Annotated in this window: 50 protein-coding genes and 1 riboswitch (2 of these 51 cut by a window edge); of the genes, 18 read left to right on the forward strand and 32 right to left on the reverse strand. The window is 60.7% G+C overall.

The features are described 5' to 3' along the window. The 4 genes from KGA83_RS29415 to ahcY all read right to left on the reverse strand — a co-directional run. A protein-coding gene (locus KGA83_RS29415) for a DEAD/DEAH box helicase (RefSeq protein WP_108217020.1) crosses the window boundary here: on the reverse strand, positions 1–1294 show its 5' portion. Its footprint begins 578 nt before the window's first position; the window shows 1294 of its 1872 coding nt (coding positions 1–1294); it begins with the start codon at positions 1292–1294; its stop codon lies off the left edge, out of view. A gap of 224 nt (positions 1295–1518) precedes the next feature. Continuing rightward, positions 1519–2334, reverse strand: coding sequence for a substrate-binding periplasmic protein (locus tag KGA83_RS29420; protein ID WP_108217019.1), 816 nt, complete (start codon positions 2332–2334; stop codon positions 1519–1521). 215 nt (positions 2335–2549) lie between these two features. Beyond that, positions 2550–3395: a methylenetetrahydrofolate reductase [NAD(P)H] gene (gene metF, locus KGA83_RS29425; protein WP_108217018.1), complete on the reverse strand. Its 846-nt coding sequence runs from the start codon at positions 3393–3395 to the stop codon at positions 2550–2552. A 157-nt stretch (positions 3396–3552) separates the two neighbouring features. After that, positions 3553–4962, reverse strand: coding sequence for an adenosylhomocysteinase (gene ahcY / locus KGA83_RS29430; protein ID WP_108217017.1), 1410 nt, complete (start codon positions 4960–4962; stop codon positions 3553–3555). Between the two features lie 23 nt (positions 4963–4985). Next, positions 4986–5085, reverse strand: a riboswitch (S-adenosyl-L-homocysteine riboswitch). A 198-nt stretch (positions 5086–5283) separates the two neighbouring features. Between ahcY and KGA83_RS29435 the strand changes: the two genes are divergently transcribed. Further along, positions 5284–5688 (forward strand): acyl-CoA thioesterase, encoded by a 405-nt coding sequence (locus tag KGA83_RS29435; RefSeq protein ID WP_007994339.1) that lies wholly within the window; start codon positions 5284–5286, stop codon positions 5686–5688. Between the two features lie 43 nt (positions 5689–5731). Here KGA83_RS29435 and KGA83_RS29440 read toward each other — a convergent pair whose 3' ends face one another. Further along, positions 5732–6901, reverse strand: a complete 1170-nt coding sequence (locus tag KGA83_RS29440; RefSeq protein ID WP_108217016.1) for an MFS transporter — start codon at positions 6899–6901, stop codon at positions 5732–5734. 316 nt (positions 6902–7217) lie between these two features. On the opposite strand from KGA83_RS29440, the gene KGA83_RS29445 reads away from it, so the two are divergent. Both KGA83_RS29445 and KGA83_RS29450 read left to right on the forward strand, forming a co-directional pair. Continuing rightward, positions 7218–8051 (forward strand): EamA family transporter, encoded by an 834-nt coding sequence (locus tag KGA83_RS29445; RefSeq protein WP_108217015.1) that lies wholly within the window; start codon positions 7218–7220, stop codon positions 8049–8051. Between the two features lie 49 nt (positions 8052–8100). Further along, the gene (locus KGA83_RS29450) at positions 8101–8484 is read left to right on the forward strand and encodes an MAPEG family protein (RefSeq protein WP_108217014.1); all 384 of its coding nucleotides are present in this window, start codon (positions 8101–8103) and stop codon (positions 8482–8484) included. Between the two features lie 65 nt (positions 8485–8549). Here the strand turns inward: KGA83_RS29450 and KGA83_RS29455 are convergent, their stop codons facing one another. After that, positions 8550–9734 carry a murein transglycosylase A gene (locus tag KGA83_RS29455; RefSeq protein WP_223531472.1) on the reverse strand — a complete coding sequence of 395 codons (1185 nt, stop codon included), beginning with the start codon at positions 9732–9734 and terminating at the stop codon, positions 8550–8552. Between the two features lie 128 nt (positions 9735–9862). Between KGA83_RS29455 and KGA83_RS29460 the strand changes: the two genes are divergently transcribed. After that, the gene (locus KGA83_RS29460; protein ID WP_108217012.1) at positions 9863–10312 is read left to right on the forward strand and encodes a c-type cytochrome; all 450 of its coding nucleotides are present in this window, start codon (positions 9863–9865) and stop codon (positions 10310–10312) included. 42 nt (positions 10313–10354) lie between these two features. On the opposite strand, the gene KGA83_RS29465 is transcribed toward KGA83_RS29460, so the two are convergent. The 4 genes from KGA83_RS29465 to KGA83_RS29480 form a co-directional block, all read right to left on the reverse strand. Beyond that, on the reverse strand, positions 10355–10750 hold the full coding sequence (locus KGA83_RS29465; protein ID WP_108217011.1) for a DUF1090 domain-containing protein: 396 nt from the start codon (positions 10748–10750) through the stop codon (positions 10355–10357). A gap of 96 nt (positions 10751–10846) precedes the next feature. Continuing rightward, positions 10847–12526, reverse strand: coding sequence for an NAD-dependent DNA ligase LigB (gene ligB / locus KGA83_RS29470; protein WP_108217010.1), 1680 nt, complete (start codon positions 12524–12526; stop codon positions 10847–10849). Between the two features lie 281 nt (positions 12527–12807). Beyond that, positions 12808–13998, reverse strand: a complete 1191-nt coding sequence (gene metK, locus KGA83_RS29475; protein WP_108217009.1) for a methionine adenosyltransferase — start codon at positions 13996–13998, stop codon at positions 12808–12810. 18 nt (positions 13999–14016) lie between these two features. Then, positions 14017–15012, reverse strand: a complete 996-nt coding sequence (locus KGA83_RS29480; RefSeq protein WP_223531473.1) for an ArsR/SmtB family transcription factor — start codon at positions 15010–15012, stop codon at positions 14017–14019. A gap of 272 nt (positions 15013–15284) precedes the next feature. Between KGA83_RS29480 and tkt the strand changes: the two genes are divergently transcribed. The 6 genes from tkt to fba all read left to right on the forward strand — a co-directional run bounded on the left by tkt (position 15285) and on the right by fba (position 21645). Beyond that, positions 15285–17282 (forward strand): transketolase, encoded by a 1998-nt coding sequence (tkt, locus tag KGA83_RS29485; RefSeq protein ID WP_108217007.1) that lies wholly within the window; start codon positions 15285–15287, stop codon positions 17280–17282. A gap of 174 nt (positions 17283–17456) precedes the next feature. Beyond that, a complete protein-coding gene (gene epd, locus KGA83_RS29490; protein ID WP_223531474.1) occupies positions 17457–18515 on the forward strand; it encodes an erythrose-4-phosphate dehydrogenase in 1059 nt (352 codons plus the stop codon). Positions 18516–18541: 26 nt separating this feature from the next. After that, the gene (locus tag KGA83_RS29495) at positions 18542–19705 is read left to right on the forward strand and encodes a phosphoglycerate kinase (protein WP_223531475.1); all 1164 of its coding nucleotides are present in this window, start codon (positions 18542–18544) and stop codon (positions 19703–19705) included. 35 nt (positions 19706–19740) lie between these two features. Continuing rightward, on the forward strand, positions 19741–19962 hold the full coding sequence (locus KGA83_RS29500; RefSeq protein ID WP_223531476.1) for a hypothetical protein: 222 nt from the start codon (positions 19741–19743) through the stop codon (positions 19960–19962). Positions 19963–20018: 56 nt separating this feature from the next. Beyond that, positions 20019–20348 (forward strand): MliC family protein, encoded by a 330-nt coding sequence (locus KGA83_RS29505; protein ID WP_223445441.1) that lies wholly within the window; start codon positions 20019–20021, stop codon positions 20346–20348. A 232-nt stretch (positions 20349–20580) separates the two neighbouring features. Next, positions 20581–21645: a class II fructose-bisphosphate aldolase gene (gene fba, locus KGA83_RS29510; protein WP_007981624.1), complete on the forward strand. Its 1065-nt coding sequence runs from the start codon at positions 20581–20583 to the stop codon at positions 21643–21645. A 103-nt stretch (positions 21646–21748) separates the two neighbouring features. On the opposite strand, the gene KGA83_RS29515 is transcribed toward fba, so the two are convergent. Beyond that, a complete protein-coding gene (locus KGA83_RS29515) occupies positions 21749–22414 on the reverse strand; it encodes a polysaccharide lyase family 7 protein (RefSeq protein ID WP_108217001.1) in 666 nt (221 codons plus the stop codon). 323 nt (positions 22415–22737) lie between these two features. On the opposite strand from KGA83_RS29515, the gene KGA83_RS29520 reads away from it, so the two are divergent. From KGA83_RS29520 to KGA83_RS29530, 3 genes are read left to right on the forward strand one after another with little or no spacing between them, the layout of a single operon-like run. Beyond that, the gene (locus tag KGA83_RS29520; RefSeq protein WP_223531477.1) at positions 22738–24861 is read left to right on the forward strand and encodes a putative bifunctional diguanylate cyclase/phosphodiesterase; all 2124 of its coding nucleotides are present in this window, start codon (positions 22738–22740) and stop codon (positions 24859–24861) included. A gap of 44 nt (positions 24862–24905) precedes the next feature. Beyond that, positions 24906–25394: a YgjP-like metallopeptidase domain-containing protein gene (locus KGA83_RS29525; RefSeq protein WP_102699232.1), complete on the forward strand. Its 489-nt coding sequence runs from the start codon at positions 24906–24908 to the stop codon at positions 25392–25394. 37 nt (positions 25395–25431) lie between these two features. Continuing rightward, entirely contained in the window at positions 25432–25728 is a 297-nt protein-coding gene (locus KGA83_RS29530) for a helix-turn-helix domain-containing protein (RefSeq protein WP_007894945.1), read from the forward strand. A gap of 97 nt (positions 25729–25825) precedes the next feature. On the opposite strand, the gene KGA83_RS29535 is transcribed toward KGA83_RS29530, so the two are convergent. Further along, on the reverse strand, positions 25826–26278 hold the full coding sequence (locus KGA83_RS29535; RefSeq protein ID WP_108216998.1) for a GNAT family N-acetyltransferase: 453 nt from the start codon (positions 26276–26278) through the stop codon (positions 25826–25828). Between the two features lie 255 nt (positions 26279–26533). On the opposite strand from KGA83_RS29535, the gene KGA83_RS29540 reads away from it, so the two are divergent. Next, complete coding sequence (locus KGA83_RS29540) at positions 26534–27271, forward strand: substrate-binding periplasmic protein (RefSeq protein WP_108216997.1); 738 nt, start codon at positions 26534–26536, stop codon at positions 27269–27271. Between the two features lie 139 nt (positions 27272–27410). Here KGA83_RS29540 and yccS read toward each other — a convergent pair whose 3' ends face one another. From yccS to betI, 9 genes are all read right to left on the reverse strand, one after another. After that, complete coding sequence (gene yccS / locus KGA83_RS29545; RefSeq protein ID WP_108216996.1) at positions 27411–29594, reverse strand: YccS family putative transporter; 2184 nt, start codon at positions 29592–29594, stop codon at positions 27411–27413. A gap of 217 nt (positions 29595–29811) precedes the next feature. Further along, positions 29812–30990 carry an NAD(P)/FAD-dependent oxidoreductase gene (locus KGA83_RS29550; protein ID WP_108216995.1) on the reverse strand — a complete coding sequence of 393 codons (1179 nt, stop codon included), beginning with the start codon at positions 30988–30990 and terminating at the stop codon, positions 29812–29814. A 157-nt stretch (positions 30991–31147) separates the two neighbouring features. Continuing rightward, on the reverse strand, positions 31148–32485 hold the full coding sequence (gene dbpA / locus KGA83_RS29555; protein ID WP_371920759.1) for an ATP-dependent RNA helicase DbpA: 1338 nt from the start codon (positions 32483–32485) through the stop codon (positions 31148–31150). Positions 32486–32733: 248 nt separating this feature from the next. Next, positions 32734–34161 (reverse strand): multidrug transporter subunit MdtD, encoded by a 1428-nt coding sequence (mdtD, locus tag KGA83_RS29560; protein WP_223531478.1) that lies wholly within the window; start codon positions 34159–34161, stop codon positions 32734–32736. Between the two features lie 148 nt (positions 34162–34309). After that, positions 34310–35647, reverse strand: coding sequence for a TldD/PmbA family protein (locus KGA83_RS29565; RefSeq protein ID WP_108216992.1), 1338 nt, complete (start codon positions 35645–35647; stop codon positions 34310–34312). Further along, positions 35647–37089 carry a TldD/PmbA family protein gene (locus tag KGA83_RS29570; protein WP_108216991.1) on the reverse strand — a complete coding sequence of 481 codons (1443 nt, stop codon included), beginning with the start codon at positions 37087–37089 and terminating at the stop codon, positions 35647–35649. The genes KGA83_RS29565 and KGA83_RS29570 overlap by 1 nt, the downstream gene beginning before the upstream one ends. 196 nt (positions 37090–37285) lie before the next feature. Then, a complete protein-coding gene (gene betA / locus KGA83_RS29575; protein WP_108216990.1) occupies positions 37286–38986 on the reverse strand; it encodes a choline dehydrogenase in 1701 nt (566 codons plus the stop codon). A 153-nt stretch (positions 38987–39139) separates the two neighbouring features. Then, positions 39140–40612, reverse strand: a complete 1473-nt coding sequence (betB, locus tag KGA83_RS29580) for a betaine-aldehyde dehydrogenase (RefSeq protein WP_108216989.1) — start codon at positions 40610–40612, stop codon at positions 39140–39142. Between the two features lie 62 nt (positions 40613–40674). Further along, on the reverse strand, positions 40675–41268 hold the full coding sequence (gene betI, locus KGA83_RS29585; RefSeq protein WP_108216988.1) for a transcriptional regulator BetI: 594 nt from the start codon (positions 41266–41268) through the stop codon (positions 40675–40677). Positions 41269–41648: 380 nt separating this feature from the next. Between betI and KGA83_RS29590 the strand changes: the two genes are divergently transcribed. After that, positions 41649–43589: a BCCT family transporter gene (locus KGA83_RS29590; RefSeq protein ID WP_223531498.1), complete on the forward strand. Its 1941-nt coding sequence runs from the start codon at positions 41649–41651 to the stop codon at positions 43587–43589. A 183-nt stretch (positions 43590–43772) separates the two neighbouring features. Here KGA83_RS29590 and choV read toward each other — a convergent pair whose 3' ends face one another. The 3 genes from choV to KGA83_RS29605 form a co-directional block, all read right to left on the reverse strand. After that, positions 43773–44954, reverse strand: a complete 1182-nt coding sequence (gene choV, locus KGA83_RS29595) for a choline ABC transporter ATP-binding protein (protein WP_108216986.1) — start codon at positions 44952–44954, stop codon at positions 43773–43775. After that, positions 44951–45796: a choline ABC transporter permease subunit gene (choW, locus tag KGA83_RS29600; protein ID WP_108216985.1), complete on the reverse strand. Its 846-nt coding sequence runs from the start codon at positions 45794–45796 to the stop codon at positions 44951–44953. The genes choV and choW overlap by 4 nt, the downstream gene beginning before the upstream one ends. A gap of 77 nt (positions 45797–45873) precedes the next feature. After that, a complete protein-coding gene (locus tag KGA83_RS29605) occupies positions 45874–46821 on the reverse strand; it encodes a choline ABC transporter substrate-binding protein (protein WP_223531479.1) in 948 nt (315 codons plus the stop codon). A 435-nt stretch (positions 46822–47256) separates the two neighbouring features. Between KGA83_RS29605 and KGA83_RS29610 the strand changes: the two genes are divergently transcribed. Both KGA83_RS29610 and KGA83_RS29615 read left to right on the forward strand, forming a co-directional pair. Continuing rightward, positions 47257–48633, forward strand: a complete 1377-nt coding sequence (locus KGA83_RS29610) for an L-serine ammonia-lyase (protein WP_108216983.1) — start codon at positions 47257–47259, stop codon at positions 48631–48633. Between the two features lie 469 nt (positions 48634–49102). Continuing rightward, positions 49103–50206 (forward strand): GlxA family transcriptional regulator, encoded by a 1104-nt coding sequence (locus KGA83_RS29615; RefSeq protein WP_007975492.1) that lies wholly within the window; start codon positions 49103–49105, stop codon positions 50204–50206. A 96-nt stretch (positions 50207–50302) separates the two neighbouring features. On the opposite strand, the gene KGA83_RS29620 is transcribed toward KGA83_RS29615, so the two are convergent. The 6 genes from KGA83_RS29620 to KGA83_RS29645 all read right to left on the reverse strand — a co-directional run bounded on the left by KGA83_RS29620 (position 50303) and on the right by KGA83_RS29645 (position 55732). Continuing rightward, complete coding sequence (locus KGA83_RS29620) at positions 50303–50569, reverse strand: hypothetical protein (protein ID WP_108216982.1); 267 nt, start codon at positions 50567–50569, stop codon at positions 50303–50305. Positions 50570–50928: 359 nt separating this feature from the next. Next, complete coding sequence (locus KGA83_RS29625) at positions 50929–52092, reverse strand: gamma-butyrobetaine dioxygenase (protein WP_108216981.1); 1164 nt, start codon at positions 52090–52092, stop codon at positions 50929–50931. A 13-nt stretch (positions 52093–52105) separates the two neighbouring features. Continuing rightward, on the reverse strand, positions 52106–52582 hold the full coding sequence (locus KGA83_RS29630; RefSeq protein ID WP_108216980.1) for a thioesterase family protein: 477 nt from the start codon (positions 52580–52582) through the stop codon (positions 52106–52108). A gap of 124 nt (positions 52583–52706) precedes the next feature. Continuing rightward, entirely contained in the window at positions 52707–53672 is a 966-nt protein-coding gene (locus KGA83_RS29635) for an L-carnitine dehydrogenase (protein ID WP_108216979.1), read from the reverse strand. 132 nt (positions 53673–53804) lie between these two features. Beyond that, entirely contained in the window at positions 53805–54692 is an 888-nt protein-coding gene (locus KGA83_RS29640) for a 3-keto-5-aminohexanoate cleavage protein (protein ID WP_223531480.1), read from the reverse strand. A gap of 95 nt (positions 54693–54787) precedes the next feature. Next, the gene (locus tag KGA83_RS29645) at positions 54788–55732 is read right to left on the reverse strand and encodes a choline ABC transporter substrate-binding protein (RefSeq protein WP_108216977.1); all 945 of its coding nucleotides are present in this window, start codon (positions 55730–55732) and stop codon (positions 54788–54790) included. Positions 55733–55956: 224 nt separating this feature from the next. Between KGA83_RS29645 and KGA83_RS29650 the strand changes: the two genes are divergently transcribed. Continuing rightward, entirely contained in the window at positions 55957–56901 is a 945-nt protein-coding gene (locus tag KGA83_RS29650; RefSeq protein ID WP_223531481.1) for a GlxA family transcriptional regulator, read from the forward strand. A gap of 139 nt (positions 56902–57040) precedes the next feature. Here KGA83_RS29650 and KGA83_RS29655 read toward each other — a convergent pair whose 3' ends face one another. Together KGA83_RS29655 and KGA83_RS29660 are read right to left on the reverse strand one after the other, a co-directional pair. Then, positions 57041–57457, reverse strand: a complete 417-nt coding sequence (locus KGA83_RS29655; protein WP_223531482.1) for a DUF3010 family protein — start codon at positions 57455–57457, stop codon at positions 57041–57043. A gap of 33 nt (positions 57458–57490) precedes the next feature. Then, positions 57491–57671 carry the 3' portion of a helix-turn-helix domain-containing protein gene (locus tag KGA83_RS29660; RefSeq protein ID WP_223531483.1) on the reverse strand. It continues 143 nt past the right edge of the window, so the window shows 181 of its 324 coding nt (coding positions 144–324); its start codon lies off the right edge, out of view; it ends in the stop codon at positions 57491–57493.

Here is a 57671-nt window from a genome sequence, read left to right on the forward strand (position 1 = left end):
TTTCCTTGCCCTTGTCCTTGCCTTTGTCCTTGCGACCGCCGCCGCCACCGCTGCCGTTCGGACCGTCGCCGCGTGGGCCACGTGGATTGCGCGGGTTACGCATGTCCGGACGCTCGCGCACTTCTGGTTTCTCGGCTTCCACGGCGCTGGCATCGAAGCCCATCAGGTCGCCGTCGGCGATTTTCTGACGGGTCATGCGTTCGATGCTTTTCAGCAGTTTTTCTTCGTCCGGGGCTACCAGCGAAATCGCCTCGCCCGAACGACCGGCGCGGCCAGTACGGCCGATACGGTGCACGTAGTCTTCATCCACATTTGGCAACTCGAAGTTGACCACGTGGGGCAACTGGTCGATGTCCAGGCCGCGGGCGGCGATGTCGGTGGCGACCAGGATGCGCACTTCGCCGGCCTTGAAGTCGGCCAGGGCTTTGGTGCGGGCGTTCTGGCTCTTGTTGCCGTGGATCGCGACGGCGCTCAGGCCGTGTTTGTCCAGGTACTCGGCCAGGCGGTTGGCGCCGTGCTTGGTGCGGGTGAACACCAGCACCTGTTCCCAGGCGCCGGCGGTGATCAGGTGCGCCAGCAGCGAACGCTTGTGGCTGGCGGCCAGGCGGAACACACGCTGTTCGATACGCTCGACCGTGGTGTTCGGCGGCGTGACTTCGATGCGCTCCGGGTTGTGCAGGAGCTTGCCGGCGAGGTCGGTGATGTCCTTGGAGAAGGTCGCCGAGAACAGCAGGTTCTGGCGCTTGGCTGGCAGACGTGCCAGCACTTTCTTCACGTCATGGACGAAACCCATGTCGAGCATGCGGTCGGCTTCGTCCAGCACGAGGATTTCCACGTGGGACAGGTCGACGCTGCCTTGGCCGGCCAGGTCGAGCAGGCGGCCAGGGCAGGCCACCAGCACATCCACGCCACGGGCCATGGCCTGAACCTGCGGGTTCATGCCGACACCGCCGAAGATGCAGGCGCTGACGAACTTCAGGTCACGGGCATAGACCTTGAAGCTTTCATGCACTTGTGCGGCGAGTTCGCGAGTCGGGGTCAGGACCAGTACGCGCGGCTGGCGCGGGCCGTGACGCTGGGATTTGTCCGGGTGACCGTTGGGGAACAACCGCTCCAGGATCGGAAGGGCGAAACCGCCGGTTTTACCAGTACCTGTCTGTGCCGCGACCATCAGGTCGCGACCTTGCAACACGGCGGGAATGGCCCGCTGTTGCACCGGAGTAGGCTCGGTATAGCCCGCTGCCTCGATGGCGCGGACTAAAGCCTCGGAGAGACCGAGGGAAGCAAAGGACATGAGTAATCCTGTTTTAAGTTAGGGCTTGGCCCAATGGGAGTCTTGCCTGGCGCGAATGGCGTTTAAGAGGACGCAATCCCGTCCGGTCCTGCTGGGTCTCGAAGGCTCGTCTGCAAACGCTCGCGCGGGCTGCAAAGCTGCGCAGTAGCGGGGTTGAGATGCCTTTAACGATTCCGGGCGTCCGGGCGTGAGCCTGGCGGGAAGGCCGGAGTATAACAGAGCTATCACTGCGCGCTGCTTTCCTGCTGCTCAACGGTTTTTTCCGTGGTAGCCGTGGCCTTTTCAGCTTTCACGCTGGCCGCCGGTTGCGCGCCATAGCGGGCGCTCAGTTCAGCGTAGGCAGGTTCGCGCTTGAAGCGTTTGAGTTCGGCGCCGAAACGCTGCACCAGCAGATCCATGCCCGCATTGCGCCGCACCGCGAGAAACTGGCTTTGCTGGCTGATGACCGTGGGGTTTTCGGTGATCTTGCCGCGGATGCCCAGTTCATCGAGCAAATGCTGGCCGACCCGGCGGTCGGTAATCAGCAGGTCAATGCGCCCGCGCACCAGTTTGCCGAAGTTGGCTTCATGGGTGGGAGCCGGCTCGCGGGTGAACAGCGTCGAATCGCTGAAGTCCTTGCTGTACAGGTACCCCGGCGAAGTGCCGATGGTCAGGCCGCGCAAGTCATCGAGGGTGCGAAACGGATGGGGCCGGTCATTGGCGTAGAACATCACGAACTGGACTTCAGACAGTGGTTCGCTGGGGTAGAGCAGGGTCGCATCGCGTTCGTCGCTGTGAAAGATGTCCAGCGCGCCGTCGGCCTGCCCGGTTTCAAGCATCGACAGGCAGCGTTTCCATGGCAGGAACTGCCATTCCACTTCGATGCCCAGGCGCTTGAAGACAATGGCGGTGGTTTCGTAGTCCAGACCTAGCGATTTGCCGTTGACTTCATACACATAAGGCGCCCACGGCTCCGTGACAATGCGCAGCTTCTCGCCCCGAGCGGCGAAGCTCAGGCAAGCGAAGACAAGCATGGCGATTAATTGCGTGATCAAAGGCATGGGTTTGAGATTACGACGAGAAACCGGAAAGAGCCAGAAACTGACCGCAGATGCTCTAACTCCGTGGATTGCTGCACATTAATAGTGCGCTGAAAGCAAAAGATCGCAGCCTGCGGCAGCTACTACAGGGAATACACATTCCGGGGATAGGAGCTGCCGCAGGCTGCGATCTTTTGATCTTGCTTGTAGCTTTCAACTTGCAGCTTGTAGCTGCCTCAACGCGGCAATTTCAGGTTTCTCCACACCGCCAGGCTCGCTTCAGCCTGGTTCAGTGTGTAGAAGTGCAGCCCTGGAGCGCCGCCCTGCAGCAATTGTTCGCACATTTCGGTGATGACCTGTTCACCAAAGCGCTGAATGCTCTGGGTGTCGTCGCCGTAGGCTTCCAGTTGCTTGCGGATCCAGCGCGGGATTTCCGCACCGCAGGCATCGGAGAAGCGCGCCAGCTTGCTGTAGTTGGTGATCGGCATGATGCCCGGCACGATCGGGATGTTCACACCCAGCGCCCGCACACGTTCCACGAAGTAGAAGTAGCAGTCGGCGTTGAAGAAGTACTGGGTGATCGCACTGTCGGCGCCAGCGTTGGCCTTGCGCACGAAGTTGGCAACATCGTCTTCGAAATTGCGCGCTTGCGGATGCATTTCCGGGTAAGCGGCGACTTCGATGTGGAAGTGATCACCGGTTTCTTCACGAATGAATTCAACCAGGTCGTTGGCGTGGCGCAATTCACCGCTGGCCATGCCCATGCCCGAAGGCAGGTCACCGCGCAGAGCGACGATACGCTTGATGCCGGCGGCCTTGTACTCGGCCAGCAGGCCGCGCAGGTCAGCTTTGCTATCGCCCACGCAGGACAGATGCGGAGCGGCAGGGATTTTGACTTCGCTTTCGAGCTGCAACACGGTGTTCAGCGTGCGATCACGGGTCGAACCGCCGGCGCCATAGGTGCAGGAGAAGAAATCGGGGTTGTAGGTGGCCAACTGGCGAGCAGTGGCGAGCAGCTTTTCTTGCCCGGCATCGGTCTTCGTAGGGAAGAACTCGAAGCTGTAGCGACGATCTTGGGACATGGGAATACCCTTGAAAACGCGTAAGGCGGACGCTGGCCCCTGTAGGAGCGAGCTTGCTCGCGAAAAACGTCAGGGCAACGCGTTTAGCCAGATAGCGCGCGTTTTCGTTAACGTCCATCGCGAGCAAGCTCGCTCCTACACAGGAAGATCCGGCCGATCAGTAGCGGTAAGCGTGCGGCTTGAACGGGCCTTCGACGGTCACGCCGATGTAGTCGGCCTGGGTCTTGGTCAGTTGAGTCACGACGCCGCCGAAGCCACGGACCATTTCCAGGGCCACTTCTTCGTCGAGTTTCTTGGGCAGTACTTCAACGGTCAGGCGCTCGGCCTGCTGGGCGGGCGACAGGTCGGCGTACTTCTGGCCGAACAGGAAGATCTGCGCCAGAACCTGGTTGGCGAACGAGCCGTCCATGATGCGGCTCGGGTGGCCGGTTGCGTTGCCCAGGTTAACCAGACGGCCTTCGGCCAGCAGGATCAGGTAGTCGTCGTTCTGCGGATCGAAATCGCCAGCGCCGGTACGGTGGATCTTGTGAACCTGCGGCTTCACTTCTTCCCATGCCCAGTTCTTGCGCATGAAAGCGGTGTCGATTTCGTTGTCGAAGTGACCGATGTTGCAGACAACGGCACGCTTCTTCAGGGCTTTGAGCATGTTCGAATCGCAAACATTGACGTTGCCGGTGGTGGTCACGATCAGGTCGATCTTGCCCAGCAGTGCCTTGTCGATGCTTGCTTCAGTACCGTTGTTGATACCGTCGATGAATGGCGAAACCAGTTCGAAACCGTCCATGCAGGCTTGCATGGCGCAGATCGGGTCGACTTCGGAAACCTTGACGATCATGCCTTCCTGACGCAGGGACTGAGCGGAACCCTTGCCCACGTCGCCGTAGCCGATGACCAGCGCTTGCTTGCCGGACAGCAGGTGGTCGGTGCCGCGCTTGATGGCATCGTTCAGGCTGTGACGGCAGCCGTACTTGTTGTCGTTCTTGCTCTTGGTCACCGAGTCGTTGACGTTGATGGCCGGGATTTTCAGCTCGCCCTTGGCCAGCATGTCCAGCAGGCGGTGAACGCCGGTGGTGGTTTCTTCGGTCACGCCGTGGACGCGGTCCAGAACCTGTGGGTACTTCTTGTGCAGCAGCTCGGTCAGGTCGCCGCCGTCGTCGAGGATCATGTTGGCGTCCCATGGCTGGCCATCTTTGAGGATGGTCTGCTCAAGGCACCACTCGTACTCTTGCTCGGTTTCACCTTTCCAGGCGAAAACCGGGATGCCGGCAGCGGCGATGGACGCGGCGGCCTGGTCCTGAGTCGAGAAAATGTTGCAGGACGACCAGCGTACTTCGGCACCCAGGGCAACCAGGGTTTCGATCAGCACGGCAGTCTGAATGGTCATGTGGATGCAGCCGAGAATCTTCGCGCCCTTGAGCGGTTGCTCTTCGGAGTACTTGCGACGCAGGCCCATCAGGGCTGGCATTTCGGATTCAGCGATGATGGTTTCGCGACGGCCCCAGGCAGCCAGGGACATGTCGGCGACTTTGTAATCGGTAAAATCTGCAGGCGTGATAACAGCGCTCATGAAGAGCCTCCATTCGTAATGTATGCGAATGGGCGCCGTTGTGCGTTTAGTGTCTGGCTTAAGGCCAGGCAACGCCCCATCCGAGCCTGACAGGAAGAACCTGCTGCAGCGCCCCTCGGACAGGTGGCGGGAAAACGGTATCAAGCGATGATGACCGTTTTGAAACGGTGGCGATTATAGCGGGCTATGCTGATCTTCCAAAGCGTTTCTGTTGGTCAATGTCCGAACGGTAATCGAGACCATAGTCAAAGCTCGATAGAGCTCTAGCCCGGGCTCTGCCATGATGCCAGGCATCAATCGGCAAGATGGTCAGGAGTGAATATGAATTTCCACACCCGCAAATGGGTAAAACCCGAAGACCTCAACCCTAACGGCACTTTGTTCGGCGGTAGCCTGCTGCGCTGGATCGACGAAGAGGCGGCGATCTACGCCATCGTCCAGTTGGGGAACCAGCGTGTAGTGACCAAGTACATTTCCGAAATCAACTTCGTCAGCGCCTCGCGCCAGGGCGACATCATCGAACTGGGCATCACGGCAACCGAATTCGGCCGCACCTCGATCACCCTGACATGCGAAGTGCGCAACAAGATCACCCGCAAGAGCATCCTGACCGTGGAGAAGATGGTCTTCGTCAACCTGGGTGAAGACGGCTTGCCCGCGCCCCATGGCCGAACCGAGATCAAGTACGTCAAAGACCAGTTCAAGGATGATGATGCCGCTCAGTGAGATTAGTGGCGCGCCCTTCGCGAGCATACGATCAATTTGATGCTCAGCCCGCCACATCAAGCGCAGCCGCAACGCGACGCTGGCGATAGATGAAGAACAATGCAGTCAACACGGTCAGCCCGCTGACCAGCGCACCGGTCCACGGCAAGTCCGCCAGATCCGCGCCGCTGGCCACCACCAGGCCGCCGATCCAGGCTCCGGCGGCGTTGCCGAGGTTGAAGGCGCTCTGGTTCAAGGTAGAACCCAAGTTTGGCGCCTCAATAGCCTGATCGATGATCAGCAGTTGCAGGATCGGGCACAGCGCAAAGGCGAACGTACCCCACAGCACCAGCGTGATCGCTGCCGGAATGGCCGAATGGCTGGTTTGCGTGAACGCCGCCAGCACCACCAGTACCGCCAGCGCCATGCCCACCAGTGAAGGCAGCAAGCGGCTGTCCGCCAGACGACCGCCGAGCATGCTGCCGGCGGTCAAGCCAACGCCGAACAACAGCAGCATGATGGTGACGCCGTGCGGGCTGACGCCAGTGATGTCCTGCAGGATCGGCGCAATGTAGGTGAACACACTGAACAGGCTGGTCGAAGCCAGCACACTCATGCCCAGTGCCAGCAGTACGTTGGCCTTGCCCAGCACCTTGAACTCGCTGGCCAGGTTGGCTTTATCCATCGCGATGTTCTTCGGCAACCAGACCCATTGTGCAATCGCCGCCAGTACACCGATCACCGACACCGCCCAGAAGGTCGAGCGCCAACCTGCGTATTGCCCGAGTGCGGTGCCCAGCGGCACGCCGAGCACGTTGGCCAGGGTCAGGCCGGTGAACATCATGGCAATCGCCTGGGCCCGTTTGTTGGGTGCCACCAGCCCGGCGGCGACCACCGAACCGATGCCGAAAAATGCGCCATGGCACAGTGCGGTGATCACTCGCGCGGCCATCAGCGTGGCGTAATTCGGCGCCAGCGCGCAGAGCATGTTGCCGAGGATGAACATCAGCGTCATGCCCAGCAGGGTAGCTTTGCGCGGCATGTTGGCGGTGCCGACGGCGAGGATCGGTGCGCCGAACACCACACCCAGGGCATAGCCGGTGATCAGCAGTCCGGCATCGGGAATGCTCACGCCGAGATCGCGGGCGACGTCGGGCAACAGGCCCATGATGACGAATTCGGTGGTGCCGATGCCGAAGGCGGCAACAGCGAGGGCAAGCAAAGCGAGTGGCATGCGCAAGGTCTCTGTCGGTAGTCTTGACGCTGTGATCAGGCATACGCAGGCCGACGACCGTTCTCGACGAGAGCGGGCCGGGCAGAATTTTTATTGGAATTAGTCTGTGCGCAACTGAGTGCGGCGTGGTCGCTTGCAGTATAAACAGCCACTGGTATATGGCGAATCAATTCTCTGCCGAACACTGTAGGAGCGAGCTTGCTCGCGAAGGACGTCAACGATGACGCGTGTTTGCTGGCTAACCGCGTTGCCCTTGCTTTTTTCGCGAGCAAGCTCGCTCCTACAAGGATCGTGGAGACAACAAAAGGAGTAGGCCGTGCTTGCGACGGCGTTGGTGTTGATGGCGGCGCTGTTGCACGCGGCGTGGAATACCCTGATCAAGTTCAGTGCGGAGCGGCTGTTGGTGGTGGCCTGCATGGACAGTGTGGCGCTGCTCTTTGTCGCGCTGATGTTGCCATTCCTGAGCGTGCCGCCGCTGGAGATCTGGCCGTGGATCCTGGCATCGGCGGCGTTCGAGTTGCTCTATCGCTATTTGTTGATCCAGGCCTATCGGGTCGGTGACCTCGGGCTGGTTTACCCGTTGATGCGAGGCCTGTCGCCGTTGGTGGTGCTGGCGCTGACGCTGATCTTTGCCGGGGAAGAGCTGACCCACCAACAGATTTTCGGAATCCTGCTGATCCCGTTCGGCATGCTGTGCCTGCTCTGGCAGGGCGGCGGCGGAGCGCGCCTTCCATGGTCGATGCTACCGGTGGTGGCGCTGATCGGCCTGTGCATCGGTTGCTACACCTACATCGACGGGCAGGCATTGCGGCGCTGGTCCCATCCACTGGATTACCTGGTCTGGGTCACTCTGCTCAGCGCCTGGCCGTTTCCTCTATTGGCGTTGGTGCGTAAACGACCCGCGTTCATGCTGTTCTGGCGCGAGCAGTGGCGGCTGGGCCTGGCGGTCGGGTTCTGCGTGTTGTTCAGCTACGCTTTGGTGCTGTGGGCGATGCAGTTGGGTTCGATTGCCGAGGCCGCAGCGTTGCGCGAGATCAGCGTGATTCTGGTGGTGCTGTTTGGCATGCGTTACCTGAAAGAACCGTTTGGCGGGCCACGGTTGCTCGCCTGTAGCCTTGTGATGATCGGCATACTGGTGATGAAATTTTAATCGCGCGGATGGAGTTCAACTCTCCACAACTAGAAGAAAGGACGACGTTATGACGGTGGCTCTGTGGTGCATTTTGATTGCGATTTTACTGCCGTATGTGTGTACGTGGGTCGCCAAGATCAGTGGCGGGTTCAGGCTGAAAGACAATCATGACCCTCGGGATTTTCTCGACTCTCTGGAAGGTTTGGGCAGGCGGGCACACTCGGCGCAGTTGAACAGTTACGAAGTGACGCCGGCGTTCGCGGCGGCGGTGATCGTGGCGCACCTGGTCGGCAATGCCGAACTGGTGACGATCAATGTGCTGTCGGTGTTGTTCATTACCAGCCGCCTGCTCTACATCATCTGCTACCTGGCGGACTGGGCGACGCTGCGGTCGCTGGTGTGGTTCGTGGGGATGGCGTTGATCGTGAGTTTCTTTGTGGTGTCGGTCTGACAGATCTTCGCTGACACTATTGACCTGTAGGAGCCGGCTTGCCGGCTCCTACAGTAATCAGTTGCTCAAGGATTGGCTTTAACCGCATCCGCCACCTGCGGCACTTGCGGTAGCGCCGCACCTTTGGGCCAGAGCATCCAGATTTGCCCCTGCTGCTTCATGTCTCCGGCCAATTGCCCGGCCGCATCGCCGGTGCCCCAAAACAGATCCGCCCGGACCTCGCCGGCAATGGCGCCGCCGGTGTCCTGCGCTGCCACCGGGCGAACCAGCGCGGTGCCGTCCGGTTTGGTGGTGGACAGCCACAACAGGCTGCCCAGCGGGATGACCTTGCGATCCACTGCCGCGCTGTAACCGGCGGTCAGCGGTACGTTCAGCGAGCCGCGCGGGCCTTCGTTGCTGTCCGGGTTACGGGTGAAGAACACGTAGCTGGGGTTGCTGCCGAGCAGTTCGGGAATCCGTGACGGATTGGCCTTGGCCCAGGTACTGATGGCGCCCATGGTCACGTCTTCTTTTTTCAACTCGCCCTGTTCCACCAGCCAGCGGCCAATCGGTCGATACGGATGGCCGTTCTGATCGGCGTAAGCAATGCGCAACTGGCGGCCATTGTCGAGCTGGATACGACCCGAGCCCTGGATTTGCAGGAACTGCAGGTTCATCGGATCGGTCAGCCAGGCCACGACCGGCGCCTTGACCCCTTTGCTATCAATGGTTGCCGCATCGTCGTACGGCTTGAGCACGCGACCTTCGAGCCGACCGCGCAGGCGTTTGCCCTTGAGTTCCGGGTAAATGCTGTCGAGGGCGACGATGATCATGTCTTCGGGGACGCCATAGACCGGGACATTGGCAGCGCCGGTCTGGGCCAGGCTCCCGGGATAGACCGGTTCGTAGTAGCCGGTGATCAGACCGCTGGGGTTGTCGTTGGCAGCGCGCAGGCCATAGACATCGAGGTTCTGTTTGAGAAAACCGCGAATGTCGCTGGCGGTTTGCGGCACGTTGGCAGCCGCTGCGCAGGTGCCACCCCAGACCGGGTCGGCCTTGAGTCGGGTGCAGGCGCTACGCCATGAGCCGAAGCCGGCGACCAGGTCGATGTCGGACACCGTCGGCAGCGCTTCCCATGTGGCACTGGAATAGGTCGCCAGAGCATGGGTCTTCGGTTGTTGGTTGTCGCCACCGGTGCAGCCTGCGAGCAGGGCCACCATCGGCAGGGTCCAGGCCAGACTGTGACGCCATGCCTTGATACGGCTGTTCATGGAGTGATTCCTTTGCCGGTTACCTGAGTGCTCCATGCGCTCAAGCAACCCTTATTGATAATAGGGCTATTGGTCTTTGCCGATGACGCGAGGATACTGGCCGCCGTTTCCCGTGACCTGAAGCCACCATGACTCTTAAAAGACTTTCTGTTGTATTGCTGGCCTGCCTGACGTTGTCCGCTTGTGGCGGAGTCGACCCCAACTCGCCGCTCGGCCAGCGCAAGGCCATTTTCAAGCAGATGCTCAAGACTGGCGAAGACCTGGGCGGCATGCTGCGTGGGCGCATTGCGTTCGATGGCCCGAAGTTCGCCGAGGGCTCGGTGAAACTCGATGCGCTGTCCCGTGAGCCGTGGCAGCACTTTCCGCAGGTCCGCGAAGAAGATCACACCAGCGCCAAGAGCGATGTCTGGGAGCAGCAGGCGCGCTTCCAGGCCATGGCCCGTGACCTTGAATCCGCCACCGGTGAATTGGTGATCGCAAGCCAGGTTCAACCCTACAAGGCCAGTAACCTGGGGCCGTCGGTGCAGAAAGTCGAAGATGCTTGCAGTGCTTGTCATAAGGCGTTTCGGGATCATTGATTCTCGGCTGCGACGGTCTGCTGTTGTGGCGAGGGAGCTTGCTTATTTATCCAGCTCATCGAGTGCGTCCTGCAATTCCTTGCGGGCATCGGCGAGTTTGTCTTTGCGCTTGTTGATCTTGTCAGAGTCGCCTTTGCTCATGGCCTTGTCGAGGTCCGCCTGACGCTTGCTGACCTCGTGCCTGGCGTCAAGCACCTTGTTTTCCCGCTCCTTCTTCAGCGAGGCGTCGGTGCAGTTCGCCTCGACTTCGCTCAGGGCTTTTTCCAGACCGGCCTGCTGGTCGGCGTTGCCGTGGACCTTGGCCAATTCGATCTGGTTGACGATACCTTGCTTCCTGGCCGCGCAACCGGTCAGCCCCGGCGCTTCCTCGTCCGCCATCAACGGGGTGGCCAGCACACTGCAAAGGGCCAACAGGACGAGCGGTGAAAGAAATTTCATAAAAGCTCCATGTAAGAAGACAAGCGGGCCGGTGTGGCAACGGCTTGTTGGAGCCCGGCGGTCCCCTGGGGTTCCCGCTGGGCGCAAGGCTGACCGCTAAAAGCCGTCAATCCCCGCATCACGTAACGTTTCACTCAAGGCCAGGACCTGCGGATCGCTGAAAAAGGCGTTCAGTTGCGCCGCGCGTCCTGGCCCGATACCGGTCTCGGCCCGCCATTGTTCAATGTCTCGCTGCGCCAGTGCCTGCCATGAGTTGCCGAGGTGCACCTGACCTGTCGGCGGTAATCCCAAGGCTTTCAGCCAGTGCGCGAACGGGCGTTGCCGGGCTCGGTTGAAGCTGTCTGCGAGGCGAACCGCGCTGCGCTCGCCGAAACCGTCAATGGTAGCAAGCTCTTGAGCATCGAGGGCCAACCAATCCAGCAGGCCGTTCAGGCGACCTGTTGCAAGAAGTTTTTCCCAAGTGCCCGGACCCACATTGGGCAGCGCCAGCCCCTGTTTGCTGCTGAGCCAGGTCAGGCGCGCGAGGAACTGGCTCTCACAGCCCGGAGTCGGTCGCCAGCAACTCAATGAATGAAAGTCCGCTGCCAGCGGCGCGTTCAATTCGGCGCGTTCGCTGTTGCGCGATACAACGCTATCGAGCCTGGGAATGGTCAGCCCGGCCAGGCTGATGGCGACCCGGTCACCCGGACGTATGTCCAGCGCCTGCCAGCGTTGCAACGAACCGACGCTGACGTGTTTGATCTGCCGGTCATCGAGCTTCACCGGGGTCAGTTCAAGTACCGGAGTGATCCGCCCGGTCCGGCCGATTTTGAAGTGAACCTGGCGGACTTCGGCCAGTGCCTGGGCGAAGGGGTATTTCCAGGCGATGGCCCAGTAAGGTGACCTGGCCTGCCAGCGTTCGGCGGCCGGGCGCTGGTTCTGGCGCAGGACAATGCCGTCGCTGGCAAAGGGCAGGGGGGAGCGATACCAGTGTTCGCGCCAGCGTTCGGCATCGATGACGGAGGCGATCGGCTGGCTGTATGCCGTGGTACTCGGGAAGCCCAGCGCAGTCAGCGCCGCGGCACGTTCGGGCACGCTCGCCGGTCCCTGGGGCCAATCCCAGACAAACAGGTCGATGCCGGCGGCCTGTTCGGCGCTCAAGACCTTGCGCGCCATCAGGCCGGCCACCGAGGCGCGAGCATTGAGGCTGCCGGCCTGGGCCTGCACGTGATCGGTCAGGCGCCAATACAGTTCGCCTTGCACGATCACGTCCCGGGCCTGCGACAGCCGATGCGGGATGGCCGGAATCTGCCGTGCCGGAGCCGTCCAGTCCTGACCGCTTTCGCCGTCGCCACGGCTGATTGCCTGGGCCAACAGGCCGTTACGGTAAACCAGGGTCACCGCCACACCATCGATTTTAGGCTGGACCCAGACGTCCACCCGGTCACGCAGCCATTTTTCCACTGCGGGACGATCATGCAGTTTGTCCAGGCCGGTGTGGGCGATAGGGTGGGGGAGCGTGCCGCGTGCAGTGCGCAAGGGGTCTGCGGACAGGCTCAGGTTGAAGCAGTGGCGCCATTGGGTGAGTTGCGAGCGGGACTGGTCGTAGAGTTCATCGGCGACCAGTGAGCGTCCCTGGCGGTGATAGCTGTCGTCCCAGAGGTCGATTTGCTGTTGCAGTTTGTTGACTTCGTTCAGGGCGCGTTCGGATGGCCAGTCCGGGCACTCTGTGGCATTGGCGGTCAGGTGGGCAAAGGTCAGTAGAACGGCGAAAAACAGGCGCAGGTCGGAAAGCATCTTGAGCGTCCTTGCTCGGTGAGGTGCGTGAAGGCTAGGTCAGTATGGGGTGGCGCGGAGAGGGGGTATTTTGCCGGGTATTTCCGGTGGCTGTGCTGGCCTCTTCGCGAGCAGGCTCGCTCCCACAGGGATTTGCGCTTGCCCACAGATATCAGTCACGCCAAAGATCAACTGTGGGAGCGAGCCTGCTCGCGAAGGCCGCCATACGGTCTCAAGCGCAAGGCAATAAAAAGCCCCGCAAGGCGCGAACCGTGCGGGGCTTCGGGTGTTGCGGGGAAATCTTACAGGCCGGCAGCAGAACGCAGAGCGTCGGCGCGGTCGGTTTTTTCCCAGGTGAACGTGGTGAAGGTGTCGTCACCAACGGTCTTGGTTGCCGGGGTGCGACCGAAGTGGCCGTACGCAGCGGTTTCCTGATACATCGGGTGCAGCAGGTCGAGCATGGTGGTGATCGCGTATGGACGCAGGTCGAACACTTCGCGGACCAGTTTGACGATCTTGTCATCGCTGATCTTGCCGGTGCCGAAGGTGTTCAGCGAGATCGAAGTCGGCTGGGCAACGCCGATGGCGTAGGACACCTGAATTTCGCAACGCTCGGCCAGGCCGGCGGCAACGATGTTCTTGGCCACGTAACGACCGGCGTAGGCTGCCGAACGGTCAACCTTCGATGGATCTTTACCGGAGAACGCGCCGCCACCGTGACGGGCCATGCCGCCGTAGCTGTCGACGATGATCTTGCGACCGGTCAGGCCGCAGTCACCCACCGGGCCGCCGATGATGAACTGGCCGGTCGGGTTGATGTGGAACTGGGTGTCCTTGCTCAGCAGTTCGGCAGGCAGCACGTGCTTGACGATCAGCTCCATCACGCCTTCGCGCAGGTCGTTGTACGACACTTCCGGGTTGTGCTGGGTCGACAGGACAACGGCGTCGATGCCGACAACCTTGCCGTTTTCGTAGCGGCAGGTCACTTGCGACTTGGCGTCCGGACGCAGCCAAGGCAGCAGGCCGGATTTGCGGGCTTCGGCCTGGCGCTGCACCAGTTGGTGCGAGAAGGTGATCGGCGCTGGCATCAGCACGTCGGTTTCGTTGCTGGCGTAGCCGAACATCAGGCCCTGGTCGCCGGCACCCTGATCTTCAGGCTTGGCACGGTCGACACCCTGGTTGATGTCAGGGGACTGCTTGCCGATGATGTTCATCACGCCGCAGGTCGCACCGTCGAAGCCGACGTTGGAGCTGTTGTAGCCAATGCCCAGGATCACGTCACGAACGATCTGTTCCAGGTCGACCCAGGCCGAGGTGGTGACTTCGCCGGCGATGATCGCCACGCCCGTTTTCACCAGAGTCTCGCACGCCACACGGGCGAACTTGTCTTCAGCAATGATGGCGTCCAGCACCGCATCAGAAATCTGGTCGGCGATTTTGTCCGGATGCCCTTCAGACACGGACTCGGAGGTGAAAAGGGAGTATTCGCTCATCTCGATGTTTTCCTGAATTTACCGATGGTGAGTGTCGCCAGCCGGTCGCTGAAAATGGCGGACCTGGATCTGGAAACCATTGCGTAAGCCTACATAGAGGCTTTCCCCGGGAGCGAGTCCCGCAGCGGTGGCCCAACGGGCCAAATCGTCCTGTTCAAACCCCAGCCAGAGATCACCGCAGGCCTCCTTGGCCCAACTCTGGTTGTGGCTACATAACTCTGTCACTAACAGGCTACCGCCTGGTTGCAGCAAGTGGGCCATGTGCTTGAGCGCATCGGCCGGCGCGGCAAAGTGGTGCAGCACCATGTTCAGTACCACGCAATCGGCCTTGAGGCTGACGCCGTTCAATGCATCGGCCAGTTGCAGGCTAACGTTAGTCAGTTTGTCGCGTTCACAGACCTGGCGCGCCAGTTCGAGCATCGCGCTGCTGTTATCCAGCGCCGTGACTTGCGAGAAGCGGCGTGCCAGTTCCGGCAGGAATGCGCCATCGCCGGGGCCGACTTCAATGGCCGTGGCGTCTTTGTCGAAGCTCAACTTGTCGAGCAGGGCCACCACGCTTTCGCGGTATTGCGGCAGGCCGGCGATCAAGTCTTGCTGGGCGCGAAATTTTTCCGCAACCCGTGAGAAAAAGTCCTGGCTGGCGGCCGCGCGTTGCCCATGAACCTGGGTGATGCGCGACTGTACGTCGGTCGGCAGCGTCAGGTTGTCCACTTCTTCGAGCAGGGCTGCGTGCAGTTTGCCGCCCAGCAGTTCGGTGTGGGGCAGGGCGCGACGGTAGAAAATCGCGTTGCCTTCGCGGCGCGTCGCCACCAGGCCGGCCTGGGCCAGTACCTTGAGGTGGTGGCTCATGCCTGACTGGCCGATGCCGAAGATCTGCGCCAGTTCCAGCACGCCGAACGAGTCGTTGGCCAGTGCGCGCAAAACATTCAAACGCAGGGGATCGCCGCCAGCCTTGCACAAGGCCGCCAGCTCATCGCAATCGTCATGTTGAATGGAGGGCACACGTAAATTCATAAGGCCGGCAGTCTAGTCACGGGCCGAAGGCATCGCAAGAGCAATATCAAAAAGTTTTGATATTGCTCGATAGATGGCACTTCTTGACGTTAGGTTCAGTCAACAAAGCCAGAGCAGAAAGGTTTCATCACGTTAATACGTCGTTATCCATTGGAAAAACGCCTCCAGATGACTATCTGTCATTGCCCCGAGGCGGCCCGGTGAGGGAAAATGCTCGCCTTTTTTCCGTTTCGATTTACTCACTCTTGTTTCAGAATCCCAGGAGAACAGCGATGCCTAGCCGTCGTGAGCGTGCCAACGCCATTCGTGCCCTCAGCATGGATGCCGTGCAAAAAGCCAACAGCGGCCATCCCGGTGCCCCTATGGGTATGGCAGATATCGCCGAGGTACTTTGGCGCGACTACCTCAAGCACAACCCGAGCAATCCATCGTTCGCCGACCGTGACCGCTTCGTACTGTCCAACGGCCACGGCTCGATGCTGATCTACTCGCTGCTGCACCTGACCGGCTATGACCTGTCGATCGATGACCTGAAGCAGTTCCGCCAGCTGCACAGCCGCACCCCGGGCCACCCGGAGCTCGGCTACACCCCGGGCGTAGAAACCACCACCGGTCCACTGGGCCAGGGCCTGGCCAACGCCGTGGGTTTTGCCCTGGCTGAAAAAGTCATGGCAGCGCAGTTCAACCGTCCTGGCCACAACATTATCGACCACCACACCTACGTATTCCTGGGTGATGGCTGCATGATGGAAGGCATTTCCCACGAAGTCGCTTCCCTTGCCGGTACCCTGGGCCTGGGCAAACTGATCGCCTTCTACGATGACAACGGCATCTCCATCGATGGCGAAGTCGAAGGCTGGTTCACCGACGACACGCCGAAGCGCTTTGAGTCCTATAACTGGCAAGTGATCCGTAATGTCGACGGTCACGACCCGGAAGAGATCAAGACTGCGATCGACACTGCACGCAAAAGCGAGCAGCCAACCCTTATCTGCTGCAAGACCACCATCGGTTTCGGTTCGCCGAACAAGCAAGGCAAGGAAGATTGCCACGGCGCCCCGCTGGGTGACGCGGAAATCGCCCTGACCCGTGCGGCGCTGAAATGGAATCACGGCCCGTTCGAAATCCCGGCCGACATCTACGCCGAGTGGGACGCCAAGGAAACCGGTCGCGCCGTGGAAGCCGAGTGGGATCAGCGTTTCGCTGCCTACTCTGCCGCTTTCCCGACCGAAGCCAATGAATTGGTGCGTCGTCTGAGCGGTGACCTGCCAGCCGATTTCGCCGAGAAGGCCGATGCCTATATCGCCGAAGTGGCGGCCAAGGGCGAAACCATCGCCAGCCGTAAAGCCAGCCAGAACGCCCTGAACGCGTTCGGCCCGCTGCTGCCCGAGTTCCTTGGCGGCTCGGCTGACCTGGCCGGTTCCAACCTGACCCTGTGGAAAGGTTGTAAAGGCGTCACCGCCGAAGACGCCAGCGGCAACTACATGTACTACGGCGTTCGCGAATTCGGCATGACTGCGATCATGAACGGCGTAGCCCTGCACGGCGGCCTGGTGCCTTACGGCGCGACCTTCCTGATGTTCATGGAATACGCCCGTAACGCGGTACGCATGTCGGCCCTGATGAAGCAGCGCGTGATCCATGTCTACACCCACGACTCCATCGGTCTGGGCGAAGACGGCCCGACTCACCAGCCAATCGAGCAACTGGCCAGCCTGCGCTGCACGCCGAACCTCGATACCTGGCGTCCAGCCGATGCCGTTGAATCGGCGGTGAGCTGGAAGTACGCACTGGAGCGCAAGGACGGTCCTTCGGCTCTGATCTTCTCCCGTCAGAACCTGCAGCACCAGACCCGCAGCGCCCTGCAGATCGCCGACATCAGCCGTGGCGGCTACGTATTGAAGGACTGCTCAGGCGAGCCTGAGCTGATCCTGATCGCCACCGGTTCGGAAGTCGGTCTGGCCGTACAGGCCTTCGACAAACTGACCGAGCAGGGCCGCAAGGTGCGCGTGGTTTCCATGCCTTGCACCAGCGTGTTCGATGCCCAGGATGCCGGCTATAAGCAAGCGGTCCTGCCGTTGCAGGTCAGCGCGCGTATCGCCATCGAGGCTTCCCATGCCGACTACTGGTACAAGTACGTGGGCCTGGAAGGCCGCGTGATCGGCATGACCACCTACGGCGAGTCGGCGCCTGCGCCGGCTTTGTTCGAAGAGTTCGGCTTCACCCTGGAAAACATCCTGGGTCAGGCTGAAGAGCTGCTGGAAGACTAAGCACGACGCGGTGGTTTCACGACCACCGCGGTCCCCTGTAGGAGCGAGCTTGCTCGCGATGGTCGTTAACGATAACGCTGGCTGTCTGGATAAACGCGTTGTTCTGAAGTCCATCGCGAGCAAGCTCGCTCCTACAAAGGGTTGTGTCGTACTTGCGCCTAATTGAGAACCCCCATGCCTCAACCGCGTCCCTACAAAGTTGCACTCAACGGCTACGGCCGGATTGGTCGTTGCGTCTTGCGTGCGTTGTTCGAGCGAGGCTCGACGGCTGGGTTCGAGATTGTCGCGATCAACGATCTGGCCGACATGGCCAGCATCGAATACCTGACACGCTTCGACTCCACCCACGGGCGTTTTCCCGGCGAAGTGAAGGTCGACGGCGATTGTCTGCATATTAATGGCGACTGCGTGAAGGTCCTGCGCAGTGCCACCCCCGAAGGCATCGATTGGGCGTCCCTGGGCGTCGATCTGGTGCTGGAGTGCTCCGGCGCTTATCACACTCGCGAAGACGGCCAGCGTTTCCTCGATGCCGGCGCACCGCGCGTGCTGTTTTCCCAGCCGATGGCCAGCGAGTCCGATGTCGACGCCACCATCGTCTACGGCGTGAACCAGGATTGCCTGACCGGCGACGAACTGCTGGTGTCCAACGCGTCCTGCACCACCAACTGCGGCGTGCCGCTGCTGCGCCTGCTGAATCAGGCCATTGGCCTGGACTATGTGTCGATCACCACCATTCACTCGGCCATGAACGATCAGCCGGTCATCGATGCCTATCACCACGAAGACCTGCGCCGCACCCGTTCGGCGTTCCAGTCAGTGATACCGGTGTCCACCGGTCTGGCGCGTGGCATCGAACGCCTGTTGCCGGAACTTGCCGGACGAATTCAGGCCAAAGCCGTGCGGGTGCCAACGGTCAACGTGTCCTGCCTCGATATCACGATGCAGACCGCTACCGCGACCGATGCCACCGAGGTTAACCGGATCCTGCGCGAAGCCGCCACCAGCGGCCCGCTCAAAGGCCTGCTGGCCTACACCGAGCTACCCCACGCAAGCTGTGATTTCAACCATGACCCACATTCGGCGATCGTCGATGCCAGTCAGACCCGCGTTTCCGGCCCTCGGCTGGTGAACATCCTGGCCTGGTTCGACAACGAATGGGGTTTTGCCAACCGAATGCTGGACGTTGCAGAGCACTATCTGCAAACAGCGACTTCAAAAAAACCTGCTCTCTAAGATCAGCTACTCAGGAAATGCGACCCATGACCGTGTTGAAGATGTCCGACCTCGATCTGCAAGGTAAGCGCGTATTGATCCGCGAAGACCTCAACGTCCCAGTCAAGGACGGTGTTGTCACCAGCGATGCGCGTATCCTGGCCTCGCTGCCGACCATCAAGCTGGCCCTGGAAAAAGGCGCGGCCGTGATGGTCTGCTCGCACCTTGGCCGTCCGACTGAAGGCGAGTTCTCGGCCGAGAACAGCCTCAAGCCAGTCGCCGACTACCTGAGCAAGGCTCTGGGCCGTGAAGTGCCGCTGGTGGCCGACTACCTGGGCGGCGTTGACGTCAAGGCCGGCGACATCGTGCTGTTTGAAAACGTGCGTTTCAACAAGGGCGAGAAAAAGAACGCCGACGAACTGGCCCAGCAATACGCTGCCCTGTGCGACGTGTTCGTGATGGACGCCTTCGGCACCGCTCACCGTGCCGAGGGCTCGACCCACGGCGTGGCCAAGTTCGCCAAAATCGCCGCTGCCGGCCCGTTGCTGGCTGCTGAGCTGGATGCACTGGGCAAGGCCCTGGGCGCTCCGGCCCAGCCAATGGCTGCCATTGTTGCCGGCTCCAAGGTGTCGACCAAACTCGACGTTCTGAACAGCCTGAGCCAGATCTGCAACCAGTTGATCGTTGGCGGCGGCATTGCCAACACCTTCCTGGCCGCTGCCGGTCACCCGGTCGGCAAGTCGCTGTACGAGCCGGACCTGCTTGACACCGCTCGCGCCATCGCCGCCAAGGTCAGCGTACCGCTGCCAGTGGATGTGGTGGTTGCCAAGGAATTCGCTGAGAGCGCCGCTGCGACCGTCAAGCTGATCGCTGACGTCGCTGCCGACGACATGATCCTGGACATCGGCCCGCAGACCGCGGCGAATTTCGCCGAGCTGCTGAAGTCGTCGCAAACCATCCTGTGGAACGGTCCGGTCGGCGTGTTCGAGTTCGATCAGTTCGGTAATGGCACCAAAGTGTTGGCCCAGGCCATCGCAGACAGCGCGGCATTCTCCATTGCCGGCGGTGGCGATACCCTGGCTGCCATCGACAAGTATGGCGTGGCCGAGCAGATATCCTACATTTCTACCGGTGGTGGCGCGTTCCTCGAATTCGTCGAAGGCAAGGTTCTGCCAGCCGTTGAAGTCCTGGAAAGCCGGGCCAAGGCCTGAGGGTCGCCCGTTTGACCAGGCAAGGGAGTGTTGAAATGGTCAAGACGTTAGTGCTGTTGATCGTTGCAGGTTCACTGGCGGCTTGCGGGAGTAATCCGAAAGCCACGCCGGAACCTGCGCCGTCTGCGCCACAGAACGGTTGCTACCAGGCCGACTGGCAGGCGGAAACCAATCCGGTGCTCAACAAGCGCTCCGGGCCCGAGGGCCTGGACAAATACGAGACCCAGGCACCCGCCAAGGAACATGGCTGTCCTTGACGGGTCTGACTCATTACTCAGGGCTGGCGGCGTGCGCCGTCGGTCGAGGGGCACGGATGAAAGGTTTTATCGCAGTTGCGGCATTGGCGTTGTTGGCGGGTTGTGCTCAGTTGAACCTGTTCCAGTCGTCCGCGCCTGTGGATAACTGGACCACCTGGACCTGCGACAGCCAGGCCAAAGTACTGTGGCGCTACACCGACGACAGCCTTAGGGAAGTCGATGTGCGCCTGGGCGGTGCCGATCAGGTCTACCGCTTGAAGCAGGAACCGGGTGCATCGGGCTCGCTGTACAGCAATGACATGCTGGCGTTTCACATAAAAGGTGAGGAAGGCCTGGTTTACTGGGTCGCCACCAATGATTTGATCGGCCGTGGTTGTCACCTGTAGGAGCGAGCATGCTCGCGATGGTCGTTAACGATAACGCTGGGGACCTGAATGCCCGCGTTGTCTGGGCCATCATCGCGAGCAAGCTCGCTCCTACAGGGGGCAGCGTTCGGCACTGATGCAACACCAAATCCGCAGCCCGGGCTCAACCCCCGATCTGCAATAACTTGAATAGCCGCCGCCGCTACGGCAGGCTGGCACGATTAACGACCCTCAACCGGGAGAGATATACAAAATGGCACTTATCAGCATGCGCCAGATGCTGGACCACGCAGCCGAGTTCGGCTACGGCGTTCCAGCCTTCAACGTCAACAACCTTGAGCAGATGCGCGCCATCATGGAAGCCGCTGACAAGACTGACTCCCCGGTGATCGTCCAGGCTTCGGCCGGTGCTCGCAAATACGCCGGCGCGCCGTTCCTGCGTCACCTGATCCTGGCAGCCATCGAAGAGTTCCCGCACATCCCGGTGTGCATGCACCAGGACCACGGCACCAGCCCTGACGTCTGCCAGCGCTCCATTCAACTGGGCTTCAGCTCGGTGATGATGGACGGTTCCCTGGGCGAAGACGGCAAGACCCCGACCGACTACGACTACAACGTGCGTGTGACCCAACAAACCGTGGCCATGGCTCACGCCTGCGGCGTTTCGGTAGAAGGCGAGCTGGGCTGCCTGGGTTCGCTGGAAACCGGCATGGCCGGTGAAGAAGACGGTATCGGCGCCGAAGGCGTTCTGGATCACAGCCAGATGCTGACCGACCCGGAAGAAGCCGCTGACTTCGTAAAACGCACTCAGGTCGATGCCCTGGCCATCGCCATCGGCACCAGCCACGGCGCCTACAAGTTCACCAAGCCACCTACTGGCGACGTGCTGGCCATCGACCGCATCAAGGAAATCCACAAGCGCATTCCGAACACTCACCTGGTGATGCACGGTTCGTCTTCGGTTCCGCAAGAGTGGCTGGCGATCATCAACCAGTACGGCGGCGACATCAAGGAAACCTACGGCGTACCGGTTGAAGAAATCGTCGAAGGCATCAAGCACGGCGTGCGCAAGGTCAACATCGACACCGACCTGCGCCTGGCATCCACTGGCGCAATGCGTCGCCTGATGGCCACCAACCCTAGCGAGTTCGACCCGCGTAAATTCTTCGGCGCCACCGTGACCGCCATGCGCGATGTGTGCATCGCTCGCTACGAAGCCTTCGGTACTGCCGGCAACGCTTCGAAGATCAAGGCGATCTCCCTGGAAGGGATGTACCAGCGTTACCTGAAAGGTGAGTTGAACGCCAAGGTCAACTAAGACTGAGCGTTAAGCTGCCTTGATGAAAAACCCGCCGAGAGGCGGGTTTTTTGTGGGCGACACGATCATTGTAGGAGCGAGCTCGCTCCTACAATTTGTGTGTTTATTGATTGTGATCAATATCCAGCTTGCTGAACGTCACTTCCCCGCCTTCGCTTGTGTACCCCGTATTGTCCTGCACATAGACGCCGGCCTTGAAGTACAGGGGCTTATCACGCCACATCGTGCTGATATCGGTATTCCACTGATAGCCCGCCGCACTGATGCCCAAGGCACCGCCGGGGCTGAGGTGGATGAGGTAGGAGAATTCCTGATTGAGTTTCACGCCGGTGGCGATGGTGATGACTCGGGGGGTGTCGTCGGGGTGCATACGGACTTTGGCGACGATATTGCCGGTCGAGCTGTCGGTTTTGTATTGATACTCGACCTTCACCATGGGCTTCTGGCTGTTATAGGCGTGGATCTGGCCAATGACGATCTTGCCCGAGCTGGGTACCTGGCTGACCGAAAGGGTCGCATGCAGGGAGTTGTCAGCGTCGGGGTAGTACCAGTTTTTCAACGTGCCGTTGCTGTAGGTTTCACGCAATTCGGTGCGTGGGTAAATCGCGTTTTCGGTACGGGAACCGGTCACGGGCGCCCAGAAAAACAATGTGCCGGTGTCGGAGTGGAAGTATTGATCCTTGAAGCCATCCACCAGTTTGGCGGTTTCGACGGTGTACGGCGGGTTGCCAACGGGAACGCTGAGGTTCCAGCTTGCGAGATCGATCATGTCGGTTCTTCCACTCGATTCATGCTGCACAGGTGTGCCAGAAGCTCTAGACCGCACCTTTAGGGGGTGCCTTTATAAGCGTAGCGGGATATTTTGTTAACGCTCGTCTGACGGGTGGTTGACGTCAACATCCTGTCGAAATGCCAGCTTCCCGGTTTTCATGGAGCTGAACCATCGACCGTTAGTCGGTAAAAAGACACAATGATTATATGATGGCTTACTGACACCTTCTGCTTTTGCAGAACCGGGTCTAGAGTGATGGCACCGTATTTGTCCGGTTTTCACGAGAAGCCGGCCTGACACCCCGCAATTAGAGAGGCAGCATGGAATGCGCGCAACCCACGCCAGTAGAAGGCGGCTCAACCCTTTTAGTCGTCGATGATTACCCTGAAAACCTGATCAGCATGCGCGCGTTGTTACAGCGCCAGGACTGGCGGGTCATGACTGCCGCCTCGGGTTTCGAGGCCCTCGGCTTGTTGCTTGAACACGATATCGACCTGGTGCTGCTGGACGTGCAGATGCCGGGCATGGACGGCTATGAAGTGGCGCGCCTGATGCGCGGCAGCCAGCGGACCCGTCTCACGCCGATCATTTTCCTGACCGCCAACGAACAGTCCCAGGACGCGGTGATCAAGGGCTATGCCAGTGGTGCGGTGGATTACCTGTTCAAGCCGTTCGACCCCCGGATCTTCACGCCCAAGGTCCAGGCGTTGCTCGAACACCAGCGTAACCGCCGGGCCTTGCAGCGCCTGAGTCATGATCTGGAATCCGCTCGTGCCTTTAATGCGTCGGTGCTGGATAACGCTGCCGAAGGCATTCTGGTATTGGGTGAGGACGGTCTGATTCGTTTTGCCAATCCGGCGATGTCACGGCTGCTCAATGCCACGGTGCAGGAACTGCAAGGCAAGGAGTTTCTGGACTACCTGCAAAAACCGCATATCCCGATCTGGGCCGATTCCGAGTTGCTGGCCGGATACAAACGCGGCGAAACCCTGCGCCTGCACGATGCCCTGCTACGAACGGCGCCTGGCCAGCAGGTGCCGGTGGCCTTGTCCTGCGCGCCATTGCCTGCCGAGCAACATGCGATGGTAGTGACCGTGCTGGACATGTCGGTGGTGCGCCATCTGCATCAGCAACTGGAGTTTCAGGCGGTCACCGATCCGCTGACCGGATTGCTCAACCGCCGGGGTTTCTACCAGACCGTGGAGAACCTGCTGTTGCGCGGTGAGCGCTCCGACAGTTGCTGGGTCTTGATGTACCTGGACCTCGACGGCTTCAAGCGCGTCAATGATTCGCTCGGGCACGATGCCGGCGATCGGGTGCTGCGCTGGGTCTGCGAACAGTTGAAGGCCTGCCTGCGGCCCTTCGACATTCTGGCGCGGATGGGCGGCGACGAATTCACCGCGCTGCTGGATCTGGAGTTCCCCGAGCAGGCGGCGAAGATTGCCGAGAAGCTCATCGAGCGAGTGTCGATCTGTCAGCAGATCGATGGCCTCGATATCGTGCTGGGTGCCAGCATCGGCATCGCTACGTTCCCTGATTGTGGCGCCAATCTCGACGGGATGCTGCGGGCGGCCGACATTGCCATGTACGAAGCCAAGCGTGCCGGTCGCCAGCAATATCGCTTCTACGATCACGAAATGAACGGCCGGGCGCGCTCGCGGCTGATGCTGGAAGAAAGTGTGCGAACCGCCATTGAGAATCGGGATTTCAATCTGGTGTATCAGCCTCAGGTGGCGATTGCCGACGGGCGGATTCGTGGCTTCGAGGCCTTGTTGCGCTGGCAGCATCCGAGCGTTGGCGATGTACCCCCGGGGCTGTTTTTGCCATTACTGGAGGAGGCGCGGCTGATCAGTCGCCTGGGCAGCTGGATCTACCATCGCTGCGCCGGGCAACGCAAAGCCTGGGAGTCCCTGTTTACCGAGGACCTGGTGCTCGGCGTCAGTTTGAGCAGTACGCAGTTCGGCATGCCCAACCTGGTCACCGAGTTGCGCCAGGTGCTTGAGCGTAATGACTTGCAACCGCGTCATCTGGAAGTCGAGGTCACGGAAGAGGCCTTGATGCACAACCCCGAAGAAACCCGCAAGCAATTGCGCCTGCTGCACAATCTGGGCGTACGAGTGGCATTGGATGACTTCGGGGTCGGCCCCTGTTCCCTGACGCACTTGCGCGACCTGGAGCTGGACACCCTCAAGCTCGACCGGCATTTGATCGCCCGGTTGCCGGAGTCGGCACGAGACGCGGCGCTGGTGAGCAGTGTGATCGACCTGTGCAAGCAGTTCGGGATGCTGGTGATTGCCGAAGGGGTGGAAACCGTTGCGCAGTATGAATGGCTGCAGGCCAACGGCTGTGAATATGTGCAAGGCTTTCTGGTGGCCCGGCCGATGATGGCCGAAGACACCGGGGTCTTTGCCCAGCCATTTGACTGGAGCGCGCTGGCCCGCTGAATTCGCTACACTGGTGAACTTTTAGTGACCTGTATTGCCGCCCCATGACCGTGTTGAAATATCTCCAGGCCTATCCCGCCACATTGCAGGATCAGGTGCGCCAGCTGATCGCCGACGGTCGGCTGGGCGATTACTTGAGCCAGCGTTACCCGCAAAAGCACGGGGTGCAGAGCGACAAGGCGCTGTACACCTATGCCCTGGACCTCAAGCAGGAATACCTGCGTAATGCCCCGGCCATCGACAAGGTGCTGTTCGACAACCGCCTGGACCTGACCCACCGTGCCCTTGGCCTGCACACCACGATTTCCCGGGTGCAGGGCGGCAAGCTCAAGTCCAAGAAAGAAATCCGCATCGCGTCGCTGTTCAAGGAAGCGCCTTGCGAGTTCCTGAAAATGATCGTGGTGCATGAGCTGGCGCACTTCAAGGAGTCGGACCACAACAAGGCCTTCTACAAACTGTGCGAGCACATGCTGCCGGGTTATCACCAGGTGGAATTTGATGTGCGGGTGTACCTGACGTGGCGGGATCTGTAGGAGCTGCCGCAGGCTGCGATCTTTTAAGGAGCAATGAATGGACGTGAGCAAGACCAAGAGCAGCTTCTACCGCCGGTTGTACGTGGCGTACCTGATCGACAGCGGGCTGGCCAGCAGTGTTCCGGCGCTGACCGAGGTCACCGGCATGCCCCGGCGCACGGCACAGGACACCATCGCGGCGCTGGCGGATCTGGATATTGTCTGTGAATTCGAGCAGGAAGAGGGTGCGCGCAACCATGCGGGGCGCTATCGGATTCGCGAGTGGGGTGCGATCGATCGCGGGTGGATCGAGCGTAATCTGCGGCAGATCAAGGCGGTGCTGGAGTATCCCTGAGTATTGGCGGCATCTGTGCTGACGCCTTCGCTGGCAAGCCAGCTCCTACAGGATTCACATAAACCCTGGAGGAGCTGGCTTGCCAGCGAAGGGGCCTTCAGGAGCGACGCATGCCAATGTGCGGAATGCCATCCTCGACAAACTCCTCGCCCGTCACGACAAAACCGTACCGCCCGTAATACCCCTGCAAATGCGTCTGGGCCGAGAGGTAGATCGGCGTTTGCGGCCAGCGCTCTTCAATCTGCTCCAGCGCCTGGTCCATCAACGCGTGTCCAAGCCCGGCGCCTCGTGCATGTGGAGCAATGACCACCCGACCGATCACTACGTCCCCGCCTTGCAGTTCCGGGTCGAGTAGCCGCAGATAGGCCACCAGTTGATTGCCGTCCCAGGCCATCAAGTGACAAGTGTCACCTTCCAGGTCCTGGCCATCCACGTCTTGATAGGCGCATTGCTGCTCGACGACGAACACTTCTGCACGCAGCTGCAAAATGGCGTACAGCTGCTCCTTGCCCAGGTCGCTGTGGTGTTTGCAGATCCAATCGACTGTCATGTTTTGATTCCCTGAAAACGTCGTTCCGATACTAAGCGCAGTCACGCCAGATGTCTTTATGGCGGAAGAATCTGTGACATAGGCCAAAATGCCATCATTCATTTCTCGCGCGGATGTCTTCTTTGTGTAATCTGGATCGAAGCGCTGTGCTGTGGCTTCGATGAGCTAATGTTGAGTACCCGGGCTTGTCAGTACGAGGCCTTGGGGTTTGGCTGAGAACACGTTGGGCAATCCGCCCGCTAAGGATTTTCTGGCATGCCGCGATTGCATCGAGCTTTTGCTTTGATTGGATTGCTGTTGCTGGTTCAGGGAGCAGCGGCAGAAAAACTGCGGTTGGTCGCTGATGCCTGGCCCCCTTTTACCGATTCCACGCTCCTCAACGGTGGTTTGGCCACGGATATTGTCAGTACCGCGCTCGCCAGGGCCGGCTATGCCAGTGAGTTTGAACAAGTGCCCTGGGCGCGGGCCTTGATGGGTGTGGGCGAGGGCCGCTACGACGTGCTGGTCAACGCCTGGTACAACGACGAGCGTACAAAATTCGGCCAGTTCTCCGGCGAATACCTGCTCAATCGCGTACGGTTTCTCAAGCGTAAAGACGTGCCCATCGAGTTCAACGACCTGCAGCAATTGCACACGTATCCAATTGCCATCGTGCGCGGTTACGCCTATTCGCCCGCGTTCGACAACGACGACTCATTGCAGAAAATCCCGGTGCACAGCTTCGCCATGGCAGTGCGCATGGTCGCGGCCGACCGGGTCAAACTGACACTGGAAGATGAGTACGTCGCCCGCTACTACCTGTCCCGTGAGTCACCCAAGGTACGAAACGCCGTGGAATTCCTGCCCAAGGCATTGAGTGAGAACAGCCTGCACATTCTGGTCAGCCTGAAGAATCCGCAGCATGAGCAGATCGTCGCCAGTTTCGACCGGGAGATTGCGGCGATGAAGGTGGACGGCAGTTATGACAATTTGGTGAAGCAGCATGGGATGTGAGTGGGTTGAGCCAGTTTCTGTGTTGTCTGAGCGGGCCTCTTCGCGAGCAGGCTCGCTCCCACACTAGATCTGCGTCGTTCACAAAACCAATGTGGGAGCGGGCTTGCCCGCGAAGAGGCTCGCCCAGACACAAGAGATCTCAATCCTCACTGGTGTCCTTGATCAGATGCGCCGCCAACGTCCGCAACGGCCCGAGTTGACGACAAATCAGCGCCAGTTGCGTCTGCACCAACCGCTGCCCCTCATCGATTTCATCGGGCATCTGTTCCAGTCCATAGGCAAGTGCTTCTTCCTCATCGCTTTGAATCGCAATTGAGGATTTGCTCGCCAGCCCATGAGCGATTTCGTCGATGCTCGCAGCCAGTTTCACCCCGGCCCCGTCGATCAAATGTTCATGCACGTCCGCTGGCAGTTGGGTTTCCCGGTGTGCGCCCAGGCCTGACAGGTAGCTGAGTAGCGTGTGCGACAGCACCAGGAAGCGGAATCCGACATCCGCTTCCTTACGGAAATGCCCAGGCTCCATCAGCATATTGGCCAGTGTGGTCGACAGCGCTGCGTCGGCGTTGTGCGCGTTGCGGCGGGCCAGGCGGTAAGCCAGGTCGTCGCTTTTGCCGGCCGCGTATTGCTGCATGATCTGGCGCAAGTAAATGCTGTTGCAGGCCAAGGTGTTGGCCAGCACTTTGTTCAGGCGTCGGCCCTGCCAGTCCGGCAGGAACAGGAACACCGCGAGCCCGGCGATCAGGCTGCCGAGCAAGGTATCGAACAGCCGTGGCAGGAACAGCCCGTAACCGTCACCCACCTGGTTGAAGCAGAACAGCACCATCAGGGTGATCGCCGCCGTCGCCAGGGTGTAGCGGGTGGTGCGGTTGGTAAAGAACACCACCCCGGCGGCAATAGCGAAACACGACTGGATCAGCGGGTTCGGGAACAGGTCGAACAACGCCCAGGCCAGGGTCAGGCCGATGGCGGTGCCGATGATCCGTTGACCGAGTTTGCGGCGGGTGGCGCCGTAGTTCGGTTGGCAAACGAACAGCGTGGTGAGGATGATCCAGTAGCCTTGGGACGGGTGAATCAAATGCACCATGGCGTAGCCAATGCTCAAGGCCAGGGGCAATCGCAGGGCATGGCGGAACAGCAGCGAGGTCGGCGTCAGCTGCGTGCGCAAGCGCAGCCACACGTCCTTGAGGCTGCGCGGCGAACGGTCGAGCAAGCTGCTGTCGGTGGCGTCGGCCAGGGCGTCGGGGTTGCTGGCATCGCTGAGCAAGCGGTCGAGAGTGCCAAGGTTGGCCGCCAGTGCCCGCAGTGAACGCAGCAAGCCGCGCCAGGCCGGGTTGCTCTGGATGCGCAGATGTTCCAGGGAGGCATCCAGGTCGCTCAGGGCCTCGGCGAAACTGGCGTCATAGGTGAACGGCTGGCGCATCTGGATCGATTCGGCCAGGGCTCGGCAAGCTTTGCCTTGCTGACGCAACAGGCGCTGACAGCGGAACATTACGTCGCTGTGGAAGAAGGCGTCGGCCAGGGCGTTGTATGGATAGTGCGATGAGCTGGCGCGTTCGTGGATGTCCTGCGCGAGGAAGTACAGTTTCAGGTAGCGGCTGACTTTCGACCCCGGGCGACCGTTGCCAACCCGGTGCAGGATGATTTCCTTGGCAGCGTTCAATGCCGCCACCACCCGACCGTTCTGCTGGGCCAGTTCCAGGCGCCGCGCCTCCACGTCCATCTGCCGGATCGGCTCGAACAGCGAGGATTTGAGCTTCAGGTAAAAGCCCAGCTCGCGGAACAGGCGCGCGAGGCTCTGCTGCACCGGCTGATTGGAAAACAGCGCCTGCCACAACACCGAGAGCAGGCCGTACCAGGCGGCACCGGCCACCAGCAGCACCGGCTCGTGCCAGACATCGATGACCGCGCCGCCGCGCTGGTCCACGCCGATCATGGTGTAGACCGAAAGGATCAACGTCGCCGAGGCAATCGCGCCATAGCGCTCGCCCAAGGCGCCGAGCATGGTCAGGCAGAACGCGGCCAGGGCGAAGGCGATGATAAACAGCGAGGGGTAGGGGAAGAGCAGCTCGACGGACAGGGCGGCAACCGCGAAACACACCAGCGTCACCGCCAGCGCGTTGAGACGGCCCTGCCAGCTGTCGTCGGTTTCGGCCAGGGCACTGGCGATAATCCCCAGGAACAACGGGATCAGCAGGCCCATTTCATCCTGATACCAACACAGCGCCATGGTGCCGGTCAGGGCAATGAATACCCGCACGCTGTAGCTGAATTTATCCAGCGCCCAGAGGCGACGCAGAGACTGGCGGAACGAAGTCGATGACATGAAATGCGAAGGCCTTCCGAGGCAATGACGCTAAATTGAGCCACTAATGACGCCGACGCAATGGCGTCGATCACATCAGACAGCAAAATCTGTTCCTTCCTTGGCGATATACCGCCTCTGTAGGAGCTGCCGAAGGCTGCGATCTTTTGACTTTGCTTTTCAAGATCAAAAGATCGCAGCCTCGTTTCACTCGGCAGCTCCTACAGGGGTGGTGCGATCAGACGTACTGCGCGGCGGCATACCCGGATGCCCAGGCCCACTGGAAGTTGAACCCGCCCAGGTGCCCGGTCACGTCCAGCACTTCGCCGATGAAGTACAGCCCCGGGCTTTTCAGCGATTCCATGGTCTTGGACGACACTTCATTGGTGTTGACGCCACCCAGGGTCACCTCGGCGGTGCGATAGCCTTCGGTGCCCGCCGGCACGACTTTCCAGCTCGCCAGTTTTTCCGCGATATCGGCCAGTTCCGCGTGGGTGTACTGCTTCATCGGTTTGGACACGAACCAGTTGTCCGCCAGCAGGTTGGCCATCTTCTTGGTGAAGATTTCCCCGAGCAGGGTTTTCAGCTCGCTATTGGGGCGTTCGGCCTGTTGCTGTTGCAGCCAGTCCGGTACGTCGTGATCCGGCAGCAGGTTGATCTCGACGGTATCGCCGGATTCCCAGAACGACGAGATCTGCAAAATCGCCGGGCCGCTGAGGCCGCGGTGGGTGAACAGGATGTTCTCGCGAAAGCTCTGGTCATTGCAGCTCACCAGGCAATCCACCGACGTGCCAGACAACTCGGTGCACAAGGCCTTGAGCTGATCGGTGATGGTGAACGGCACCAGGCCGGCGCGGGTTGGCAGCAGTTCGTGGCCAAACTGTTTGGCCACCTGGTAACCGAAGCCGGTGGCGCCCAGGGTCGGGATCGACAGGCCGCCGGTGGCGATCACCAGGGATTCGCACGTTATCTGGTCGAGCGTCGTGTCCAGCAAATAGCCCTTTTCGAGCTTCTCGATGGTCTGGATCGACGTGTCCAGGTGCAGGCTGACGCCGACCTGGTCGCACTCATTCAGGAGCATTTCCAGGATGTCGCTGGATTTGTTATCGCAGAACAACTGGCCGAGTTTTTTCTCGTGATACGGCACGCCATGCTTGGCCACCATGCCGATGAAATCCCACTGTGTGTAGCGGGCCAGGGCGGATTTGCAGAAGTGTGCATTCTGCGAGAGGAAATTGCCAGGTTCCGTGTACATGTTGGTGAAATTGCAGCGGCCACCGCCCGACATCAGGATTTTCTTGCCGGCCTTGTTGGCATGGTCCAGCAGCAACACCTTGCGCCCGCGCCCGGCGGCGGTCAGCGCACACATCAACCCTGCGGCGCCAGCGCCAATGATCACGACTTCGGTAGAGCGCAAAACGGTGTCCTCACAAATCTCACAGAGGTTACGGTCCCTGTAGGAGCGAGCTTGCTCGCGATGGGCGTCAACGATAACGCTGGCAGCCTGGCTCCACGCGGTGGGCTCAGGTTTTTCGCGAGCAAGCTCGCTCCTACAAGAGGAGGGCGGTGCGTTTTTACAAGATGCGCACGCGCAACGAACGGCCCTTGATCTTGCCGTCGTTCAAGCGCTGCAAGGCCTGCTTGGCGACGCCACGCTCCACGGCCACATAGGCCTGGAAGTCGAAAATCGCGATTTTGCCGACCTGGGCACCGGGGATGCCGGCATCACCGGTCAGTGCGCCGAGAATGTCGCCCGGGCGAACCTTGTCCTTACGGCCGGCAGCGATGCACAGCGTGCTCATCTGCGGCAACAGCGGACCACCACCCTTGGAGGTGAGGTTGTCGACCTGATCCCAGGTCAATGGCGTCTGCTGCAATTGCTCGATGGCTTGTGCGCGCTGTGCTTCGGACGGCGCGACAAGGCTGATCGCGAGGCCTTTCTCACCGGCGCGACCGGTACGGCCGACACGGTGGATGTGGATTTCCGAATCACGGGCCAGTTCGACGTTGATCACCATGTCCAGGGAATCGATGTCGAGACCGCGGGCGGCAACGTCGGTGGCGACCAGCACCGAAGTGCTGCGGTTGGCGAACATCGCCAATACCTGGTCGCGGTCACGCTGTTCCAGATCGCCGTGCAGGCCGACGGCGGAAATGCCTTTGGCGGTCAGGTGGTCGACGGTTTCCTGAACCTGCTGCTTGGTGTAGCAGAAAGCTACGCAAGAGGCCGGGCGGAAGTGGCCAAGCACCTTGGTCACCGCACTCATGCGGTCGTCCGGGGAAATCTCGTAGAAGCGCTGCTCGATCTGCGTGTCGTCGTGGAACGCTTCGGCCTTCACCTGCTGCGGGTTACGCATGAACTTCGAGGCCAACTGCTTGATGCCTGTCGGGTAGGTGGCGGAGAACAGCAGTGTCTGGCGACGCTCCGGGGCCTGCATGATGATTTCTTCGATGGAATCGTAGAAACCCATGTCGAGCATGCGGTCGGCTTCGTCGAGGATCAGGGTGTTGAGGCCGTGGAGTACCAGCGAGCCCTTGCGCAGGTGCTGCTGAATACGCCCCGGGGTGCCGACGATGATGTGCGCGCCATGTTCCAGCGAAGCGATCTGCGGGCCGAGGGACACGCCGCCGCACAGGGTCAGGACCTTGATGTTGTCTTCGGCACGGGCCAGGCGGCGGATTTCCTTGGCGACCTGGTCAGCCAGCTCGCGGGTCGGGCACAGGATCAGCGCCTGGCAACCGAAGTAGCGCGGATTGATCGGGTTCAGCAGGCCGATGCCGAACGCGGCGGTCTTGCCGCTGCCGGTCTTGGCCTGGGCGATCAGGTCCATCCCCTTGAGGATCACCGGCAAGCTTTGCGCCTGGATCGGCGTCATCTGGGCATAACCGAGGGAGTCGAGGTTAGCCAGCATGGCGGCGGACAGCGGCAAAGTATTAAATTCGGTGGCGATGGTGGTCACGGGACTGGCCTGCAAAACAAAATGTCGCGCAGTGTACCAGCCCGGTGGCCATTCGCCCGTAGTTTCCGGACGAGAAGTAGCCGAGCGATGACCAGGCAAGGCGAAAACAGGCGAGAAAGCGGAGTTGGCTTTAGCCAATGAGCATTTCGAGTCTGTTTTCAACGCAGCATGGTCGAGCGCAGGCACTTATCGTCCGGAAACTAAGGCTCTATGTGTTGTTCCGGACGCTTAACACGCCGTCCGTCATTCCGTGACAGCTGGGAAAAGATCGTCGCGGCCAGCATTGCCATGATTCCCACCGTCACAAACGTCAGTTGAAACGCGCCCAGAACTGTCTGCACGCCGTCGTTTCCAATCTCCGCGGTAAAGCCACCGAGCAACGCACCGGCGCACGCAACGCCCAGGCTCAGGGACAACTGTGCGACCACCGACAACAAACTGTTGCCGCTGCTGGCGCTGGCGTCGTCGAGGTCGATCAGGGTCACGGTGTTCATCGCGGTGAACTGCAAGGAGTTGATCGCCCCGAGGATCGCCAGCAGGCACAGCAGCAGCCAGTACGGCGTCTGCTCGCTGACCAGGCCCATGCTCGCCAGCATGATCCCCAGCGCCAGGGTGTTGCCGGTGAGCACGATGCGATAACCCAAACGCTCGATCAGCGGCCGCGCGACCCACTTGGCGATCATCGCCGCCGCCGCAAGCGGCAGCATGCTCATCCCGGCCTGGGACGGCGAATAGCCCAGCGCCACTTGCAGCAGCAATGGCACCAGAAAGGGCAGGGCGCCGCTGCCGAGACGGGCGAACAGGTTGCCGATAATGCCCACGGCAAAGGTCCGGGTCTTGAACAGCGACGGCGCGAACAGCGGGTTCTCGATGTGCCCGGCACGCAGCCAATACGCTGCCAGGCAAGCCATGCCGCCGAACAGCAGCAACATTACCCGCAAATGCGGCAGGTGCAGCTCGCCCAGGCCTTCCATGGCGATGGTGATCAGAATCATCGCCGCGCCGAACAGCACGAAACCCAGGCTATCGAAACGGGTGCGCTCGGTACCGCGAAGGTCGGGGATGAATTTCCACACGGCGTAGCAACCGACGACGCCGACGGGCAGGTTGATCAGGAAGATCCAGTGCCAGGTCAGGTATTGCACCATCCAGCCGCCCATGGTCGGACCGATCAAGGGGCCGAGCAACCCGGGAATGGTGATGAAACCCATGATCCGCACCAGTTCCGAACGCGGGTAGGCGCGCAACACTACCAGCCGCCCGACCGGCAACATCAACGCGCCACCCAGGCCCTGGATCACCCGGGCACCGATCAGCATGCTCAAGCTGCTCGACAGCGCGCAGAGCAGCGAACCGAAGCTGAACAACAGAATCGCGCTGAAGAAGATCTTTTGGGTGCCGAAGCGATCGGCGATCCAGCCCGAAGCCGGGATCAGCAACGCGACCGTGAGCATGTAGGCGATGATCACGCCCTGCATGCGCAATGGGTCTTCGGCCAAGTCGCGGGCCATGGCTGGCAGGGCAGTGTTGAGAATCGTCCCGTCGAGGGACTGCATGAAGAAGGCGATGGCGACGACCCACGGCACCCAGCGGGCGGTGACAGCGTCGAGAGGTGGGCGGTTGGGCATGGGACCTCTTGTCAGTGTGAGCTTTACTCCGTTCCTGCAGGAGCGAGCCTGCTCGCGATGAATGTGAAGGCGCTGCGTTTTTCCAGGCAGCACGCGTCATCGTTCACGACCATCGCGAGCAGGCTCGCTCCTACAGGGGTAGGCGTGTTTACAGTGTCAAAGTTAGTCGGCTGACCAGCGCCCCAGGCAACAACGCCGAAGCCGTCGCCCGCTGGCTGTAGGTACTGGCCGATAGCAACAACTCCCGCTCTTCGGTCAATGCTTCCAGCTGCGAACCGAGCAGGCTGAAAGCGCTGTCATCAAAACGCATGGTGCTGACCGGTGCCTGGATCTCGCCGTTCTCGACCCAGAACGTGGCAAAGCGGGTCATGCCGGTCAGGCGTGCAGCTGGTTGATCCGAGAAGTTCAGGTACCACAGGTTGCTGATGTACAACCCCGTGCCCAATTGCTTGAGGATGTCCGCGTCAGGCAATGCCCCGGCTTTCATGTTCAGTGCGCTCGGTGATTCACCGCCGCTGGCGCCATTGGCAGTCAAACCGTATTCAGCGGCGCTGCGCGAGCCGACCAGTTGCGCCCCGGTCTTGCCGTCGACGATCAACTTAAGGTCGCTGCGCGGATAACCCTCATCGGAAAACGCCGGGCTCAGCGAGCCGCTGACTTTTTCATCCAGCGAGACCAGCGGGCTGAACGCGCTGTCACCCCCGTAGAGCTTTTGCAGCGGGCTGCTTTTGCTGGCAATCGACTGTGCCGAGAAACCACCCCAGCACAGCATGCCCATGATTTCTTCCAGCGCCGCCGGTGCCAGGTAGGCGCGGTACTGGCCGGGCGCCAGGGTGCGCAGCGGCCGACCCAGAAACTCAAGCTGCTCGCGGGCTTGCTGGAAGCGTTTGGTAAAGCCTTCGCTGCTCCAGTCGTGCCCGGCGTAGCTGGCTTTCACGGCCTGGCCATTCTCGTGGAACAGGCTGAAGTCGAAATTGAAACTGTTGGCCTGATGCCAGCCGAAGGCGCCCGAAGAACTGGCAAAGCCACGACTGATAGGCCCTGCAGCATAGAATCCGACCAGATCCAGGCCTTCGGCGGCCTGGGTGATTTGCGCGACGACCTGCTCGGTGTCCGGCAGCGGGTGCGACTGCACGTTGTCGCTCTGCCAGCCGTTGTGGTTGAGCAGCAAGTAAGGGTCCGCAGGCAACAGTGGCAGGGTTTCACGCAACTGTTGCAGACCTTCGCTCAGGCGCTGCGCATCCACCTGCGGATCGCCGGCCAGGGTGATGTGCAGGTCGGCATGGCGGCCTTCGTTGATCAGCTTCAGTCCGATACTCGCCTGCTGCACCTGACCGGCCTGACGCACCTTGGCGTGGTTGAAACGTACGAAGGCCGACGACTCGGCGGCGTAGCTGAGGGTGAACTGCTCAGGCTCGTGAAGCGCTTCACGCAGGCTGTTGACCAGTGCCTTGAACGACGCGGACTGGCTGTTTGAAGGATTCATCAGGCGTCTCCTCCGAATACATCAACGTTGCTGAACACGCAGGCCGGTGATGCGTGACCGACGCGGATCACCTGGTTCGGTTCACCCTTGCCGCAGTTCGGTGTGCCGAGGACCTTGAAGGTACTGGCATCGCCGACGGCGCTGAGGCTCTTCCAGAATTGCGCGGAGATGCCCCGGTAATTGGGGTTCTTGACCACGCCCTTGAGTTCGCCGTATTCGATAATTTGGCCCCATTCGCAACCGAACTGGAATTTGTTGCGCGCATCGTCGATCGACCATGAACGGTTGGTCGACATCAGCACGCCGTGTTCGATACCGCCGATCAGCCGTTCGATGGACTGATCGCCAGGCTCGATGTTGAGGTTGGCCATGCGGTCGATGGGCGGGCGGTTCCAGCCGCAGGCACGGCTGTTGGCGACGCCGTCCATGCCGGCACGGAATTGTGACAACGCACCACCCAGCGGGCGCAGCAACAGGCCTTCACGGATCAGGAACTGTTTACTGGCGGGCGTGCCGTCGTCGTCATGGCCGTAACTGGCGAGCTCCTCGGGGATGTCCGGGTCGAAGGTCACGTTGAGCAGGCCGGAACCGTATTGCAGGCGGCCGAAATCACTGGCTTTGACGAAACTGGTGCCGGCGTAATTGCGCTCGTCGCCGAGGATGCGGTCCAGCTCCAGCGGGTGGCCGATGGACTCGTGGATTTGCAGCATCATCTGATCGGGCATCAGCAGCAGGTCGCGCTTGCCTTGCGGGGTGTTCGGCGCCAGGAGCAATTGCAGGGCCTGATCGGCCACCTGGGCACCGGCACCGATCAGGCCGCAGCGGCTGATGACGTCCGCCGCGCCTTGCTGGCCGAAATTCTCGCGGCCAAGGCTGCGGGTCTGGCTGTCGTTGCCGTCGTAGGCCGTGACGTCCAGGCCAGGGTAGACAAAGCGTTGGGCCTGGCGCAGTTCGGCACCGGCGCTGTTGAGGTAAATCTGCTCGACGTGGGTGATGCCGAGGCTGACCTGCCAGTTTACCAAGCGTTCGTCCTTGGGCACGGCAGCCGACTCGGTACCGAGCAGTTGGTAGCAGTCGCTCAGGGACGGGAAGGCCTGGTCGAGGTTGGGCGAAAAGTAATCGGCGCGGTCGCTGGAAACAGCCTGTTCACGCAGGTCCAGCAAGGCGTGGGGCTTGAGTCGGCGGGCCTGGAGTTCGGCGCGTTCGAGGGCGGCTTGCAGGCCTTGTTGCGACAGGTCGTTGGTCGCCGCATAGGCCTCGACGCCATTGACCCGCACGGTCAGCATCGCCCCTTCGTCACGGCTCAGGCTCGGCGGTTCGGCGACGTTCTTGCGCACCGACAGGTACTGCCCGGATTCGCGCACATAACGCAGGGAAAAGAATTCGGCACCCGTGCGCAAGGCGGCGAAGCGCTGCTTGAGCTGGGGATGGAAATCGAACATTCGTGAACCTCCTGGGTATGGAGTGGCGATGGAGCGGTGCTGCGAGGGGGGGAACGATTGCGTGGCGCTAGATTAGGCCTGCGAGGGGGGAGGATCAAGTTTGGATCTGTGGAAGGGGGATTACTGGGAGCTGTGTGTTGTTTGATCGGGTGCCATCGCGAGCTTGCTCGCGATGGGTTCGACGCGGTCTGCCGCCTTACGCCGTCTGGCTCACTTCCCGCACCGGCTTGCCCTTCACCGGTGCTTCACCCGCCACGTAGTAAGTGGCGGTGCTGCGCGGCAACGGCTTGCGGCCACGGATCTTGTCGGCGATTTTCTCGGCCATCATGATCGTGGGTGCGTTGAGGTTACCGGTGGTGATGATCGGCATGATCGAGGCATCGACCACACGCAGGCCTTGCATGCCATGCACGCGACCTTCGCTATCGACCACGGCCATCTCGTCGGTGCCCATCTTGCACGAGCAGGACGGGTGGAACGCGGTTTCGGCGTGCTCGCGGATGAACTTGTCCAGCTGCTCGTCGCTTTGCACGTCGATGCCCGGGCTGATCTCGCGGCCACGGAAGGCGTCCAGCGCAGGCTGCTGCATGATTTCACGGGTCAGGCGGATGCCGTCGCGGAATTCCTGCCAGTCCTGCTCGGTGGCCATGTAGTTGAACAGGATGCTCGGGTACTGGCGCGGGTCCTTGGACTTGGCCTGGATGCGACCACGGCTTGGCGAACGCATGGAGCCCATGTGCGCCTGGAAACCGTGCTCTTTCACACCGTTGCTGCCGTTGTAGTTAATCGCCACCGGCAGGAAGTGGTACTGGATGTTCGGCCATTCGAATTCCGGACGGGTGCGGATGAAACCGCCGGCTTCGAACTGGTTGCTGGCGCCGATGCCGGTGCCGTTGAACAGCCATTCGGCACCGATGGCTGGCTGGTTGTGCAGGAGCAGCGACGGGTACAGCGAAACCGGTTGGGTGCAAGCGTATTGCAGGTACAACTCAAGGTGATCCTGCAGGTTTTCACCGACACCCGGCAGGTCGTGGACCACTGGAATGTCGAGCTTGTTCAGCAACTCGGCCGGGCCGACGCCGGAGCGTTGCAGGATCTGCGGCGAAGCGATGGCGCCGGAGCACAGCAGCACTTCCTTGCGCGCTTTGACTTCAACTCGCTCTTCAGCGGCGCCGACCAGGTAACGCACGCCGACCGCACGCTTGCCTTCGAACAGGATCTTGTCGGTCAGGGCGTGGGTGACGATGGTCAGGGTCGAACGCTTCTTGGCGACGTCCAGGTAGCCGCGGGCGGTGGAGGCACGACGACCCTTGGGCGTCACGGTGCGGTCCATCGGGCCGAAGCCTTCCTGCTGGTAGCCGTTCAAGTCTTCGGTACGTGGGTAACCGGCCTGCACGCCCGCTTCAACCATGGCGTGGAACAGCGGGTTGTTGCCGGCTTTAGGCGTGGTCACGCTGACCGGGCCGTCGCCACCGTGGTAGTCGTTCGGGCCGATGTCACGGGTTTCCGCTTTACGGAAATACGGCAGGCAGTCCAGGTACGACCAGTCTTCCAGGCCTGGCAGTTTCGCCCAGCCGTCGTAGTCCATGGCGTTGCCGCGGATGTAGCACATGCCGTTGATCAGCGAGGAACCGCCCAGACCCTTGCCGCGACCGCATTCCATGCGGCGACCGTCCATGTGCGGCTCAGGATCGGTTTCGTAGGCCCAGTTGTAGCGACGGCCTTGCAGCGGGAACGCCAGGGCGGCCGGCATCTGCGTGCGGAAATCCATGCGGTAGTCCGGGCCGCCCGCTTCGAGCAGCAGGACGGTGACGCCGGCGTCTTCGGTCAGACGGGTCGCCAGGGTGTTACCGGCCGAGCCGGCACCGATGATGATGTAGTCGAATTCTTGGGACATTGAATGCACCCTCTTTGAAGTTGGTCAGGTCAGGCCTGACGAGTGCTGCGCACTCGATTCGCTGGCAAGCCAGCTCCTACAGGTCATGCGCTGCCCTTTGTAGGAGCGGGCTTGCCCGCGAAGGGGGCCTCGCAGGCAATACAAGACTCGGGGTTAGAACACCGAGACGTAATCGCCCAGCTCGACCTGTACCGATTTGATGCGGGTGAAGTTGTTCAGCGAGCTGATGCCGTTCTCACGGCCGACACCCGACTGCTTGTAGCCGCCAACCGGCATCTTCGCGTCGGACTCGCCCCAGGCGTTGATCCAGCAGATACCGGCTTCCAGTTGATGAATCACGCGGTGCGCGCGGTTCAGGTCGCGGGTGACGATACCGGCGGCCAGGCCGAAGTCGGTGTCGTTGGCGCGACGGATCACTTCTTCTTCGGTTTCGTAGGTGAGGATCGCCATCACCGGGCCAAAGATTTCTTCACGCACGATGGTCATGTCGTCGGTGCAGTCGGTGAACACGGTCGGGGCCACGAACGCACCCTTGGCGAATTCGCCGTCGGTCAGGCGTTCGCCGCCGCACAGGACGCGGGCGCCTTCTTCCTTGCCCTTGGCGATGTAGCCCAGCACGCTTTCCATGTGGGCGAAGCTGACCAGTGGGCCGAAGTTGGTGTTTTCGTCTTCCGGGTTGCCGACGCGGATGCGCGCAACGCGCTCAACGATTTTGGCTTCGAAAGCGGTTTTCAGGTGAGCCGGTACGAACACGCGAGTGCCGTTGGTGCAGACCTGGCCGGAGCTGTAGAAGTTGGCCATCATCGCGGTGTCGGCAGCGCGATCGAGGTCGGCGTCGTCGCAGATGATCAGCGGGGATTTGCCGCCCAGTTCCATGGTCACGTCCTTGAGCGACGAAGCCGAAGCGCTGGCCATGACTTTCTTGCCGGTATCGGTGCCGCCGGTGAAGGAGACTTTCTCGATGCGCGGGTGCTCGGTCAGCCAGGTGCCGACTTCGCGGCCGCTGCCGGTCAGGACGTTGAACACGCCGTTTGGCACGCCGGCTTCGGTGTAGATCTCGGCCAGTTTCAGGGTGGTCAGCGAGGTGACTTCACTTGGCTTGAAGATCATCGCGTTACCGGCCGCCAGGGCAGGTGCGGATTTCCACAGGGCGATCTGGATCGGGTAGTTCCACGCGCCGATACCGGCCACGATGCCCAGCGGCTCGCGACGGGTGTAGACGAACGAAGTGGTGCGCAGCGGGATCTGCTCGCCTTCGATGGCCGGTACCAGGCCAGCGTAGTACTCCAGCACGTCAGCACCGGTGACGATGTCGACGTAGCGGGTTTCGGAGTAGGCCTTGCCGGTGTCCAGGGTTTCCAGGGCGGCCAGTTCGTCGTTGCGCTCGCGCAGGATTTCCACGGCACGACGCAGGATGCGCGAACGCTCCATCGCGGTCATTGCAGCCCAGATTTTCTGGCCCTTTTCGGCACTGACCACAGCGCGCTCGACGTCTTCCTTGGTCGCACGTTGTACTGTTGCGAGGACTTCACCGTTAGCCGGGTTGATGGCTTCGAAAGTGGCGTCGCTGCTGGCGTCACTGTAAGCGCCATCGATGTAGAGTTTTTGCAGTTCGAAACGGGCCATAGAGTCCTCGCAAGAGCATTAAGTGGTTGGCACGGTCCGGTGGTTGAGCGTTTATGTGTGCTCTAACTCACCCGCTTGGCCAGTTGTGTATCCATGTATTCGTAAGCGATCCGTTGCGCCTGCTCAGTGTCGAAAGCATCTCCCGACAGCGCGCCGCGCAACCACAAACCGTCGATCAACGCTGCCAGGCCCCGGGCGGCACTGCGCGCATCATTGAGCGGCAGCACACGGCGGAACTGGCAGCACAGGTTGGAATACAGACGGTGATCGTTGATCCGCTGCAACCTGTGCAAAGACGGCTGGTGCATGCTGGTGGCCCAGAAGGCCAGCCAGGTTTTCATTGCCGGGCCATTGACCTGGCTGGCGTCGAAGTTGCCTTCGATGATCACCTGCAGATGCGCCCGGGGGCTGTCATCTTTCAGCGCCTGTCGGCGCGCGGTGACGCTCTCGCTCAGGACCGTCATCAGGTGCCCCATGGTGGCGGCGATCAGGCCATTCTTGTCCTGAAAGTAGTGACTGATGATGCCGTTCGAGACACCGGCCAAGCGGGCGATCAGCGCAATGCTGGCGTCCCCCATTCCGACCCGATCGACGGCCTGCAAAGTGGCTTCGATCAATTGCTGGCGGCGGATGGGTTGCATACCGACCTTGGGCATCTTGCACATCTCCTTAGGCCTTCCGGTGGACGCAGGACGGCTACCGGGTTGAAGGCCAGTCTATTTTGTTTTGATTGAACGTTCAATCAACAAAGAATAAGATCTGCGACAAATCGTCGCTGTCTACAGAATTTTCCTACATGTAGCGACGGAAAAAACGACTTCCGAAACTGCTCGAAACCTACGCGCTGCGGCGCTCCAGGGGTTTCGGGCTTTTTTCGGGCTGTCTTTATATCACCCGCCGGTCGGCTGCCCACTAACCGATTGGTCGGGTACCCGTTTGTCTTGCGTTCTTCTCTCGCACTGCCCGGAGCATCTGCGCCATGAGTTCTGCCTCACTAATAAAGACCCCACCCGAGAAGGTGACGGTCAACGGTTGGGTGTTCTACACCTCTACCGCGTTGATTCTGTTGTTGACCGCCATTCTGATCATCGCCCCGCAAGAGGCCGGCAGAATGCTCGGCATTGCCCAGGCCTGGTTGTCCCGCAGCTTCGGCTGGTACTACATGGTGGTGATCGCCGCTTATCTGGTTTTTGTGGTTGGCCTGGCGTTTTCGTCCTACGGCAAACTCAAGCTCGGCAGCAAGGACGACACCCCGGACTTCAGCTATGGCGCCTGGGCGGGGATGCTGTTTTCGTCGGGTATCGGCATCTCGTTGCTGTACTTCGGTGCTTCCGAGCCGCTGGACCACTACTTCAACCCACCGGAAGGTGTGGCCGGCAGCAACCTTGCCGCCCGTCAGGCCGTTCAGCTGACATTCCTGCACTGGGGCCTGCACGGCTGGGCGATTTACGCACTGGTCGGTCTGGCCGTTGCCTATTTTGCTTACCGTCATAACCAGCCGTTGGCGTTGCGTTCGGCGCTGTATCCGCTGGTGGGCGAGCGTTGGGTCAAGGGCGCGGCCGGGCATGCGGTGGACGGTTTTGGCATGTTCGTGACCCTGCTGGGTCTGGTGACCAATCTGGGGATTGGTTCGCTGCAAGTGTCGTCGGGGCTGGAAAACCTGTTCGGCATGGAGCACAGCAACACCAACCTGCTGATCGTGATCATTGTGATGAGCACCGTGGCGACCATCGCTGCCGTGTCGGGCGTGGAAAACGGCATCCGTCGTCTGTCCAACCTCAACATCGTGCTGTTCAGCGGCCTGCTGATTTTCGTCCTGTTGTTTGGCCCGACCCTGCATCTGCTCAACGGCTTCGTGCAGAACGTCGGTGACTACCTGAACGGCGTGGTGCTGAAGACTTTCGACCTCTATGTGTACGAAGGCGACAGTGAGAAGTCCGACCGCTGGCTGGGCCTGTGGACCCTGTTCTACTGGGCCTGGTGGATTTCCTGGGCGCCATTCGTGGGAATGTTCATCGCGCGTATTTCCCGTGGTCGCACGGTGCGCGAGCTGGTCGCCGGCGTGCTGCTGATTCCGCTGGGCTTCACTCTGGCGTGGCTGTCGATCTTCGGCAACTCGGCCCTGGACCTGGTGATGAACCACGGGGCGGTAGAGCTCGGGAAGACGGCGCTGGAACAGCCGTCCATGGCGATCTACCAGTTGCTTGAGCATTACCCGGCGTCGAAAGTGGTGATCGGCGTGTCGATCTTTGTCGGTTTTGTGCTGTTCCTGACCCCGGCGGATTCCGGCGCGGTGATGATGGCCAACCTGTCCTGCAAGGGCGGCAATGTCGACGAAGACGCACCGCACTGGCTGCGGATCTTCTGGTCGGCGGTGATCACCCTGGTGACCATCGGCCTGCTGTTCGCCGGCAACTTCGAAGCCATGCAAACCATGGTGGTGCTGGCCGGTCTGCCGTTCTCGGTGGTGCTGGTGTTCTTCATGTTTGGCTTGCACAAGGCCATGCGCCAGGATGTGCAGATCGAACAGGAACAAGCCGAGTTGGCGGCACGCGGTCGTCGTGGCTTCAGCGAGCGCTTGACCCAACTGGACCTGCAACCGAACCAGTCGGTCGTGCAGCGTTTCATGGACAAGCACGTTAGCCCGGCGCTGGAAGATGCGACGGTGCAAATGCGTGCTCGAGGTCTGCAAGTGCAGACGCTGCTGGGCAAGTCCAAGCGCTGCATGGGCGTGCGGGTCGAGATGGAAGAGGGCAATCCTTTCGTCTACGAAGTCAGCCTGGACGGGTACCTGGCCACACCGACCGAATCGGCTCAGTCCGATGAGGCGCGTCAGCGTTACTACCGTGCCGAGGTGTATCTGCATAACGGCAGCCAGGACTACGACTTGATGGGCTTCACCCAGGATCAGATCACCCGTGATGTGCTCGATCAGTTTGAAAGCCATCGGCAGCTCCTTGGCCGCGTCTATAGCTGAGTGAACGAAACCTGTTGCAGCGCATAGCTTGTAGGAGCTGGCTTGCCAGCGAAGGATCCACCGCGGTGTGTCTGACGCGCCGCCTTCGCTGGCAAGCCAGCTCCTACAGAGGTGGCGGTGATTCAAGCAATGGGTTCAAACAAAAACGCCGCGATCTCTCGCGGCGTTTTCGTTTCTGTTGCCTTACCCCAGGTTCTTGCCGAGCAGCGCGTGATACAGCTCGCTGTCGCCGAGAATCCCCACCACCTTGTTGTTGTTGTCGTGCAGCACCAGTTTGTTGCCGGTCTGATAACGAATCTGCAGCGCATCGCGCATGCCGATGTTCGAGTCCACCAGGGTTGGTCGACGACCCAGGCCTTCAACGGCCTGACCCGGTACCCAGTTCTGCAAGTCCAGGGCAGACCCGTTCTGGCGAGCGCCCTTGATGGTGTTGCCCTCGGCCAGGTCCAGCCACGAATCGCCGCCCGGATCCAGGCATACCGAACCGTTGATACGTTTGCAGTTGTCCAGGGTGCGCATCAGGCTGCGACCGCACAGTACGTTCAGCGGGTTGGTGTGAGCCACGAAGGTCCGCACGTAGTCGTCCGCAGGGTTGAGGACGATTTCTTCCGGCTTGCTGTACTGGATGATCCGGCCGTCTTTCATGATCGCGATACGGCTGCCGAGTTTCAGCGCTTCATCAAGGTCGTGGCTCACGAAGACGATGGTCTTGTGCAGCTTGCGTTGCAGTTCCAGCAGTTCGTCTTGCAGGCCCTGACGGATCAGCGGGTCGAGTGCCGAGAACGGTTCGTCCATCAGCAGAATGTCAGCGTCCATCGCCAGGGCACGGGCCAGGCCCACGCGTTGCTGCATACCACCGGACAACTCATCGGGTTTCTTGTTGCGCCACTGGGCCAGGCCCACCAGCTCAAGCTTTTCGTCCACCAGTTTGCGTCGTTCTTTCTCGGGACGACCCTGCATTTCCAGGCCGAAGCTGATGTTTTCGCGAACGGTCAGCCAGGGCATCAGGGCGAACTTCTGGAACACCATCGCAATGCGCTTGGTGCGCATCATTTTCAGTTCGGCGGGGCTGCAGGACGCGATGTCGATCTGCTTGCCTTCGTGCTCGACGAACAACTTGCCACGGCTGACAGTGTTGAGGCCGTTGATGCAGCGCAGCAGGCTGGACTTGCCGGAGCCGGACAGGCCCATCAGTACGCAGATTTCACCTTTTTCGATATCCAGGCTGGCTTTTTCAACGCCGACAATCTGCCCGGTCTTTTTCAGGATCTCGTTACGGGTCATGCCCTGATCCAGCAGCTTGAGCGCCTCGCGTGGATCCTTGGAGAAGATAACGTCAACGTTATCGAAGCGAATAATGCTCATGCGTCACCCCCTACTTTGGCGTCGGGTTGTTTGCAGATACGGTCGAGCATGATCGCCAGCAGTACGATCGCCAGGCCTGCTTCGAAGCCCAGGGCGATATCAGCAGTGTTCAGTGCGTTGACCACCGGTTTGCCCAGGCCATCGGCGCCCACCAGTGCGGCGATCACCACCATCGAAAGGGACAGCATGATGCACTGGGTGATGCCTGCCGCAATGCTTGGCATGGCGTGGGGCAGTTCGATCCGCGAGAGCAGCTGACGGCGCGAGCAGCCAAAGGCCTTGCCGGCGTCCATCAATTCTTCCGGTACATCGCGGATACCCAGGTAAGTCAGGCGGATGGGCGCGGCAATCGCGAACACCACCGTGGAGATCAGGCCCGGGACCACACCCAGCCCGAAGAGGGTGAGGGTAGGAATGAGGTACACGAAAGTCGGTACGGTCTGCATCAGATCGAGTACCGGACGCATTAAAGTATAGAACATCGGCTTGTGCGCGGCGACGATGCCCAGCGGCACGCCGATAACCACGCAGACCAGGGTGGCGAACATCACCTGGGCGAGGGTTTCCATGGTTTCCTGCCAGTACCCCAGATTGAGGATCAGCAGAAAGGAGGCAACGACAAACGCGGTCAGACCCCATTTACGTTGAATGAAATGTGCCAGTAGTGCGATTAGGCCGATCAGTGCCAGCGGGTTGAACCAGGTCAGCGCAAAGGTCACGCCGTGGATCATCGTTTCCAGAGACACGGCGATTGCGTCGAAGGTGCTGGCGCCGTGTTGCGTCAACCATTCAACAAAGCCCGCGATGTACTGGCCTAGGGGTATTTTCTGATCAATCAGCATGGTAGTGAACGTCCGCATGCAAGGTAATTAACAGCCCGGACGGTGTGGGCCGTCCGGCATAAGCGATGCTCCCTAATTCAAGGCGTCAGTTTGGCTTTCACGGCCTCCAGGCCAGGTTTACCGTCAATGGTGGTCACGCCAGCGAGCCAGGTATCGAGCACCTGTGGATTCTTTTTCAGCCAGGCCTTGGCGGCCGCGTCAGGCTTCATCTTGTCGTCCAGGATGTTGCCCATCAGTTCACTTTCCATGTCGACGGTGAACTCCAGGTTCTTCAGCAACAGGCCGACGTTGCTGCACTCCTGCGCATAACCCTTGCGGGTGTTGGTCGCCACGGTGGCGGCACCGAAGTCCGGGCCGAAGAAGTCATCACCACCGGTCAGGTATTGAATCTTGAAGCGCTTGTTCATCGGGTGCGGCGCCCAGCCGAGGAACACCACGGCGGTGTCGCGTTTCTGTGCGCGGTCGACCTGCGACAGCATGCCGGCTTCGCTGGACTCGACGACCTTGAAGCCGGCGTCCTTGAGGCCGAAGGCGTTCTTGTCGATCATTGACTGGATCAGGCGGTTGCCGTCGTTGCCAGGCTCGATGCCGTAGATCTTGCCATCGAGTTCCTTCTTGAATTTGGCGATATCGGCGAAGTCATGCAGCCCCTTGTCGTACAGCGCCTGGGGGACGGCGAGGGTGTATTTGGCGCCCTTGAGGTTGGTACGCACGGTTTCCACGGTGCCGGCATCGCGGTAAGCCTTGATGTCGTTTTCCATGGTCGGCATCCAGTTGCCCAGGAACACGTCCATGTTCTTGCCGTCGGCCAGCGACTTGTAGGTCACGGGCACGGAAATCATGGTGGTCTTGGTCTTGTAGCCAAGGGCGTTGAGTACGACGCTGGTGGTCGCGGTAGTCGCGGTGATGTCGGTCCAGCCGACATCGGAGAAGTTTACGGTACTGCACTGCGCCGGTTCTGCAGCTTGCGCCAGAACCGGCAGACTAAGCATGGCGGCCAACAACAACGACGGGGAACCTTTCATGGATGGACTCCTTGGTGTTTTTTTTGGCAGTGTTCCGACTGGACCACCGCACTTATAGGTTGCGGTTGGGTGGCGTTCTGGAGACAGCTCTACCACGTCGCCTTGCAATCGAGTCGATATGATCATGTACCAGTGAAAATCTGACGCCTACAGGGTGCGTCGTATCCAGTACAGGGATGGTCGCATCCAGTGTCGGTGACGTCGTTTACAGATTTTTTCCGCCCGATTTTCCCCTCTGAACCGCAAAAAAACGGCGAAAACACGGCGTAAAAGACACGCGGCGCTGGTGGGCATGAGTGCGTCGGTTAGAGACGTCGAACAACTGGATAAAAGCTTGATGATGCGCTCATCTCGGCGGATTGCAGCTTGAGCGTAGCAGCTCCGTCAGCGTGCGCTTTTGCGTGCGCAGTGGGCCCATCCAGGAGTTCGGCAGTAATGGCTATCAGTGTTTTCGACCTGTTCAAAATCGGCATCGGCCCTTCCAGTTCACATACCGTGGGGCCCATGCGGGCGGCGGCTTTGTTTGTGCAGGGCCTGCGCGAGCGCGGGCTGCTCGAGCAGGTACGGCGTGTCGAAGTCCAGCTGTTCGGCTCTTTGTCGGCCACCGGTATCGGCCACGGCAGCGACAATGCCGTGATCATGGGCCTGATGGGCGAGTGGCCGGATGCGATCGATCCGTCGCAAATCGGCATCCGCATCGCCACCCTGCGCGAGAGCGATACGCTGCTGCTCGACAATCGCTTGCCGGTGCCCTTCATCTGGGCCCGGGACATGCGCCTGATCGACGAGAACCTGCCATTCCATCCCAACGCCATGACCTTGATAGTCGAGGGTGATGACGGCGAGTTGCATCGCGACACCTACTATTCGGTTGGCGGCGGTTTTGTCGTCGATGAGGCTCAGGCCTCCAGCGGTGTCGTCGACCTCGACCGCACTGTGTTGCCTTATGACTTTTCCAGTGCGGCCGAGCTGCTGGAACTGTGCAAAAAGCACAAGCTGCGCGTGGCTGAGTTAATGATGGCTAACGAGAGGGTGTGGCGCAGCGAGGACGAAATCCGCAGCGGCCTGATGAAGCTCTGGCGCGCCATGCAGGATTGCGTCGAACAAGGCCTGAAGCACGAAGGCATCCTGCCCGGCGGGCTGAACGTGCGCCGTCGTGCGGCCAAGCTGCACCGTAGCCTGCAGGAACTGAACAAACCCAACGTGATCGGCTCGACCTTGAGCGCCATGGAGTGGGTCAACCTGTTCGCCCTGGCGGTCAATGAAGAAAACGCCGCCGGCGGGCGCATGGTCACGGCACCGACCAACGGCGCGGCGGGGATCATTCCGGCGGTACTGCACTACTTCATGAAGTTCAGCGAAGCGGTGACCGACGCCAATGTCGTGGATTACTTCCTCAGTGCGGCGGCAGTGGGAATCCTGTGCAAGAAGAACGCCTCGATCTCCGGTGCCGAAGTCGGCTGTCAGGGCGAAGTCGGTTCGGCCTGCGCCATGGCGGCGGCCGGGCTGGCGGAAATTCTTGGCGCCACACCAGAGCAACTGTGCAACGCGGCGGAGATCGGTCTGGAGCACAACCTCGGCCTGACCTGCGACCCGGTGGGTGGACTGGTCCAGGTGCCGTGCATCGAGCGCAACGCGATTGCCGCGGTGAAGGCGATCAATGCGGCGCAAATGGCATTGCGCGGTGATGGCCAGCACTTTATTTCGCTGGACCGGGTGATCCGCACCATGCGCGATACCGGTGCCGATATGCATGACAAATATAAAGAGACATCGCGGGGTGGGTTGGCGGTTAGCGCGGTGGAGTGCTGAGACCGAGTCGCCTTCATCGCGAGCTTGTTCGCGATAGCGCCAGACCAGTCAAAACTGCGCGCTAAGTGAACACCCGCTCGAAAACGCGCCACCTTTTAGCGCGTCGCTCACAGATAAATCGGCTTGCCACTGATCGAGGGCCAACCGGCCTTCGACCGCTTGTCACCCGTGCCTGCGGTGACACTCCTTTCCATCACGGCGCAACGCCGTTCCCACAAGTGCTACCGAATTGCTCACAGCTTGTGGGCCGGGGCGCTTGCCAGTCCTGATGGCCATTTAAATCCCCCTGCCTTGCAAGACATATATAGACACATTCCGACGTCGTTTTCAGGAGTTATTGAACGCGCATTCAAAAATAGGCATGGCAATTGCTCTGTCATTACAAAGCCCGTCTCCCAAGCGAGAACGATGGCCATAAAAAGAGCCTCCGCCTGAGGCCATCACCCGCTTTGTGTGAGGAGATACCGCGATGACGACGTTCAACTCCGGGGCCCAACCCCAGAACCGTGCGCCTCAATCCATCGGCTTTCTGCTGCTGGACAATTTCACGCTGATTTCCCTGGCGTCCGCAGTGGAACCCCTGCGCATGGCTAACCAGTTGTCCGGTCGCGAGCTGTATCGCTGGACCACCCTCACCGTCGATGGCGGTCAGGTCTGGGCGAGTGACGGCTTGCAGATCACCCCCGACGCCTCAATGCACAAAGCCCCGCCAATGGACACCGTGATTGTTTGCGGTGGCATCGGCATCCAGCGCACGGTGACCCGCGAACACGTGTCGTGGCTGCAAAGCCAGGCCCGCCAGTCCCGCCGCCTCGGCGCGGTGTGCACCGGCAGCTGGGCCCTGGCCTGCGCCGGCCTGCTCGACGGTTTCGATTGCAGCGTGCACTGGGAATGCCTGGCGGCGATGCAGGAAGCTTTCCCACGGGTAGCCATGAGCACCCGTCTGTTCACCCTCGACCGTAACCGTTTCACCAGCTCGGGCGGCACCGCGCCGCTGGACATGATGCTGCACCTGATCAGCCGTGATCACGGGCGTGAACTGTCCGCCGCGATCTCGGAAATGTTTGTCTACGAGCGCATTCGTAACGAGCAGGATCACCAGCGTGTGCCGCTCAAGCACATGCTCGGCACCAACCAGCCGAAGTTGCAGGAAATCGTCGCGTTGATGGAAGCCAACCTCGAAGAGCCGATCGACCTCGACGAACTGGCGGTTTATGTCGCGGTGTCCCGTCGTCAGCTCGAGCGGTTATTCCAGAAATACCTGCACTGTTCGCCGTCGCGTTACTACCTGAAGCTGCGTTTGATCCGCGCGCGGCAATTGCTCAAGCAAACGCCGATGTCGATCATCGAAGTGGCGTCGGTCTGTGGTTTCGTGTCCACGCCGCACTTCTCCAAGTGCTACCGCGAATACTTCGGCATTCCACCGCGTGACGAGCGCGTAGGGTCCAACACCACACAACAAGTGGCGATGATGCCGCTGCCGCAAGCGCTGGTGCTGTCGCCGTTGTCCGGGCCGTTGTCGGCACTGAGCCAGGCGCGTAATGAGTCGACGTTTGCCAGTGTAAGGCTCTAGACCGGGTCGACTTCATTCGCGAGCAGGCTCGCTCCCACATTGGATCTGTGTTGTTCACAGAACCAATGTGGGAGCGAGCCTGCTCGCGAAGGCGTTTTATCGGGCGGTGTGGCTCTGCTGGTACTCCGACAACGCCGGAAGCAATTGTTTGTCGATGGCCTGGCGCACTGCCGGCAGGATCGTCGCGCTGCTGGTGTACATCTCCTTGACCATCTTGCGAAGCTCATACGCCCGAGTATCGTCCAGGCCCCTTACCACGCACTCGCAAGCCTGCTCGGCGGTGGCTCCACTGGGTACGTTGAATCCCAACGACTTGAGCTGGCCCAACAGGTCTTCCTGGTCTATCAAATCGGCGTGCATCATGACGCAATCCTTCTTCAGGGAACGGTGTCGTAGTTCGATTCTGGTGGGGGTGCCGGGTGTCGGCAAGGGCGAATTGTCGCAATGGCTCAATTGGTTATGAACATGTCGTTTTCGGCTAACCTGGCTCGCGGGGTAGTGGGCACACTGGACTCAGCTCGCTTCACGAAGGTTTGGTCACCCTCGCACGGCAGCTCCTCAACAGTACCCTCTGCCTCGATCCTGTCACGGCTTGATCGGGGCTTTTTTTCGCCTGCGGATCGGTGTTGGCAGGCCTCATGCCTTCGCTGGCAAGCCAGCTCCTACAGGGACGGTGTGATCTCTGTAGGCGCGGGCTTGCCAGCGAAGAACGATGACGCGGACTAGCGTTGCAACACGAGGATGCGCGACAACAACTCATCCCGGTCGACATAGCAACCCTGGAAATGCCGCGCCCCGGTGGCCGGGTCGAAGGCATTGCGGGCATGCAGGGTGCGGCGGTTGTCGAAGCACCACAGCTCGCCGGGATTGAGCCGCTGCATCAACCTGAATCGAGGCTCGCGGGTCATCGCGATAAAGCGCCGGTAGGCGCGATAGAGCCTGGGCATCTGTTCCACCGACGCATCGAACGGCCCGCGCAGAAAGTTTGCCATGCGGATTTCCGACACCTGTCCCAACGCATCCAGGGCAATGATCGGCGCCAGGCAGCGGTAGTCGCTGTGACGGTCCTTGTTGCGAAACTCCACGGGAATTTCACACAGGCTACTGAAGGATTCGGGGTCTTCCCGGCGCAAGGCGTCGGCGATGGCGAAACCATCGACAAAAATGCTCTCGCCACCCTCGGCGTCATTGACCAGGCAATGCAGGAACTGCAGCCCCGGTTGCAACTCACGGGTTGGTAAATCGCTGTGCAGCGGCAGGTTGAAGGCGGTGTAGGCATTGCTGTCGGCGTCGGCCCTGGATTGCACGTTGAACAGCACGCCGAAATTGCTCTCGCGGATGAAGGAAATCCGTTGGGCGATCAGTTTCAGTGAGCCGAGCTCGGTGGGCACGCCACGGACCTGGGTCAATCCTACGTCCCGTACCGCCAACAACCATTGCAACAAGGCGTCGGAGTCGTTCATCAGCGCTTGATACTCGAACACCGGCAACTGCAAATCGCTGTGCCAGAGCCTGGCTTTAGGCTTGCGCTGCTGACGCTCGGCGCGGGAATCATCGTCATAGGCGTGGGCGCGCAGCCAGCCGGGGTCGAAGCGGCTGCAGTGGCCGTCCTGCCAATCCACCGCCAGGCAGCCATCGCTGTCTATACGGGCGTTATCGGGCATCAGGTCTTGAGCCACATCGACGATTTCCAGCACTTGCTCGCGGGTCACCGTGTAGACGCATTGCGGGCACGGGCAGTTGTCCCGCAGCCATTGATGGTGGAAAGGGCTGACACGGTTATCGGCCCACTTCACCAGAACATGGTCCGCCAGAGTCTGCACACCAGTCAGCGCGCTGATCAACGGATAGGTACGAAAGTCGGCAAATGCAGCGGCGGTGTTCATGGCGATCTCCTTGTTATTTTTTTTGGGGTAATGCGATCACTCGGCCAATGTACTTGGGTGTTGGCAGGTCTACCTGTTCGGCGACGATGGCTTGCAGACGGCTCAAGGACTGTTCGCTGAACGGGGCCGAACGCGGCCCGGCGAGATTCACGTGCAGCAGCATCTGTTCGTTGCCTGCCAGTTCCTGGGCGTCATCGACCAGATGCAGGCTGTGATAGAGGTGCACGCGCTTGCTGTCGTGGGCAATGATTTGAGTGTGCACTTCGACTTGGGCGTCGAGCTTCACTTCGTGCAGGTAGTTGAGGTGCAGTTCGAGGGTGAACAGCGAGTTGCCGGTGGCTTCGCGGCTGCTGCTGTCCAGGCCCAGGCGATCCATCAGCGCGTCGGTGGCGTAGCTGAAGATCAGCAGGTAGAAAGCGTCGCGAAGGTGGCCGTTGTAGTCGACCCAGTCGGGGATGATGGTGGTTTGGTAGGTGGTGAGGGTGGGCATGATGACTGATCCAGAACAGATTGTGATTGGAATGCCGTCATCGCCAGCAGGCTGGCTCCCACATTGGAATGCGTTCTCCTGTGGGAGCCAGCCTGCTGGCGATGGGGCCGGGCCTGCGGTTTGGTTACTCGCTGAACGCCATCCCATGCTTCTCTTTGGTGGTCCTCACCGCCTCCAGCACCGCCAGCAGGCAGTCATCACGATAGCGCTCCAGCGCTGAAATGCTGTGTTTGCCCAGTTGATCGCTGGTGCCATCGACCACATCGTCGATCAGCTTGTCGGTCAGCTCCGGTGCCGGCAGGTAGGTCCACGGCAATTGCAACGCCGGGCCAAACTGGGCCATGAAGTGACGCATGCCGGCATCGCCACCGGCCAGGGTGTAGGTCAGGAAGGTGCCCATGAACGACCAGCGCAAACCGGCGCCGAAACGGATTGCATCGTCGATTTCACCGGTAGTCGCCACACCGTCGTTGACCAGGTGCAGTGCCTCACGCCACAGCGCCTCGAGCAGACGGTCGGCGATGAAGCCCGGCACTTCCTTGCGCACGTGCAGCGGGCGCATCCCCAGGGATTCATAGACTTTCATCGCGGCTTGCACCGCTTCAGGGGCGGTGTTTTTGCCGCCGACCACTTCCACCAACGGCAGCAGGTAAACCGGGTTGAACGGGTGACCGACCACGCAGCGCTCCGGGTGCGTGGCACTCTCGTAGAACTCGCTTGGCAGCAAGCCAGAGGTGCTGGAACCGATCAATGCATTGGGCTTGGCTGCCGCGCTGATTTTGCTGTGCAGGTCCAGTTTCAGCTCCAGTCGCTCCGGGGCGCTTTCCTGGATGAAATCGGCATCGCGCACGCACTCTTCGATGGTCGCGACAAAGCGCAGGCGATCCTGCGATGCACCCGGCGCCAGGCCTTGTTTCTCCAGCGCGCCCCAGGCATTGGCGACGCGTTTGCGCAAGGCGGCTTCGGCGCCGGGGGCCGGGTCCCAGGCCACTACATCCAGACCATGGGCGAGGGCACGGGACACCCAGCCGCTGCCGATGACACCGCTGCCTAACGCTGCGAAGGTTTTGATTTCGGTGATAAAGCTCATGGTCGATTCCTGAAGAGTTCGGTGATCCTTGTAGGAGCGAGCTTGCTCGCGATGGTATTCCAGGCGCGGAGTGGCGTCGGCTGTACCTTTTTCGCGAGCAAGCTCGCTCCTACAGGGGAAAAGTGTGTGGGGTTAACCGCGCTGGGTCAGGCCCATTTTTGCCCGGCCTTCCGCCGGGGTCAGGACGCGGGCGCCGAGGCGGCTGAGGATTTCGCCGGCGCGCTCGACCAGTTGGCCGTTGGTCGCCAGCACGCCCTTGTCCAGCCACAGGTTGTCTTCCAGGCCGACGCGCACGTTGCCGCCGAGCAACACCGCTTGCGCCGCCATCGGCATCTGCATGCGACCGATACCGAAGCCGGCCCAGACTGCGTCGGCCGGCAGGTTGTCGACCATGGCTTTCATGGTGGTGGTGTCCGCCGGCGCGCCCCAAGGGATGCCCAGGCATAGCTGAAACAACGGGTTGTCGAGCAGACCTTCCTTGATCATCTGCTTGGCGAACCACAGGTGACCGGTGTCGAAGATTTCCAGCTCGGCTTTAACGCCCAGCTCTTGAATGCGTTTAGCGCCAGCGCGCAGTTGCGCCGGGGTGGACACGTAAATGGTGTCGCCGTCGCCGAAGTTCAGGGTGCCGCAATCGAGGGTGCAGATTTCCGGCAGCAGTTCTTCGACGTGGGCCAGGCGGGTCAGCGGGCCGACCAGATCGGTGTTCGGGCCGAATTCCATCGGGTTCTCGCCGCCGCCGATTTCCAGGTCGCCGCCCATGCCGGCAGTGAGGTTGACGATGATGTCCACGTCCGCCTCGCGGATGCGCTCCATCACTTCGCGGTACAGCGCCACGTCACGGCTGAACCTGCCGGTTTGCGGGTCGCGCACATGGCAGTGAACCACGGTGGCGCCGGCCTTGGCGGCTTCCACGGCGGCAGCGGCGATTTGTTTCGGGGTGACCGGCACGTGGGGGCTTTTGCTGGTCGTGTCGCCAGCACCGGTGAGTGCGCAGGTGATGATGACGTCGTGGTTCATGAGGCGGTTCCTTACAGGCGAGTTTTTGGTTTTGGCCAGGCGTGGTGGTCCCGTTCGCAGCCTGTTGGGGCTGCGACTCGGTGGTTCTATCGAGTTTATTTACTGGTCAGTTGCAGGTTTTCAGCGGCCGGTTTGCCATCGAAGGTGGTGACACCTTCAAGCCAGCGCTTTTTGTCCTGCGGGTGATCCTTGATCCATTGTTTGGCCGACTCGAAAGCGTCCTTGTGATCCAGCAGCGGCTGCATCATCCGGCTTTCGTCTTCGGCGGTGAACGTCAGGTTGCTCAGCAGGCGACCGATGTTCGGGCATTGTTCGGTGTATGTCGGTGCGGTGACGGTCCACACGGTGGCCTTGCCTTCGTTCGGGCCGAGGGCGTCGTCGCTGCCGGTGAGGTAGGTCATCTTGACGTTGACGTTCATCGGGTGCGGCGCCCAGCCGAAGAACACCACGGCTTCGTTGCGACGTACGGCGCGATCCACGGCGGCGAGCATGCCGGCTTCGCTGGATTCGACCAGCTGGAACTTGCCAAGGCCGAACTGGTTTTTGGAGATCATGGCCTTGATCTGGGTGTTGGCGCCCGAGCCAGGCTCGATGCCGTAGATCTTGCCGCCCAGTTCCTTTTCGAATTTGGCGATGTCAGCGAAGGTTTTCAGGCCCTTGTCGGCGAGGTAGGTCGGCACGGCGAGGGTCGCGCGGGCGTCCTGCAGGCTTGGCGCTTCAAGCACCTTGACCTGTTTGGCGTCGACGAACGGGGTGATGGTCTGGGTCATCAGCGGGTTCCAGTAGCCGAGGAACAGGTCCAGACGCTGGTCGCGGATCCCGGCAAAGATGATTTGCTGGGAGGCGCTGGTTTGTTTGGTGCTGTAGCCGAGGCCATCGAGCAATACCTGGGTCATGGCACTGGTGGCGATCACGTCGGTCCAGTTCACTACACCCATGCGCACGTTCTGGCACGCGGCGGGTTCGGCGGCCATGACACTGGCGCTCAGCAAAGCGGTACCACTGAGTGCAAGAACACAGCTGCTGATCAGTCGTTTCATCTCAGGTTCCTCGGCAGTTCGTTTATTGTGAGTTCCGGTGTCTGATGCGCCGGTGATGCCAAGTTACGCAGCAAAGCACCGATGAAAGCGCACTGCGGCGACCAGCTCTTGCACTGCAGCGACCTGTGCTCTTGAATGCCGCTTGCAACTGGCGTATCAACATCCCTACGCTGCCCGCCCTCTCGTTACCTGGCCTCTTGTTACCTGCTCAGCGAGTGCGCTCCATGTCCCAGGATTTCTACTTCTTGTTGATGCCGGGTTTCTCGGCCATCGGATTTATCTCGGCCATCGAGCCGTTGCGGGTCGCCAATCGCTTTCGCGGCGAGCTGTATCGCTGGCATGTGCTGAGCGCCGATGGCGGGGCGGTGCTGGCGAGCAACGGCATGTCAGTCAACGCCGATGCGGCGCTGGAGCCGCTGAAGAAAGGCGCGACACTGCTGGTGGTCGCCGGTTTCGAACCGCTGAAGTTCACTACCCCGACGCTGGAACATTGGTTGCGCCGCCTGGACAACGAAGGCGTGACCCTCGGCGCCATCGACACCGGCAGCTTCATCCTCGCCGAAGCCGGTCTGCTCGACGGCCATCGCCTGACCTTGCACTGGGAAGCGATCGACGCGTTCAAGGAGTCTTATCCACAGCTCAGCGTCACCCAGGAACTGTTCGAGATCGACCGTCGGCGTATCACCTCCGCTGGTGGCACGGCTTCCATCGATTTGATGCTGGATCTGATCGCCCAGGCCCACGGTCCCGGCCTGGCGATCCAGGTCAGCGAACAATTCGTACTCGGCCGTATCCGCCCGCGCCAAGACCACCAGCGCATGGAAGTCGCCACGCGCTACGGCATCAGCAACAAGAAACTGGTGCATGTGATTGGCGAGATGGAGCAGCACAGCGAACCGCCGCTAAGCACGCTGGAACTGGCGGAATCGATCAAGGTGACGCGGCGCCAGCTGGAGCGCCTGTTTCGCCTGCACCTGAATGATACGCCTAGCAATTTCTACTTGCGGTTACGGTTGGAAAAAGCACGGCAGTTGCTCCGTCAGACCGACATGAGCGTGCTGGAAGTGAGCATTGCCTGCGGGTTTGAGTCGCCGTCTTATTTCACCCGCAGTTACCGGGCGAAATATGAGCGCTGCCCGCGGGAGGATCGGCGTACCGCAAAAGCGTGATTCTGAAAACACTGGAGAAACCTGGGGGGGCGAGCTTGCTCGCGATAGCGGTCTGTCAGACACATTGATGTTGACTGATACACTGCCATCGCGAGCAAGCTCGCTCCCACATTAGTTCTTTGGTGCCTGGAGGATCAGGTTACTTCTTCACCAGCGCCGAACACGCTGCCTTATAGGCCTCATGCTGATACTTGTTCAGCGTCCCCGGCAGTTCGAAATTGTGCTTTTTAGCCTGTGCATTGATGGTCTGTGGCGACAGCAGGGCTACCTCGCAACTCTCCAGCAACTGGAAAACCCCCTCGATCTTGAACGTGGTCGGCCCGCCAGCGAACTCGCCTTTCTTGCTGCGCTTCTTGATCGCGATGCGGTCGATGGAGTTCTCACGGACAAACGAGGCAACCTGAGTGGCGAACACTTTGACGTTGGCGGCTTCATCGTCATCGTCCAGGGCAATTTTCTTGGTGGCGAGCGCGACATGGCCCAGCGCCTGACCGTCCAGGGTGGCCACGGCGATGATCGCTTCGCTGCCTTTGATTTCGATGCCGCAGACTTTCATGTTCAATCTCATTAGTGACAGAGGGTGTGCAGCTTACAGTTCAAGCTGGCTGGCCGTGATGCCAAATGCCAAAGCGATTTTTTCGCGAGTGGCTTTACGGGGCTTGGCGACGGTTTCCTGTTGGGCAAAGGCAGGCTGGGTTATGCCCATGCGTTTGGCCACTTCATCCTGGGTAAGGTTCAAGTGTTCGCGCCAGGCGCGGATAGGGGTAGCG

This window comes from Pseudomonas sp. GL-R-19, assembly GCF_019956375.1.
Lineage (GTDB): Bacteria > Pseudomonadota > Gammaproteobacteria > Pseudomonadales > Pseudomonadaceae > Aquipseudomonas.

Bases quoted from the DNA above. Each gene is read 5' to 3' on its own strand.
- KGA83_RS29460 (WP_108217012.1), top strand. From the start codon at position 9,863: ATGACTCTTAAAAGACTTTCTGTTGTATTGCTGGCCTGCCTGACGTTG.
- tkt (WP_108217007.1), top strand. From the start codon at position 15,285: ATGCCTAGCCGTCGTGAGCGTGCCAACGCCATTCGTGCCCTCAGCATG.
- KGA83_RS29655 (WP_223531482.1), bottom strand. From the start codon at position 57,457: ATGAAAGTCTGCGGCATCGAAATCAAAGGCAGCGAAGCGATCATCGCC.
- KGA83_RS29440 (WP_108217016.1), bottom strand. From the start codon at position 6,901: ATGCCACTCGCTTTGCTTGCCCTCGCTGTTGCCGCCTTCGGCATCGGC.
- yccS (WP_108216996.1), bottom strand. From the start codon at position 29,594: ATGTCATCGACTTCGTTCCGCCAGTCTCTGCGTCGCCTCTGGGCGCTG.
- ligB (WP_108217010.1), bottom strand. From the start codon at position 12,526: ATGCTTTCCGACCTGCGCCTGTTTTTCGCCGTTCTACTGACCTTTGCC.
- KGA83_RS29565 (WP_108216992.1), bottom strand. From the start codon at position 35,647: ATGAATCCTTCAAACAGCCAGTCCGCGTCGTTCAAGGCACTGGTCAAC.
- dbpA (WP_371920759.1), bottom strand. From the start codon at position 32,485: ATGCTGGCTAACCTCGACTCCCTCGGTTATGCCCAGATGACGCCGATC.
- KGA83_RS29625 (WP_108216981.1), bottom strand. From the start codon at position 52,092: ATGAACACCGCCGCTGCATTTGCCGACTTTCGTACCTATCCGTTGATC.
- metK (WP_108217009.1), bottom strand. From the start codon at position 13,998: ATGAGCGAATACTCCCTTTTCACCTCCGAGTCCGTGTCTGAAGGGCAT.
- KGA83_RS29515 (WP_108217001.1), bottom strand. From the start codon at position 22,414: ATGATCGATCTCGCAAGCTGGAACCTCAGCGTTCCCGTTGGCAACCCG.
- metF (WP_108217018.1), bottom strand. From the start codon at position 3,395: ATGTCCCAAGATCGTCGCTACAGCTTCGAGTTCTTCCCTACGAAGACC.
- KGA83_RS29645 (WP_108216977.1), bottom strand. From the start codon at position 55,732: ATGAAACGACTGATCAGCAGCTGTGTTCTTGCACTCAGTGGTACCGCT.
- KGA83_RS29420 (WP_108217019.1), bottom strand. From the start codon at position 2,334: ATGCCTTTGATCACGCAATTAATCGCCATGCTTGTCTTCGCTTGCCTG.
- betB (WP_108216989.1), bottom strand. From the start codon at position 40,612: ATGGCCCGTTTCGAACTGCAAAAACTCTACATCGATGGCGCTTACAGT.
- choV (WP_108216986.1), bottom strand. From the start codon at position 44,954: ATGAGCATTATTCGCTTCGATAACGTTGACGTTATCTTCTCCAAGGAT.
- KGA83_RS29605 (WP_223531479.1), bottom strand. From the start codon at position 46,821: ATGAAAGGTTCCCCGTCGTTGTTGTTGGCCGCCATGCTTAGTCTGCCG.
- KGA83_RS29620 (WP_108216982.1), bottom strand. From the start codon at position 50,569: ATGATGCACGCCGATTTGATAGACCAGGAAGACCTGTTGGGCCAGCTC.
- epd (WP_223531474.1), top strand. From the start codon at position 17,457: ATGCCTCAACCGCGTCCCTACAAAGTTGCACTCAACGGCTACGGCCGG.
- KGA83_RS29570 (WP_108216991.1), bottom strand. From the start codon at position 37,089: ATGTTCGATTTCCATCCCCAGCTCAAGCAGCGCTTCGCCGCCTTGCGC.
- KGA83_RS29530 (WP_007894945.1), top strand. From the start codon at position 25,432: ATGGACGTGAGCAAGACCAAGAGCAGCTTCTACCGCCGGTTGTACGTG.
- ahcY (WP_108217017.1), bottom strand. From the start codon at position 4,962: ATGAGCGCTGTTATCACGCCTGCAGATTTTACCGATTACAAAGTCGCC.
- KGA83_RS29495 (WP_223531475.1), top strand. From the start codon at position 18,542: ATGACCGTGTTGAAGATGTCCGACCTCGATCTGCAAGGTAAGCGCGTA.
- KGA83_RS29505 (WP_223445441.1), top strand. From the start codon at position 20,019: ATGAAAGGTTTTATCGCAGTTGCGGCATTGGCGTTGTTGGCGGGTTGT.
- KGA83_RS29525 (WP_102699232.1), top strand. From the start codon at position 24,906: ATGACCGTGTTGAAATATCTCCAGGCCTATCCCGCCACATTGCAGGAT.
- KGA83_RS29635 (WP_108216979.1), bottom strand. From the start codon at position 53,672: ATGAGCTTTATCACCGAAATCAAAACCTTCGCAGCGTTAGGCAGCGGT.
- KGA83_RS29455 (WP_223531472.1), bottom strand. From the start codon at position 9,734: ATGAACAGCCGTATCAAGGCATGGCGTCACAGTCTGGCCTGGACCCTG.
- KGA83_RS29640 (WP_223531480.1), bottom strand. From the start codon at position 54,692: ATGAACCACGACGTCATCATCACCTGCGCACTCACCGGTGCTGGCGAC.
- KGA83_RS29465 (WP_108217011.1), bottom strand. From the start codon at position 10,750: ATGAAATTTCTTTCACCGCTCGTCCTGTTGGCCCTTTGCAGTGTGCTG.
- fba (WP_007981624.1), top strand. From the start codon at position 20,581: ATGGCACTTATCAGCATGCGCCAGATGCTGGACCACGCAGCCGAGTTC.
- KGA83_RS29435 (WP_007994339.1), top strand. From the start codon at position 5,284: ATGAATTTCCACACCCGCAAATGGGTAAAACCCGAAGACCTCAACCCT.
- KGA83_RS29520 (WP_223531477.1), top strand. From the start codon at position 22,738: ATGGAATGCGCGCAACCCACGCCAGTAGAAGGCGGCTCAACCCTTTTA.
- KGA83_RS29535 (WP_108216998.1), bottom strand. From the start codon at position 26,278: ATGACAGTCGATTGGATCTGCAAACACCACAGCGACCTGGGCAAGGAG.
- KGA83_RS29540 (WP_108216997.1), top strand. From the start codon at position 26,534: ATGCCGCGATTGCATCGAGCTTTTGCTTTGATTGGATTGCTGTTGCTG.
- KGA83_RS29500 (WP_223531476.1), top strand. From the start codon at position 19,741: ATGGTCAAGACGTTAGTGCTGTTGATCGTTGCAGGTTCACTGGCGGCT.
- KGA83_RS29480 (WP_223531473.1), bottom strand. From the start codon at position 15,012: ATGAATTTACGTGTGCCCTCCATTCAACATGACGATTGCGATGAGCTG.
- betI (WP_108216988.1), bottom strand. From the start codon at position 41,268: ATGCCCAAGGTCGGTATGCAACCCATCCGCCGCCAGCAATTGATCGAA.
- KGA83_RS29610 (WP_108216983.1), top strand. From the start codon at position 47,257: ATGGCTATCAGTGTTTTCGACCTGTTCAAAATCGGCATCGGCCCTTCC.
- choW (WP_108216985.1), bottom strand. From the start codon at position 45,796: ATGCTGATTGATCAGAAAATACCCCTAGGCCAGTACATCGCGGGCTTT.
- KGA83_RS29615 (WP_007975492.1), top strand. From the start codon at position 49,103: ATGACGACGTTCAACTCCGGGGCCCAACCCCAGAACCGTGCGCCTCAA.
- KGA83_RS29630 (WP_108216980.1), bottom strand. From the start codon at position 52,582: ATGCCCACCCTCACCACCTACCAAACCACCATCATCCCCGACTGGGTC.
- betA (WP_108216990.1), bottom strand. From the start codon at position 38,986: ATGTCCCAAGAATTCGACTACATCATCATCGGTGCCGGCTCGGCCGGT.
- KGA83_RS29650 (WP_223531481.1), top strand. From the start codon at position 55,957: ATGTCCCAGGATTTCTACTTCTTGTTGATGCCGGGTTTCTCGGCCATC.
- mdtD (WP_223531478.1), bottom strand. From the start codon at position 34,161: ATGCCCAACCGCCCACCTCTCGACGCTGTCACCGCCCGCTGGGTGCCG.
- KGA83_RS29450 (WP_108217014.1), top strand. From the start codon at position 8,101: ATGACGGTGGCTCTGTGGTGCATTTTGATTGCGATTTTACTGCCGTAT.